59 protein-coding genes and 2 pseudogenes (2 of these 61 running past the window's edge) are annotated in these 55386 nt (G+C 56.2%); 24 read left to right on the top strand and 37 right to left on the bottom strand.

Annotated elements, in window-relative coordinates; genetic code table 11:
• The 3 genes in view from ACVWZ0_RS00555 to fabY are tightly spaced (at most 47 nt apart) and all read left to right on the top strand, a layout consistent with a single transcriptional unit that may run on beyond the window.
• Window positions 1-183 carry the 3' end of a virulence factor BrkB family protein gene (locus tag ACVWZ0_RS00555; RefSeq protein WP_369896567.1) on the top strand. The gene continues 741 nt to the left of window position 1, outside the view, so only the last 183 of its 924 coding nucleotides appear in the window; its start codon lies off the left edge, out of view; it ends in the stop codon at window positions 181-183.
• On the top strand, window positions 119-556 hold the full coding sequence (dtd, locus tag ACVWZ0_RS00550) for a D-aminoacyl-tRNA deacylase (RefSeq protein WP_253456945.1): 438 nt from the start codon (window positions 119-121) through the stop codon (window positions 554-556). Before ACVWZ0_RS00555 ends, dtd begins: the two co-directional genes overlap by 65 nt.
• Before the next feature lie 47 nt (window positions 557-603).
• A complete protein-coding gene (gene fabY, locus ACVWZ0_RS00545; RefSeq protein ID WP_253456948.1) occupies window positions 604-1545 on the top strand; it encodes a fatty acid biosynthesis protein FabY in 942 nt (313 codons plus the stop codon).
• Here the strand turns inward: fabY and rluF are convergent.
• The 3 genes from rluF to ACVWZ0_RS00530 form a co-directional block, all read right to left on the bottom strand.
• Window positions 1542-2441, bottom strand: a complete 900-nt coding sequence (rluF, locus tag ACVWZ0_RS00540; protein ID WP_253456951.1) for a 23S rRNA pseudouridine(2604) synthase RluF — start codon at window positions 2439-2441, stop codon at window positions 1542-1544. The two genes, fabY and rluF, sit on opposite strands and share 4 nt — an antisense overlap.
• Window positions 2442-2529: 88 nt before the next feature.
• Window positions 2530-4209, bottom strand: a complete 1680-nt coding sequence (locus tag ACVWZ0_RS00535; protein ID WP_253456954.1) for an AsmA family protein — start codon at window positions 4207-4209, stop codon at window positions 2530-2532.
• A gap of 104 nt (window positions 4210-4313) precedes the next feature.
• Window positions 4314-5696 (bottom strand): nucleobase:cation symporter-2 family protein, encoded by a 1383-nt coding sequence (locus ACVWZ0_RS00530; RefSeq protein ID WP_253456956.1) that lies wholly within the window; start codon window positions 5694-5696, stop codon window positions 4314-4316.
• A 160-nt stretch (window positions 5697-5856) separates the two neighbouring features.
• Between ACVWZ0_RS00530 and ACVWZ0_RS00525 the strand changes: the two genes are divergently transcribed.
• A complete protein-coding gene (locus ACVWZ0_RS00525; RefSeq protein WP_253456958.1) occupies window positions 5857-6519 on the top strand; it encodes an SDR family oxidoreductase in 663 nt (220 codons plus the stop codon).
• A 37-nt stretch (window positions 6520-6556) separates the two neighbouring features.
• Here ACVWZ0_RS00525 and recG read toward each other — a convergent pair whose 3' ends face one another.
• The 5 genes from recG to gmk are packed head-to-tail and all read right to left on the bottom strand — an operon-like array spanning window position 6557 to window position 12426.
• Window positions 6557-8638 (bottom strand): ATP-dependent DNA helicase RecG, encoded by a 2082-nt coding sequence (gene recG / locus ACVWZ0_RS00520; RefSeq protein ID WP_253456961.1) that lies wholly within the window; start codon window positions 8636-8638, stop codon window positions 6557-6559.
• The gene (gene trmH, locus ACVWZ0_RS00515; RefSeq protein WP_253456964.1) at window positions 8635-9333 is read right to left on the bottom strand and encodes a tRNA (guanosine(18)-2'-O)-methyltransferase TrmH; all 699 of its coding nucleotides are present in this window, start codon (window positions 9331-9333) and stop codon (window positions 8635-8637) included. The genes recG and trmH overlap by 4 nt, the downstream gene beginning before the upstream one ends.
• Before the next feature lie 3 nt (window positions 9334-9336).
• Window positions 9337-11451, bottom strand: a complete 2115-nt coding sequence (spoT, locus tag ACVWZ0_RS00510) for a bifunctional GTP diphosphokinase/guanosine-3',5'-bis pyrophosphate 3'-pyrophosphohydrolase (RefSeq protein ID WP_253456967.1) — start codon at window positions 11449-11451, stop codon at window positions 9337-9339.
• A 22-nt stretch (window positions 11452-11473) separates the two neighbouring features.
• Entirely contained in the window at window positions 11474-11749 is a 276-nt protein-coding gene (gene rpoZ, locus ACVWZ0_RS00505; RefSeq protein ID WP_016191359.1) for a DNA-directed RNA polymerase subunit omega, read from the bottom strand.
• A gap of 53 nt (window positions 11750-11802) precedes the next feature.
• A complete protein-coding gene (gene gmk, locus ACVWZ0_RS00500) occupies window positions 11803-12426 on the bottom strand; it encodes a guanylate kinase (RefSeq protein ID WP_125290631.1) in 624 nt (207 codons plus the stop codon).
• A 251-nt stretch (window positions 12427-12677) separates the two neighbouring features.
• Between gmk and ligB the strand changes: the two genes are divergently transcribed.
• Window positions 12678-14342, top strand: coding sequence for an NAD-dependent DNA ligase LigB (gene ligB / locus ACVWZ0_RS00495; RefSeq protein WP_253456969.1), 1665 nt, complete (start codon window positions 12678-12680; stop codon window positions 14340-14342).
• Window positions 14343-14347: 5 nt separating this feature from the next.
• Here the strand turns inward: ligB and ACVWZ0_RS00490 are convergent, their stop codons facing one another.
• The gene (locus ACVWZ0_RS00490; protein ID WP_253456972.1) at window positions 14348-14965 is read right to left on the bottom strand and encodes a trimeric intracellular cation channel family protein; all 618 of its coding nucleotides are present in this window, start codon (window positions 14963-14965) and stop codon (window positions 14348-14350) included.
• 262 nt (window positions 14966-15227) lie between these two features.
• Here ACVWZ0_RS00490 and ACVWZ0_RS00485 point away from each other — a divergent pair, with 262 nt between their 5' ends.
• A complete protein-coding gene (locus ACVWZ0_RS00485) occupies window positions 15228-15629 on the top strand; it encodes a hypothetical protein (RefSeq protein ID WP_253456975.1) in 402 nt (133 codons plus the stop codon).
• Window positions 15630-15676: 47 nt separating this feature from the next.
• Here the strand turns inward: ACVWZ0_RS00485 and ACVWZ0_RS00480 are convergent, their stop codons facing one another.
• The 6 genes from ACVWZ0_RS00480 to ACVWZ0_RS00455 form a co-directional block, all read right to left on the bottom strand.
• Complete coding sequence (locus ACVWZ0_RS00480; protein WP_253456977.1) at window positions 15677-16009, bottom strand: zinc ribbon domain-containing protein YjdM; 333 nt, start codon at window positions 16007-16009, stop codon at window positions 15677-15679.
• A gap of 304 nt (window positions 16010-16313) precedes the next feature.
• Window positions 16314-16778, bottom strand: a complete 465-nt coding sequence (locus tag ACVWZ0_RS00475; RefSeq protein ID WP_253456980.1) for a DUF943 family protein — start codon at window positions 16776-16778, stop codon at window positions 16314-16316.
• Entirely contained in the window at window positions 16762-17616 is an 855-nt protein-coding gene (locus tag ACVWZ0_RS00470) for a YPO3983 family protein (RefSeq protein WP_253456982.1), read from the bottom strand. Before ACVWZ0_RS00470 ends, ACVWZ0_RS00475 begins: the two co-directional genes overlap by 17 nt.
• Window positions 17617-17863: 247 nt before the next feature.
• Window positions 17864-18130, bottom strand: coding sequence for a DUF943 family protein (locus tag ACVWZ0_RS00465; protein WP_367399468.1), 267 nt, complete (start codon window positions 18128-18130; stop codon window positions 17864-17866).
• A 16-nt stretch (window positions 18131-18146) separates the two neighbouring features.
• The gene (locus ACVWZ0_RS00460) at window positions 18147-18308 is read right to left on the bottom strand and encodes a DUF943 family protein (RefSeq protein ID WP_367399469.1); all 162 of its coding nucleotides are present in this window, start codon (window positions 18306-18308) and stop codon (window positions 18147-18149) included.
• Between the two features lie 165 nt (window positions 18309-18473).
• The gene (locus ACVWZ0_RS00455) at window positions 18474-19337 is read right to left on the bottom strand and encodes a YicC/YloC family endoribonuclease (protein WP_253456985.1); all 864 of its coding nucleotides are present in this window, start codon (window positions 19335-19337) and stop codon (window positions 18474-18476) included.
• A 221-nt stretch (window positions 19338-19558) separates the two neighbouring features.
• Between ACVWZ0_RS00455 and rph the strand changes: the two genes are divergently transcribed.
• A complete protein-coding gene (gene rph, locus ACVWZ0_RS00450; RefSeq protein ID WP_125290623.1) occupies window positions 19559-20275 on the top strand; it encodes a ribonuclease PH in 717 nt (238 codons plus the stop codon).
• 51 nt (window positions 20276-20326) lie between these two features.
• Window positions 20327-20968 (top strand): orotate phosphoribosyltransferase, encoded by a 642-nt coding sequence (pyrE, locus tag ACVWZ0_RS00445; RefSeq protein ID WP_253456988.1) that lies wholly within the window; start codon window positions 20327-20329, stop codon window positions 20966-20968.
• Between the two features lie 144 nt (window positions 20969-21112).
• Here pyrE and slmA read toward each other — a convergent pair whose 3' ends face one another.
• The 3 genes from slmA to coaBC all read right to left on the bottom strand — a co-directional run bounded on the left by slmA (window position 21113) and on the right by coaBC (window position 23464).
• Window positions 21113-21709, bottom strand: coding sequence for a nucleoid occlusion factor SlmA (slmA, locus tag ACVWZ0_RS00440; RefSeq protein ID WP_253456991.1), 597 nt, complete (start codon window positions 21707-21709; stop codon window positions 21113-21115).
• A gap of 107 nt (window positions 21710-21816) precedes the next feature.
• Entirely contained in the window at window positions 21817-22275 is a 459-nt protein-coding gene (dut, locus tag ACVWZ0_RS00435) for a dUTP diphosphatase (protein ID WP_253456994.1), read from the bottom strand.
• Window positions 22253-23464, bottom strand: a complete 1212-nt coding sequence (gene coaBC / locus ACVWZ0_RS00430; protein ID WP_253456997.1) for a bifunctional phosphopantothenoylcysteine decarboxylase/phosphopantothenate--cysteine ligase CoaBC — start codon at window positions 23462-23464, stop codon at window positions 22253-22255. The genes dut and coaBC overlap by 23 nt, the downstream gene beginning before the upstream one ends.
• A 184-nt stretch (window positions 23465-23648) precedes the next feature.
• Here coaBC and radC point away from each other — a divergent pair, with 184 nt between their 5' ends.
• From radC to mutM, 4 genes are all read left to right on the top strand, one after another.
• Window positions 23649-24317 carry a RadC family protein gene (radC, locus tag ACVWZ0_RS00425; RefSeq protein ID WP_253456999.1) on the top strand — a complete coding sequence of 223 codons (669 nt, stop codon included), beginning with the start codon at window positions 23649-23651 and terminating at the stop codon, window positions 24315-24317.
• A gap of 282 nt (window positions 24318-24599) precedes the next feature.
• Entirely contained in the window at window positions 24600-24836 is a 237-nt protein-coding gene (gene rpmB, locus ACVWZ0_RS00420; RefSeq protein ID WP_004154798.1) for a 50S ribosomal protein L28, read from the top strand.
• 16 nt (window positions 24837-24852) lie between these two features.
• Window positions 24853-25020 (top strand): 50S ribosomal protein L33, encoded by a 168-nt coding sequence (gene rpmG / locus ACVWZ0_RS00415; RefSeq protein WP_001051798.1) that lies wholly within the window; start codon window positions 24853-24855, stop codon window positions 25018-25020.
• A gap of 115 nt (window positions 25021-25135) precedes the next feature.
• Entirely contained in the window at window positions 25136-25945 is an 810-nt protein-coding gene (gene mutM / locus ACVWZ0_RS00410) for a bifunctional DNA-formamidopyrimidine glycosylase/DNA-(apurinic or apyrimidinic site) lyase (protein WP_253457002.1), read from the top strand.
• On the opposite strand, the gene coaD is transcribed toward mutM, so the two are convergent.
• The 8 genes from coaD to ACVWZ0_RS00370 all read right to left on the bottom strand — a co-directional run bounded on the left by coaD (window position 25946) and on the right by ACVWZ0_RS00370 (window position 34271).
• The gene (gene coaD / locus ACVWZ0_RS00405) at window positions 25946-26428 is read right to left on the bottom strand and encodes a pantetheine-phosphate adenylyltransferase (protein ID WP_125290616.1); all 483 of its coding nucleotides are present in this window, start codon (window positions 26426-26428) and stop codon (window positions 25946-25948) included.
• Entirely contained in the window at window positions 26425-27213 is a 789-nt protein-coding gene (locus tag ACVWZ0_RS00400; RefSeq protein WP_253457005.1) for a glycosyltransferase family 2 protein, read from the bottom strand. The genes coaD and ACVWZ0_RS00400 overlap by 4 nt, the downstream gene beginning before the upstream one ends.
• Window positions 27214-28488, bottom strand: coding sequence for a lipid IV(A) 3-deoxy-D-manno-octulosonic acid transferase (gene waaA / locus ACVWZ0_RS00395; RefSeq protein WP_253457007.1), 1275 nt, complete (start codon window positions 28486-28488; stop codon window positions 27214-27216).
• A 103-nt stretch (window positions 28489-28591) separates the two neighbouring features.
• Complete coding sequence (locus ACVWZ0_RS00390) at window positions 28592-29725, bottom strand: glycosyltransferase family 4 protein (protein ID WP_253457010.1); 1134 nt, start codon at window positions 29723-29725, stop codon at window positions 28592-28594.
• On the bottom strand, window positions 29718-30797 hold the full coding sequence (gene rfaQ / locus ACVWZ0_RS00385; RefSeq protein ID WP_253461179.1) for a putative lipopolysaccharide heptosyltransferase III: 1080 nt from the start codon (window positions 30795-30797) through the stop codon (window positions 29718-29720). Before rfaQ ends, ACVWZ0_RS00390 begins: the two co-directional genes overlap by 8 nt.
• Before the next feature lie 70 nt (window positions 30798-30867).
• A complete protein-coding gene (locus ACVWZ0_RS00380) occupies window positions 30868-31869 on the bottom strand; it encodes a glycosyltransferase (protein ID WP_301289642.1) in 1002 nt (333 codons plus the stop codon).
• A gap of 2 nt (window positions 31870-31871) precedes the next feature.
• On the bottom strand, window positions 31872-32972 hold the full coding sequence (locus ACVWZ0_RS00375) for a glycosyltransferase family 9 protein (RefSeq protein WP_253457012.1): 1101 nt from the start codon (window positions 32970-32972) through the stop codon (window positions 31872-31874).
• 213 nt (window positions 32973-33185) lie between these two features.
• A complete protein-coding gene (locus ACVWZ0_RS00370; RefSeq protein WP_253461183.1) occupies window positions 33186-34271 on the bottom strand; it encodes a glycosyltransferase in 1086 nt (361 codons plus the stop codon).
• 318 nt (window positions 34272-34589) lie between these two features.
• Between ACVWZ0_RS00370 and ACVWZ0_RS00365 the strand changes: the two genes are divergently transcribed.
• On the top strand, window positions 34590-35552 hold the full coding sequence (locus ACVWZ0_RS00365) for a polysaccharide deacetylase family protein (protein ID WP_125290610.1): 963 nt from the start codon (window positions 34590-34592) through the stop codon (window positions 35550-35552).
• Between the two features lie 15 nt (window positions 35553-35567).
• Here the strand turns inward: ACVWZ0_RS00365 and ACVWZ0_RS00360 are convergent, their stop codons facing one another.
• The 8 genes and pseudogenes from ACVWZ0_RS00360 to envC all read right to left on the bottom strand — a co-directional run bounded on the left by ACVWZ0_RS00360 (window position 35568) and on the right by envC (window position 44027).
• Window positions 35568-36485 carry a glycosyltransferase family 2 protein gene (locus ACVWZ0_RS00360; protein ID WP_253457015.1) on the bottom strand — a complete coding sequence of 306 codons (918 nt, stop codon included), beginning with the start codon at window positions 36483-36485 and terminating at the stop codon, window positions 35568-35570.
• Window positions 36482-37472, bottom strand: a pseudogene (gene rfaC, locus ACVWZ0_RS00355) (lipopolysaccharide heptosyltransferase RfaC). Before rfaC ends, ACVWZ0_RS00360 begins: the two are co-directional and overlap by 4 nt.
• Window positions 37460-38521 carry an ADP-heptose--LPS heptosyltransferase RfaF gene (gene rfaF / locus ACVWZ0_RS00350; RefSeq protein ID WP_253457021.1) on the bottom strand — a complete coding sequence of 354 codons (1062 nt, stop codon included), beginning with the start codon at window positions 38519-38521 and terminating at the stop codon, window positions 37460-37462. Before rfaF ends, rfaC begins: the two are co-directional and overlap by 13 nt.
• A 16-nt stretch (window positions 38522-38537) precedes the next feature.
• Window positions 38538-39470, bottom strand: a complete 933-nt coding sequence (rfaD, locus tag ACVWZ0_RS00345; RefSeq protein ID WP_125290606.1) for an ADP-glyceromanno-heptose 6-epimerase — start codon at window positions 39468-39470, stop codon at window positions 38538-38540.
• A gap of 133 nt (window positions 39471-39603) precedes the next feature.
• On the bottom strand, window positions 39604-40512 hold the full coding sequence (locus ACVWZ0_RS00340; protein ID WP_253457024.1) for a hypothetical protein: 909 nt from the start codon (window positions 40510-40512) through the stop codon (window positions 39604-39606).
• Window positions 40505-41740 carry a glycosyltransferase gene (locus ACVWZ0_RS00335; RefSeq protein WP_253461184.1) on the bottom strand — a complete coding sequence of 412 codons (1236 nt, stop codon included), beginning with the start codon at window positions 41738-41740 and terminating at the stop codon, window positions 40505-40507. The genes ACVWZ0_RS00340 and ACVWZ0_RS00335 overlap by 8 nt, the downstream gene beginning before the upstream one ends.
• A 46-nt stretch (window positions 41741-41786) precedes the next feature.
• Complete coding sequence (locus ACVWZ0_RS00330) at window positions 41787-42674, bottom strand: divergent polysaccharide deacetylase family protein (RefSeq protein WP_253461186.1); 888 nt, start codon at window positions 42672-42674, stop codon at window positions 41787-41789.
• Between the two features lie 48 nt (window positions 42675-42722).
• A complete protein-coding gene (gene envC / locus ACVWZ0_RS00325; RefSeq protein ID WP_253457027.1) occupies window positions 42723-44027 on the bottom strand; it encodes a murein hydrolase activator EnvC in 1305 nt (434 codons plus the stop codon).
• 313 nt (window positions 44028-44340) lie between these two features.
• Here envC and ACVWZ0_RS00320 point away from each other — a divergent pair, with 313 nt between their 5' ends.
• From ACVWZ0_RS00320 to cysE, 5 genes are read left to right on the top strand one after another with little or no spacing between them, the layout of a single operon-like run.
• Window positions 44341-44772: a rhodanese-like domain-containing protein gene (locus tag ACVWZ0_RS00320; protein ID WP_253457030.1), complete on the top strand. Its 432-nt coding sequence runs from the start codon at window positions 44341-44343 to the stop codon at window positions 44770-44772.
• Window positions 44773-44789: 17 nt separating this feature from the next.
• Window positions 44790-45041 (top strand): glutaredoxin 3, encoded by a 252-nt coding sequence (gene grxC / locus ACVWZ0_RS00315; RefSeq protein WP_125290603.1) that lies wholly within the window; start codon window positions 44790-44792, stop codon window positions 45039-45041.
• 48 nt (window positions 45042-45089) lie between these two features.
• Entirely contained in the window at window positions 45090-45557 is a 468-nt protein-coding gene (secB, locus tag ACVWZ0_RS00310) for a protein-export chaperone SecB (RefSeq protein ID WP_125290602.1), read from the top strand.
• A complete protein-coding gene (gpsA, locus tag ACVWZ0_RS00305) occupies window positions 45557-46567 on the top strand; it encodes an NAD(P)H-dependent glycerol-3-phosphate dehydrogenase (RefSeq protein WP_253457033.1) in 1011 nt (336 codons plus the stop codon). The genes secB and gpsA overlap by 1 nt, the downstream gene beginning before the upstream one ends.
• Window positions 46568-46614: 47 nt before the next feature.
• Window positions 46615-47436: a serine O-acetyltransferase gene (cysE, locus tag ACVWZ0_RS00300; RefSeq protein WP_253457035.1), complete on the top strand. Its 822-nt coding sequence runs from the start codon at window positions 46615-46617 to the stop codon at window positions 47434-47436.
• Here the strand turns inward: cysE and trmL are convergent.
• The 3 genes from trmL to cpxR are packed head-to-tail and all read right to left on the bottom strand — an operon-like array spanning window position 47433 to window position 50019.
• Window positions 47433-47906 (bottom strand): tRNA (uridine(34)/cytosine(34)/5-carboxymethylaminomethyluridine(34)-2'-O)-methyltransferase TrmL, encoded by a 474-nt coding sequence (gene trmL / locus ACVWZ0_RS00295; RefSeq protein ID WP_125290599.1) that lies wholly within the window; start codon window positions 47904-47906, stop codon window positions 47433-47435. The two genes, cysE and trmL, sit on opposite strands and share 4 nt — an antisense overlap.
• A 41-nt stretch (window positions 47907-47947) precedes the next feature.
• Complete coding sequence (cpxA, locus tag ACVWZ0_RS00290) at window positions 47948-49324, bottom strand: envelope stress sensor histidine kinase CpxA (protein ID WP_125290598.1); 1377 nt, start codon at window positions 49322-49324, stop codon at window positions 47948-47950.
• Entirely contained in the window at window positions 49321-50019 is a 699-nt protein-coding gene (gene cpxR / locus ACVWZ0_RS00285) for an envelope stress response regulator transcription factor CpxR (RefSeq protein ID WP_125290597.1), read from the bottom strand. Before cpxR ends, cpxA begins: the two co-directional genes overlap by 4 nt.
• A gap of 152 nt (window positions 50020-50171) precedes the next feature.
• On the opposite strand from cpxR, the gene cpxP reads away from it, so the two are divergent.
• The 6 genes and pseudogenes from cpxP to ACVWZ0_RS00255 form a co-directional block, all read left to right on the top strand.
• Window positions 50172-50681: a cell-envelope stress modulator CpxP gene (cpxP, locus tag ACVWZ0_RS00280; protein ID WP_253457037.1), complete on the top strand. Its 510-nt coding sequence runs from the start codon at window positions 50172-50174 to the stop codon at window positions 50679-50681.
• 170 nt (window positions 50682-50851) lie between these two features.
• Window positions 50852-51124, top strand: a pseudogene (locus ACVWZ0_RS00275) (type II toxin-antitoxin system HicB family antitoxin); the annotation flags it as partial.
• A gap of 189 nt (window positions 51125-51313) precedes the next feature.
• Window positions 51314-52210 (top strand): CDF family cation-efflux transporter FieF, encoded by an 897-nt coding sequence (fieF, locus tag ACVWZ0_RS00270; protein WP_253457039.1) that lies wholly within the window; start codon window positions 51314-51316, stop codon window positions 52208-52210.
• Window positions 52211-52414: 204 nt separating this feature from the next.
• Window positions 52415-53377, top strand: coding sequence for a 6-phosphofructokinase (gene pfkA, locus ACVWZ0_RS00265; protein ID WP_125290594.1), 963 nt, complete (start codon window positions 52415-52417; stop codon window positions 53375-53377).
• A 151-nt stretch (window positions 53378-53528) separates the two neighbouring features.
• Complete coding sequence (locus tag ACVWZ0_RS00260) at window positions 53529-54521, top strand: sulfate ABC transporter substrate-binding protein (RefSeq protein WP_253457041.1); 993 nt, start codon at window positions 53529-53531, stop codon at window positions 54519-54521.
• A 197-nt stretch (window positions 54522-54718) separates the two neighbouring features.
• A protein-coding gene (locus ACVWZ0_RS00255) for a CDP-diacylglycerol diphosphatase (protein WP_253457043.1) crosses the window boundary here: on the top strand, window positions 54719-55386 show its 5' portion. 91 nt of this gene lie beyond the right edge of the window; the window shows 668 of its 759 coding nt (coding positions 1-668); its start codon is at window positions 54719-54721; its stop codon lies off the right edge, out of view.

The raw sequence follows: 55386 nt of genomic DNA, 5'->3' as shown, positions 1-55386 counted from the left end.
ATCCCTATTCTGTTCCTTTGGGTTTACTGGACATGGTGTATTGTCCTGCTGGGTGCAGAGATCACCGCCTCTCTCGGCGACTATCGCCAGCTTAAACAGGAAGAAGAAAAGGAAGAGAATGATTGCCTTAATTCAACGAGCGCTGAGCGCCAGCGTGACGGTAGCCGGTCAGACCATCGGTGAAATCGGGCCGGGATTGCTAATCTTACTGGGCGTGGAAAAAGGCGACGACGAGCAAAAAGCGCAGCGGCTGTGCGACCGCGTGTTGGGCTATCGCATTTTCAGCGATGAGAACGGCAAGATGAATCTTAACGTGCAGCAGGCTGGCGGCAGCGTGCTGGTGGTTTCGCAGTTTACGCTGGCGGCCGACACGCAAAAAGGCATGCGCCCAGGCTTTTCGGGCGGCGCGGCGCCAGCAGAGGCCGAGCGGTTATATGAGTACTTTGTCGCCTGCTGTCGCGAAAGAGGCCTTGTCACCGAGACGGGCCGCTTTGCGGCGGATATGCAGGTATCGCTGGTTAATGACGGGCCGGTGACGTTCTGGCTCCAGGTATGAAGCGGTCGGAAAGGCTAACGGGCGCTCCGGAAAAAGAGAATCACTTTATGTATCATCTTCGTGTACCTGAAACCGCAGAAGAGCTGGATATCTACTACCAGTTTCGCTGGGAAATGCTGCGTAAACCGCTTCGCCAGCCCAAGGGATCGGAGCGCGACGCCTGGGATGCCTTTGCGCATCACCAAATGGTGGTGGATGAAAGCGGCGCGCCGGTTGCCGCAGGGCGGCTCTATATCAATGCGGATAACGAGGCGGCCATTCGCTTTCTTGCCGTGCACCCGGCGGTGCAGGGCAAAGGATTGGGCACGCTGGTCGCGATGACGCTGGAGTCGGTGGCGCGTCAGGAAGGGGCCAAGCGCGTGGTGTGCAGCGCCCGTGAAGACGCCGTCGAATTTTTCGCCAAGCTTGGCTACGTCAATCAGGGCGAAATCACCGTGCCACAGACAACGCCGGTTCGTCATTTTTTAATGATTAAGCCGGTGATCACGCTGGACGATATTCTGCATCGTGCCGACTGGTGCGGGCAGCTGCAGCAGGCCTGGTACGAGCACATCCCGCTCAGTGAAAAAATGGGCGTGCGTATTTTGCAGTATACCGGGCAAAAATTTATCACCACGATGCCGGAAACCGGCAACCAGAATCCGCACCATACGCTGTTCGCCGGCAGCCTGTTTTCGCTGGCGACGCTGACCGGCTGGGGGCTGATTTGGCTGCTGCTGCGCGAGCGGCATTTAGGCGGCACCATTATCCTGGCCGATGCGCATATCCGCTACAGTCATCCCATCAGCGGCAGGCCGGGCGCGGTAGCGGACTTAGGCTCGCTGAGCGGCGATCTGGACAGGCTGGCCCGGGGACGCAAGGCGCGCGTTCAGCTGGAAGTCGAGCTGTTTGGCAATGAAGAGTGCGGGGCGGTATTTGAGGGCGTCTATATTGTGCTGCCTGCCGATCCGGATGGCCCGCTGGAGCCAGCCGGATCGAATATGCCTTAACGGCCTTTTTTCTTGCGGCCCGGCTGGGTAAAGCGCTTGCGGGAGGCCAGGTTGCCCGGCGTCTTCGCGCCTTCTTTACCGCCTTTATCGCCGCCTTTCGGCCCGCCGATGGCCGGTTTCTTCGCGGCGGCGGGCTTCGCTTTTGCCTGCGCTTTTTTGGCGGGTTTCGCTTCGGATGAGGAATCCTCAATCAGGCCGAACAGCTCGGTCAGCTCGTCGTCGGTCAGATCGCGCCACTCGCCCAGCGGCAGGCCTTTCAGGCTGACGTTCATAATGCGCGTGCGTTCGAGCTTAGTGACCTCGTAGCCAAAGTGCTTACACATGCGGCGGATCTGGCGGTTAAGCCCCTGCACCAGCGTAATGCGGAAAACAAACGGCGCTTCCTTTTGCACCTTGCACTTCAGCGTCACCGTGCCCAGCATCGGCACGCCAGCGCTCATGCCCTCAATAAACTCATCCGTCACCAGCTTGTTTACCGTGACCACATACTCTTTTTCGTGATTGTTTCCGGCGCGCAGGATTTTATTGACCAGATCGCCGTGATTGGTCAGGAAAATCAGGCCCTGCGAATCTTTATCCAGGCGGCCAATAGGGAAAACCCGCTTGCTGTGGTTAACGAAGTCGCTGATGTTATCCCGCTCGCCTTCTTCCATGGTGGTGATAATGCCGACGGGCTTATTCAGGGCGATAAAGACCAGGTCTTCCTCATCGCGCGGCTCGATAAGCTGACCGTTCACTTTCACCACGTCACCGGCAAAAACCTGCGCGCCAACGGCGGCCCGCTTGCCGTTAATAAAGACATTTCCCTGTTCGATATAGCGATCGGCATCGCGACGAGAACAGATACCGCTCTCGCTAATGTATTTATTGAGACGTATGGATGAGTTGGTCAGCATGGTTCCTCCGTAAAAAAGCGGACTATACATTAACCGCGCTACGTTGCGAATACGGGTTAATCATATAGTCCGCTTACGGACAGCGTTTTTACCTGCTGCCGAGATTACCTGCCTGCACGGTCTGCTGAACTGACTTATCGCCAGCAACAGCGGAAAGCGAGCCGTTAACGGAAGGCTTCAGCGGCGCGTCTTTCGCCAGGCTGCCCTGCATCTTCAGCGTCAGCTCACCGTTTTCGGTCAGGGGCACCGCTGGCCATCCCCAGTCCTGCAACAGATTCAGCGGCGTTTCACGGCCATGCAGCGACAGCGAAAAGGCGCGCTGCGGCTGCTGCGAAACCGTTGCCAGCCCTTCGAGAAGGCCGCTGCGGGGAAACGCGCTCATCTCCGTGACGTTAATGGCATTGCTGTCCGCCGTCAGGGCGAGAGAAGGATGACGCAGATCCACACGGTTAAAGGTCGCTTCCGCTGCGTTAAAACTCAGGTTGCCGCCCCAGATGCCCCATTCCCGATCGCGCGCCAGCAGCAGGTTGCTGCCGTTGCCATCCAGCGAGGTCAGCTGGAAGGGAAAATCCGGATCGATATCAATAATCAGGTTATGGCTGACGTTCAGCTTTGTTACTTCCACAGCGTGCAGCCACGCCGGTAAACGGCTAAGCCAGAACGTCCGCCAGGCTGGCGGCAGCGTGTACTCCAGCCCGGCGATTACCACGTCATCCAGCGTCAGCTTTTTATCGCTGCGCGTCCAGTTACCTGACGCGCGGATCAGCCCGTTAACCCAGCGGGAGCTGAACTGCGTCAGCGCCGCGCCCTGCGGCGAGAAGGTCATATTAACGATAGGATCGTTCAGCAGCAGCGCGCCATTTACAAAGCTGCTGGCGTTCATCGACAGCGAGCCGTCCTCGCTTTCCCAGTCGCCGTCGCGCAGCGTTATATTTTTCAACGCCAGATTAAGATCGGTCACCGCCCAGTTCTGACCTTCCAGTCGGGCATCGGTTACATCCACTCGCTCGAAATGCACGACGGGCAGCGTCAGTAGAGGCTGTAGAAATTCGGCAAGCGTTTTGCTGCTTTGCAGACGCAGATTGTTCAGCCTTAGCGTGCTGACCTGCCAGCTGCCCTGCTCGTCACGCTGTGCGCTGGCCGTCACCGATCCGCGCGCCACGTCGGCGCCCATATTACTAAGCTCCAGCTGTTTGGACCTGATGCGGCCTTCAATCAGCACATTCCTGGCGGGAATGTCTTTAAACGTCAGCGATCCGGCGCTGAACTGGAAGCTGGCATTATTACCGATAAAGCTTGTCGCCTCGGGCTGCCACGGCATCACGCCGCCGTTTACGTGCTGAGCGTCCAGGGGCAGCATGTCGTGATGGCTGCTAACCGCCATTTCGCTCAGCTGCAAACGCGCTGCGGAAAGAGGCAGTTGGCTGGTTTTGCTGGTAATTCTTAGCGTACCCTGGTTAAGCAAAACGCTGGCAAAATGCAGCGGCCGTGAAAACTGCCCGGCGCTTAACCCTAAGTCGACGCTTTTTGCCACCAGGGTGGCTGGTCGGGTTTTATGGCCGAACGAAACGTCATGAAGGATGAGATGCGATGGCGCGGAAAAATTATGCTCCAGCTTGCCGACTGCCAGCTGATAACTACTGTGCTGGCTAACGGTGCGGCTGAGCCAGCTGGCTCCCCAGCGAGTTTGCAGCAGTAGATACAACACAATGACCAATGCCAGCAGGATAACCAGCAGCGAAAGAAGAATTTTTCCAACAAATTTCATGAGCTATCCCTGTGCGCTTGCAATAAGGGGTGTTATGCCTGATTTATGCGCGAAGCTCAACCCTGGGAAGACGGCAGAAGGCGCTTTGCCCTCTGCCGTTTACGCTATTTCTCCTGCGGGAAAAGCAGATTCAGGATGATAGCGGTAATGCCGCCGGCGGCGATGCCGGAAGAGAGCAGCGTTTTCAGCCATTCCGGTGCGAATTGCAGGATCAGCGGCTGTTGTGAAACGCCCAGTCCCACCGCCAGCGACAGCGCAATAATCATAATCGCCCGACGATTCAACGGCTCGCGCGAGACGATGCGCACGCCCGAGGCCGCAATCGTACCAAACATAACGATGGTCGCGCCGCCCAGCACCGGTTCAGGAATATGCTGCACAAAGCCGCTGACCGCCGGGAAAAGCCCCAGCACGATCAGCATCAGCGCCACCACGAAGCCAACGTAGCGGCTGGCGACGCCGGTCAGCTGGATCACGCCGTTGTTCTGTCCAAAACAGGAGTTGGGAAAGGTATTAAACAGCGCCGAGACGCACGAGTTCAGGCCGTTCGCCAGCACGCCGCCTTTCAGCCGCTTCATATAGAGCGGGCCGCTGACCGGCTGTTCGGAAACGTCGGAAGTGGCGGTAATATCGCCGATGGTTTCCAGCGAGGTCACCATAAATACCAGCATCAGCGGGATCAGCAAATTCCAGTCGATGCCCAGCCCGTAATAGAAAGGCTGTGGCACGGCAATCAGCGGCTGGTTCGTTGCGGCGGTTCCGGCGGGGAGCATATCCATCAGCCAGGCCAGCAGATAGCCAACGGCCATGGCTATCACCAGAGAAGCCACGCGCAAATAAGGATTACGCTGGCGGTTCAGCAAAATAATCACCAGCAGCACCGCGCCGGCCAGCAGCAGGTTCTTTGGCGCACCAAAGGTGTGATCGCCCATGGCGGCAAAACCGCCGCCGATAGAGGTCAGGCCGACCTGGATCAGCGACAGACCGATAATCATCACCACAATGCCGGAAACCAGCGGCGTAATTACGCGGCGCGCCAGATGCAGCACGCGGGAAAGCGCCATTTCGGTAACGGAAGCCAGCATCAGCGTGCCGAACAGGGCGGCCATCATGGTCGGCACATCAGCGCCGCCGTTTTTCAGCGCCATGCCGCCCATGATCAGCGGCGTCACAAAGTTAAAGCTGGTGCCCTGAATCGACAGCAGTCCCGATCCTATCGGCCCCCAGGTTTTTATTTGCAGCACCGAGGCGACCCCGGAGGCGAACAGTGACATGCTGATAATATGCTGCGTGTCCTGAGCGGGCAGGCCCAAAGCCTGGCAGATCAATAGTGCGGGCGTGATAACCGCCACAAACATCGCCAGCAAATGCTGGCAGGCAGCAAACAGCGTTTGCGGCAGCGGGGGACGATCTTCAAGGCGGTAAATTAATTCACTTTTTGCAGCGGGCGCTGCGCTGCGGCTGGCTTCAGAAAAATTAGCGGACATGCTCAGGGGTTCCGTGGCGAACAAAGTGGCGATTTTAAGCTTCTCCACGGCAAAAGCAAACGATTGCCAACAGCATCGGCTAAACGCCGGACGGCAAAGCGAACCACAATTCACTAAGCTTAATCATCGCGCCTGCGGGCCAGAAAAAAGGAAGCACACAATGAACGTATTTATTATTGGCGCAACGGGCGGCGTGGGGCGACGTCTCAGAAAACGGCTGGTCAATGCGGGCCATCAGGTAACGGGGCTGCATCGTCGGGACAGTCAAAAAGAGGCGCTGGAAGCCGATGGTGTAAAACCGGTCAATATCGACCTGATGAACACCAGTAGCGAAAGGCTGGCGGCGGCGATGCAGGGCTGCGATGCCGTGGTGTTCTCCGCAGGCGCAGCAGGCGCTGGCGTAGATCTCACCGACGGCATTGACGGCCGTGGCGCGCGCTTCGCTGCCGAGGCCGCCAGGCTGGCCGGTATTCAGCGTTTTCTGCTGGTTTCCGCTTTTCCGGATGCCGGAAGGGGCAAGGCGCCTTCGCCGGGCTTTGAGCACTATATGCAGGTAAAAAAGCAGGCCGACGTGATGCTTTCCGCCACCTCACTGGACTGGGTGATCCTGCGGCCCGGCACGCTGGTTAACGAAGCGGGCACGGGAAAAGTCAACGCCGGGTTGGCCATCCCTTACGGCACCATCCCGCGCGATGATGTGGCCGCTGTGCTGCATTCGCTGATTGAGCAGCCAGAGGTGAAAAGGGTGATTATTGAGTTAACCGGCGGCGAGCAGCCCGTTAACGAGGCGGTCGCCGCGATGGCTGCCTTTAGCGGCCGGTAGCCGCAGAGCAGGAGAAAAGACAGCAGGCTGCCGGGGGTCAGGCGTTGGTATAGCGCTCGGTTTCCGGCATCCAGCGTTCAATCAGCGCCTGCGCCTGTTCAGGATAGTGCTGATGAATATGGCGGGCGACGCGCTGCACTTCCGGGATCATCGCGCCATCGCGTACCAGATCGGCTACCTTAAATTCGGCGTTGCCCGTCTGGCGCGTGCCCAGCAGTTCGCCAGGACCGCGGATTTCCAGATCGCATTGCGCAATCACAAAGCCGTCGTTGCTGTCGCGCAGAACCTGCAAGCGTTTCTGCGCGGTTTTGCTCAGCGGCGCTTTATAAAGCAGCACGCAGTGGGAGGCAACCGAGCCGCGACCGACGCGGCCCCGCAGCTGATGCAGCTGCGCCAGGCCCAGCCTTTCCGGGTTTTCAATGATCATCAGGCTGGCATTAGGCACATCCACGCCAACTTCGATGACCGTAGTAGCGACCAGCAGGTCAATCTCGCCCTGTTTAAACGCCTGCATCACCGCCTGCTTCTCGGTGGGTTTCATCCTGCCATGCACCAGCCCGACGTGCAGCTCTGGCAGCGCCAGCTTCAGCTCTTCCCAGGTGGCTTCGGCGGCCTGGGCTTCCAGCTGTTCCGACTCTTCAATCAGCGTACAGACCCAGTAGGCCTGGCGACCTTCGCCGCTACAGGCGTTCTGCACGCGGGTAATAATATCGGCGCGCCGCGTATCGGGAATGGCGACGGTAGTGACCGGCGTACGGCCCGGCGGCAGCTCGTCAATGGTGGAGGTTTCCAGATCCGCATAGGCGGTCATCGCCAGCGTACGCGGGATCGGCGTCGCGGTCATAATCAGCTGATGAGGATGAAAACCCTGCTCCTGACCTTTCTCCCACAGCGCCAGCCGCTGGTGGACGCCAAAGCGGTGCTGCTCGTCAATAATCACCAGCGCCAGGCCGTTAAACTGCACCTGTTCCTGGAAAATGGCGTGGGTGCCGACAATCATCGATACCTGGCCGCTGGCGATGGCATCCTGCTGCGCCAGGCGCGCCTTGCCTTTCTGCTTGCCAGCCAGCCAGCCAACTTCAATCCCCAACGGTGCAAACCACTGGCGGAAGTTATTGGCGTGCTGTTCGGCCAGCAGCTCGGTTGGCGCCATCAGCGCCACCTGTTTGCCCCAGGCGATAACGTTCAGGGCAGTCAGCGCGGCCACCAGCGTTTTGCCCGATCCTACGTCACCCTGCACCAGGCGCATCATGGGATAGCTTTGTGCCAGATCCTGCTCTATTTCCTGCACGACGCGCGCCTGGGCGTTAGTCGGCTTAAACGGCAAGGCAGCCAGCAGCCTGTCGCTCAGCGCATGGCGAGCCGGCATAGCTAAAGCACGATAGCGCTGCGCGCCGGCGCGCACGGCCAGCATACTGAGATTGTGCGCCAGCAGCTCTTCCATAATCAGGCGTCGCTGGGCAGGATGCCTGCCGTTTTCCAGATCCACCAGCGCCATGTCGGGCGGCGGCCTGTGCAGCATCCGCAGCGCATCCGGCAGGCTGATCATGCCCTGGCTCAGCTCCTGCGGCAGAAGTTCGGCGACAGGACAGGTATCCAGCAACTTCAGCGCCTGATCGGTCAAGTTGCGCAGCGTCGCCTGGCGGATCCCTTCGGTCGTGGAGTAGACCGGCGTCAGCGTTTCCTGTAGCTCCACCACGCTGTTATCGCCCTGAACGCGATACTCAGGATGGATGATTTCGGCCCCGCGCTGGCCGCGCTTTATTTCGCCATAGGCGGTTACGCGCCGGCCGGGCGCCAGGCTGTTTTTCATGCCGGCGTTAAAGTTGAAAAAGCGCAGCGTCAGGATGCCGGTGCCGTCGCTGATTTGACAGGTCAGCATGCGGCGGCGGCCAAAGGAGATATCGCTTTGCAGCACTTCGCCCTCTACCGTGGCGTAGATGTTAGGCAGGAGGTCGTTAATAGCGTAAAGCTGGGTGCGGTCTTCGTAACGAAGCGGCAGATGCAGCAGCAGATCCTGCACGGTGGTCAGCCCGAGCTTCGCCAGTTTGCCAGCCTGGCTGGCACCAACGCCGGCAAGCGTGCTGAGCGGGATGGCGTCCATCAGGCGGCCCGTCATTTTTTACGTACCGATGCCTGCATGGTGGCCCACCAGCCGGGATCGGCAATCACCTCGCCCGTCTCGCTAATTTGCGGATAAGGTAAGCCTTTATGTTTGGCGACCCTGGCCAGAACGGGATAGCCGCCTTCAAACAGCAGGCGCTGCTGTTCGCTGTGGGAAAGCAGGCTCTCCTGACGCTGATACATGCCTGCGTTCTGGCGCTGGCGCTGCGCTTCATAGAGGATCAGTGCCGAAGCCACGGAAACGTTCAGCGACTGCACCATGCCGACCATCGGAATAACGATCTCCTGGTCAGCCAGTTCAAGCGCCTGTTGGGTGATACCGGTTTTTTCCTGACCCATCAACACGCAGGTCGGGCGGGTGTAATCGATTTCGCGGAAATCTACTGCTTTATCAGAAAGATGCGTAGCCAGGATCTGCATTCCCTGGCCTTTAAGATGCGTGACCGCATCGGCAATAGTGGGATGCGTTTTTACCTGCACCCAGCTGTTGCTTCCGGCGGCGGCAGAGGCCATGGTACGCATCCGGCTGCCCGGCCAGACCGCATGGACTTCATGCACGCCAACCGCATCCGCCGTGCGGATCACCGCAGAGACGTTATGCGGTTTGTGCACCAGCTCCATGCAGACGGTTAAATCGTGCTGGCGGGCAGCCAGCATTTCACGGATACGGGCAAAACGTTGAGCATTCATGCGCTAGTTTCGGTTGCGGTGAACTTTGATCACGTCAGGCATTACGCGGATTTTGCGCATAATATTCGCCAGATGAACGCGATCGCGTGCCGTCAGACGGATAAAGGCGCTGTAAACCCGGCCATCTTTCTCTTCCGTGTTCAGGCTCTGGATATTCGATCCGGCGGTGTTTATGGCCGCCGTCAGGTTTGCCAGCGCGCCCTGGTGGTTAAACATATCCACCTTGATCTCCGCCACGAACTCCTGCTCGGTAACCTTATCCCACTCTACCGCCATAAACTTCTCTGGCTCTTTCTGGTAGCCGCGAATATTACGGCAGGATTCGTGGTGCACTACCAGGCCTTTGCCGGGGCTGACATGCGCCACGATAGGATCGCCGGGAATAGGGCGGCAGCACTTGGCAAAGGTGATCAGCACGCCGTCGGCGCCTTTGATTGGCAGCTTGCCGCGCGATGGCGTACTGGAAACCACCGGTGCAGGCTGGTCGCTCTGCTGCAGGTTTTTCGCCACGACCACGCTCATGGCGTTGCCCAGGCCAATCTCTGCCAGCAGATCGTCCAGCGTCGCCAGCTTCATGCGTTCCAGCTCGTGCTGAATGCTCTCCGGCGAAATCTCGGCCAGCTTGCGGCTGCCGCCCAGCGCATGATTCAGCAGACGACGGCCAAGGCTGACCGAGTCGTCGCGCTTGAGGTTTTTCAACAGCTGACGGATTTTGGCGCGCGCTTTGGAGCTGACCACGAAGTTCAGCCAGGCGGCGTTAGGCCGTGCGCCCGGTGCCGTAATGATTTCAACGGTCTGACCGCTGGTCAGCTGCTGGGAAAGCGGGTAGGGCTGGCGATCGACACGCGCGCCCACGCAGGCATGACCGATATCGGTGTGCACCGCATAGGCGAAGTCAACCGGCGTCGCGCCCGCAGGCAGTTCGACGATGCGGCCTTCCGGCGTGAAAACGTAAATCTCGTCCGGGAAAAGATCCGATTTTACGCTTTCGATAAATTCAAAGGAGCTGCCCGCGCTCTGCTGCAGCTCCAGCAGGCTTTGCAACCAACGCTGGGCGCGGATTTGCGCGGTGGTACTGCTTTCGCCCTGCTCTTTATAGGCCCAGTGCGCCGCGACGCCCATCTCTGCCATCTGATCCATATCTTCCGTACGGATCTGCACTTCAACCGGTACGCCATGCGGGCCGATCATCGAAGTGTGCAGCGACTGATAGCCGTTGGCCTTGGGGATAGCGATGTAGTCTTTCACCCGGCCCGGACGAGGCTTATAGAGGCTGTGCATCTGGCCCAGCACCCGGTAACAGGTGTCCACGTCGTGAACGATGACCCTGAAGGCATAGATATCCATAATGGAATGGAAGCGCTGCTCTTTCAGGTGCATTTTGCAGTAGATGGAATAGAGGTGTTTTTCCCTGCCGCTGACGCGACACGGAATGCCGGCTTCCTGCAGACGACCGTCAATTTCCGCAAGGATTTTCTGGATCATCTCTTTGCGGTTGCCGCGCGCCGCTTTCACTACCTCTTTGATAACGCGGTAGCGGTTGGGATAGAGCGCCTCGAAACCCAGCTCTTCCAGCTCGGTTTTCAGGTGATGAATACCCAGGCGATGCGCCAGCGGACTGTAGATCTCCAGTGTTTCCAGCGCGATACGTCGACGCTTATCCGGACGCAGCGATCCCAGCGTGCGCATGTTGTGCGTGCGGTCAGCCAGCTTGATCAGAATGACGCGGATATCCTGCACCATCGCCATGATCATTTTGCGAAAGTTTTCGGCCTGCGCCTCTTTCTTATCGCGAAATTTCAGCTTGTCTAGCTTGGAAACCCCTTCCACCAGTTCAGCCACGTTTTTACCGAACAGCTGTTCCATATCCTGATAGGTGGCGGGAGTATCCTCGATGACATCATGCAGAAGCGCGGCCATGAGCGTTTCATGGTCGAGCTTCATCTCCGCCAGAATACAGGCGACAGCAACCGGATGGGTAATATAAGGCTCACCGCTGGAGCGAGTCTGTCCCTCGTGAGCATCACGTGCGACAAGGTAAGCTTGCTTGAGGCGCTTTATCTGGTCCTCAGGCAAGTATTTTTCAATCAGTTGATTGAGACTTTCAAACAGATACAAGGGCGAGCCTTCCGGCTGATGATTAACGACGACCTTCAGCGATAGCGGTAACAGCCTGCAGTTCTGCGGCTTCCTGCTCCTGCTGTTCCTGACGATCACGGACATCCAGAATCTGGTTGGTGATCAGACCTTCTTCGATCTCGCGCAGCGCGATAACGGTAGACTTGTCGTTTTCTTCCGGAACCAGCGGATCTTTACCGCCAACCTGCATCTGGCGAGCGCGACGAGCGGCGACCAGAACCAGGTCAAAACGGTTACCAATTTTTTCTACTGCGTCCTGTACGGTTACGCGTGCCATAAGTGTGATACTCCACGGTTGACGAAATGACTGGGCATCATACTGAGTTGTCCTCAGTCTGCCAACAGTTTGCTGATTAAAGCATCATGACGGGATTTTTGACGGCCCATTCGCAGACGCTCGGCGCGAATAATGGTTTTCAGATCGGACAGCGCCAGATCGAAATCATCATTCACAATAAGGTAGTCGTACTCCGCATAGTGGCTCATTTCCGCGACGGCCTGCGCCATACGCCGGGCAATGACCTCTTCGCTGTCCTGACCGCGACCGCGCAGGCGGCGATCCAGCTCGTCTTTTGACGGCGGTAAAACAAAAATGCTGCGTGCCTGCGGCATTTTCTGACGGATTTGCTGCGCGCCCTGCCAGTCAATATCTAAAAAGACATCCACGCCGGTTGAGAGCACCTGCTCAATCGCCCTACGTGACGTGCCGTAATAGTTGCCGAAGACTTCGGCGTGCTCCAGAAAGGCATCTTCTTCGATCATACGACGAAATTCGTCATGGTTTACAAAATAATAGTGTTCGCCGTGATTTTCACCCGGACGCACGCCCCTGGTGGTATGGGAGATGGACACCTGAGTGTCATACAGCGGTTGCGTCTTTAGCAGCGCGTTAATCAGGCTGGATTTACCCGCGCCGCTTGGTGCTGAAACAATAAAAAGTGTGCCTTGAGCCATGATGATTTCTTGCTATGCCAGTCGGAGTTTACTTCCTGCACAGTATACACGGGTGAAGGCCAGGATGCAGCGTTTCGGCTGTTCTGCCGCGTTTTTTCTCTAAAACTGGAAGATGGCTCGCGGTACTGATGACAGGTTTCATGCTAGGGAAAAAACTTTTCGATACGTTTTCCATAAGCGAACTTACGCTATCGCCGTGTTCTGATTTTGCCGATTTAATAAGCGAAGCAGAGCAACAAGGGAGTGTGGAGATGCGAAGCATAGTAATAATGTTCGGGCTGGGAGGGTGCGCCATTGCACAGGCTTTTTGCCCCGTCTGGTCGCCCGCCCGGGCAGAACTGGAGATGGCGGCGCTGGAAAAACAGCTGAGCGACTGGGATCGGGCCTACTATGAGCAGGGCATCAGCCTGGTAGAGGATGAACGCTATGATGCCTTAGAGAAAACGTATCACGACTGGCAGCGCTGCTTCCGGCCCGAAAGCGAGTCTCGTTCGCCGGCGCTGGCGAAAAGCGGCAAGGTACGGCATCCGGTAGCGCATGTTGGCGTCAAAAAGCTGCCGGACAGGCGGGCGGTGGTGCGCTGGATGGTGGGAAAGCAACCGCTGTGGGTGCAGCCAAAACTGGACGGCATTGCCGTGACGCTCTGGTACCGGCATGGAAAACTTGTGCGGGTAATCAGTCGCGGCGACGGGCTGCGAGGAGAAGACTGGACGGAAAAAGCACGCCATATACCCGCTATTCCGCAGCAGATAACGCTGGATGACGATCCCCTGGTTTTGCAGGGCGAACTTTATCTGAAGATGACCGATCACCAGCAGGCCAGCCAGGGCGGCGTTAATGCCCGCGCCGTCGTGGCTGGCGCAATGCGGCGTAATGAGAGCTCGCCGCTATTGGCACAGCTGGGCATGTTTATCTGGGCGTGGCCGGACGGCCCGGAAAAAATGCCGCAACGCTTACAGCAGTTAAGCAAGGCGGGCTTCAGCATTATGGAAGCCTGGAGCAAGCCTGTTGCCAACGCTGATGAAGTCGCCGACTGGCGCGAACGTTGGTTTCATCAGCCTCTGCCCTTTGTTACGGATGGCGTGGTGATCCACGGTACGCCAGTAAAGGGCGCTTACTGGCTACCCGGCGATAATACCTGGTCAGCAGCCTGGAAATATACGCCGCTGAAAGTGAGCGCAGAGGTTCGCTCAGTCGATTTCCCCATTGGGCGGACGGGAAAAACAGGCGCGGTACTAAATCTGTTACCCGTACAGCTGGATGATAAAAAAGTCAGCCGGGTCAATATTGGCTCGCTTAAACGCTGGCAGGCGCTGGATATCGTGCCGGGCGACAGGGTCGCCATTAGCCTGGCGGGTCAGGGCATCCCCAGGCTTGACGAGGTCATCTGGCGGGTACAAAAACGGGGCAGGCCGCCCGTACCGGATGCTGATGCTTTTCATGCTCTGAGCTGTTTTGACTATACGCCTGCCTGTCGCGAGCAGTTTCTGGCCCGCCTTGTCTGGGCAAGCGGCAGACAGGCGCTGGCGATGACCGGCGTCAGCCGCAGCAGCTGGCAGCGCCTGATGCAGGCCGGGCAGCTGACCCATCTCTTTTCCTGGCTTGCGCTGACTCAGGAAGATCTGCGGAAAATTGCTGACCTCACGCCCGCCCGCGCAGACTGGCTTTACCACCAATTCTCGCTAAGCCGACGGCAGCCCTTCAGGCGCTGGGTAAAAGCCCTGGGCGTTCCTGTACCGGAAGGTGCTCTGAACGCTATTGAAGATAACGACTGGTCAACGCTACTGGCCCGACGGGAAGAGGCATGGCAGCAGCTACCAGGCATAGGTAAAACGCTGGCCGGGCAAATCGTGCGTTTTCTGCATCACCCTCAGGTGCAGCAGCTGATTGCTTATGCAGACGAGGCAAGGCGATGAACCTTTTAGTGATCGGCATGAGGATAGTTAAATACCGGCAGCCCCAGCCGGAAGCGCAACGCCAGCAGGCGCGCCAGAAAGCCAAACAGCAGCGTAATGATGATGGCCAATTCTTCGGATACCGGCGTTTTCAACAGCAGGATATAGAGCCAGCCGGAAGCAAAAGCGATACCGGCATAAAGCTCCTTCTGGAAAACCAGCGGGATACGGTTGCAGAACATATCGCGCAGCACGCCGCCGAAGACGCCGGTAATCACCGCACTAATAGCCGCAATAATCGAGGCATGGCCCATATCCAGCGCCACTTTAGTGCCGATGATAGAGAAAACGGCCAGGCCCAGCGCGTCCAGCACCAGGAAGACCTTGCGCAAATGCGGCATCAGCGGCGCCAGCTGGGTGGTAATAACGGCAGCCATCGCCACAATGATGATGTATTCGGGGTGTTTTACCCAGCCAAGCGGGTAGTGCCCAAGCAGCATATCGCGCACGGATCCGCCGCCAATGGCGGTAACGGAAGCGATAATAATTACGCCAAACATATCCATTTTACGGCGGCCAGCCGCCAGCGCGCCGGTCATGGCCTCTGCGGTGATCCCAATCAGATAAAAAACAGTAAGTAGCATAACCCGCTCCTGAGCAATCGGCGGCAAGCCTGCAGGATCCCAGACAGGTTGACGAGTGAATTTTTCTAAAAGCCGTTAAGTAAATGAGTTTACCTAATCTGAAAATAAAGTAACCGTGCGCGTCTCCAGGACAACGTTTTATTTTGTTTAAGTTTTTTTGAATCCGCTATTCAGCAATAGGCTTAGCTACCTGACATAGCATGATTAAAAAACTGCACGGCTGGATCCTGAAGTCGGGCAGGCTACCACAAGGACGAGAAAAATGATGGCAGGTGAAATTTTCCGACTGTTGGCAAAAGGGATCCATCCGGAAACAGGCGAGCTGTTGCCGCCAGCTTCTGTTGTGCATACACCCGATGCTATAAGGCTGTTGTTTGCTCTGGCTGAAGAGTTCAGCGGTGTGAATTTCAGTGCTGTAAAACGGCAAGAAAAAGTGAAGCTGACGCCAGAAGAGCGTCGGGAAAAGAATCGAGCGGAAGGGCGGCCTGGCAATGCTTATCTTCCCTGGTCTGAAGAGCAAAAACAGGAATTGATAGCGCTTTTCCGGCAGGGCCATTCCGTCAGCGAGCTGGCTGGCCTGTGTGAGCGTTCGCCGCGTTCAATCGCCATGCAGTTAGAAAAGCAGGCGCTTATCACGGCAGAACAAGCTGCGGCCTTTAGCTGAAGACTGGGCAGCCTGTACGCCGATCGTTGCCGCAGGTTAAAACCGGATCAGTTTTTCTTTACGAATTCTGATTTCAGCTTCATCGGGCCAAAGCCGTCAATTTTACAGTCGATATTATGATCGCCTTCCACCAGGCGAATGCTTTTTACCCTGGTGCCGATCTTAAGAGGCGTTGAGCTGCCTTTGACCTTGAGGTCTTTGATAACCGTCACGCTGTCGCCGTCAGCCAGCAGATTGCCGTTGGCATCTTTAACTACCAGCGCCTCTGTGGCTTCTGTGTTGCCAGACCAGACGTGGCCGCATTCGGGACAGTTAAACAGGTCGCCATCCTGCCAGCTGTATTCGGAGTGGCATTCAGGGCAGGGAGGAAGAGTTTGCATAAAAACCTTAAAATTATCCGCAGGAAAAGAAGGGGGATTTTAGCCTGGTGCCGCCTGTAAAACTATTCATCTTTGGTGATATGCGTCAGGCACAGGGTTCATGCACTCACCAGTGATAAAAGTGTACGGCAGACAATAACTGTTTATGCATTGGGTCAATCATCTTACCAACCAGTTGGCTGTACGGCTCATAAAGAGCAAATTTGCGGGATAGCGATCGGGCTCACTCATGTTTTCTTCGCATGGTTGGGGACAATACGGGGGGAGCGGAAGATTTTATTGTTATCTCTACGCGAGGGGGGGTTTATTCATTTTTGATTTTTACTATCTCCCCACTTTCCTTCATACGATATATTTCATCATTAGTAGTAAAAGAAATTCCCATATTCTTACTGTCGCTAACAGAGAAGACTCTATTTTTTTCTATACAATTTTCAGGCGGTTTCATGTCGTCAAAGCAACGTCTGTCGTACTTCGCCTCTTCTTTGTATCCATCACCAAAATCCCAAAATACTATGGAAAAGAAGCCATCCTTTGCAGGCTTTGGGATGTTATATTTTGCTTTTAATACCTCCTTGTTTTTTAGCCACCAACTTATTTTCCCCCGATCGGTGAAAGGGAAATTTCTTACCAGAACAGAGCTAAACTCTTCGTCTTCATGAACCGCCACAATCTCTACCGAACGTAACGACAACCACAGGAAGAAGCCCAGCAGGGTGCAGCCAATCGTTAATAGCACATAAAGCGTTTTTTTATTTTTTGTTTTCATCGCGCCCTCCGAGGATCTCTACAGTGGCTTCCATGTTGGTGATAAATGGCCTGAAGCCAAAATGATTGTATCGCTGAAGTACGAACCAGATACGGAAGAACTGGAGCTGGTTAAATTTTGTTTTCAGTATATCGTCAGTGTCGAGACCAAAATGATCCTGTACTTTGTAGCGCACCACTGCCCGGAAACGACCATTATCAATATACAGTGATTTTATGGTGATATGCGTAGCCCAGGTATCATGAACGGTAATGCCCATACCATTGTAATTATCCTGGAATCTGTCAAATTTAGGTAGTTTACCATCTAAAATAACCTTCCTCAGCCTGTCTTTTTCCCCTGCGGGATAACATTTTTTTTCCCAATTGATATAAGTATTAAAAGCTTCTTTCAATAACAGACGTGTACTGTTTTCCTGCGAGTTATCCCTGATAATATGCTCCTTTAAAGCCCTGTCCAGCACTACATTCCGGAAAGGAGTACCCTTTTCGTTCTGCATATGGTCGATCATCTTTTCAATCAGATGGCTGTATGGGCCATAAAGGGAAAATGTGCGTGATAGCGATCGGAGCTCATCAAACAGGATAATGGCGCACTGCTGGCGAGTGATTTTCTCACCGGCTCCGCGCAGATTGCAGCAGAACATGGACTGAGGGCGATCCAGTGAGGAACGTCGGGTTAACGTATAAGGATCAACCCGATCGGAAATATAATTCAGCTGGTATTGGGATTTCAGCTCTGCTTCGGAAAGGTCACCACAGCGCATATCGTCGGCGTTGTAGTCGTCCATGCGTTTCCGAGACTTGAAAAAGGTACAGGGGAACTCCAGGGCTGGCATAACTTCGCCTCCTTGCGTGCAATAATCCATAAGTGCGTTCAGATAAAGCCAAATTATACGCCGCTGACGCGGGCTGTATAATATTAGATGCTCGGCAGACAAAAATTAGGAATATGGCCCGATTTTAGCGTCTTTTTCTGCATTGGGTGGCACCAGATGAGGACATCCTAAGGTACGTTCCGTATAGCTGGTGTAAGCCCTGGAGAAAAGGATGATTTTAGTACTGTCTCAACCTGCGAGGACGGACTTATTCTTTTTTAAGTTTGATTATTTTACCCTCTTTTTTCATCCGATATTCGCCATCATTTAATATAAATATAGTGCCTCTGTTTCTGCTGGAACTGATTGAAAATACCCTGTCCTTTTCAATACAATTTACAGGCGGGTTCATATCATTAAAGCAAAGCCTGTCATTTTTACCTTCTTCTTTATAACCCTCACCAAATAACCAGAATGTCACATAAAAATGACCATCACTGTCAGGTTCAGGAATGCCATGTTTATCTTTTAACATACCTTTTTTTTAACCATCAGTTAATCTTTCCTTTATCCGTTGGCGGAAAAATGGTGACCAGAACATCACTGAAACCACTACTTCTGTGGTGAACGGCTATGATCTCCATGGGGCGCCCCTCAAGCCGTTCTCCTGCCTTAATCCATGCCTGCATCTGAATATCTTTCAGCTTTGCCATAGTGTTGCATTAACATTGAATAGTGCTTTGTACCCAAGCTGGAGCGAGGAAAGTACTTTGGGTACAAAGAAAATGCGCGATGTTATGCAACAGCATGAAAATAATAAAGCCCGCAATTAGCGGGCTTTATTGGTTTTCTGCTACTGAGTGCGACTGTATGCAACTTTACTCAATATTCTGAATCTGTTCACGCATCTGCTCAATCAGCACCTTCAGCTCAATAGCCGAAGTGGTAACCTCTGCATTGATTGATTTAGACGCCAGCGTATTCGATTCGCGGTTAAATTCCTGCATCATAAAGTCGAGGCGGCGGCCCACCGCTTCTTTCTTTTTCAGGATGTTATAGGTTTCTTTAACATGCGCTTCCAGACGATCCAACTCTTCCGCCACGTCCACGCGCTGCGCCAGCATAATCAGTTCCTGCTCAACCCGATTACTGTCCAGCTGAACCTGAGCCTCTTCCAGTTTGGTAACCAGACGTTCGCGCTGCCATTTCAACACGTCCGGCATCTGCGCACGTACTTTAGTCACTTCAGTACTGACGCCTTCCAGCCGTTGTTCAATCAATGATTTTAACGCGGCGCCTTCCGTTTCACGGGCGGCGATAAAGTCGTCCAGAGCGCTGTCCAGCGCGCTTAACAACTCTGCGGAAATGGCATCCAAATCCTGCTCTTCTGCTGACATGACGCCAGGCCAGCGCAAAATATCGACCGGATTGATTTCGCCCTCGTCGCTCTGCATTTTGACCCAGTTGGCGGCTTTAACCAGCTGGATAGCCAGTTTTTCATTCAGCACCAGAGAGCTCTGCGCGCGCGCGTCTGCGTCAAAACGCAGATTACACTCGATTTTACCGCGGGTCAGTCGGTTGCGAATACGTTCGCGGATCACCGGCTCCAGGCCGCGAAACTGCTCAGGCAGACGAATATAGGTTTCTAAATAGCGCTGGTTTACGGAACGAAGCTCCCAAACTGCGCTGCCCCATTCGCCTTTGGTTTCACGCCGGGCGTAGGCGGTCATACTGCGGATCATTATGCGTACCCGTTTTCAGAATAAGTTCAGGTGATTATAGCGGTGCCGGCCTTGCCTTAACAGGCATCTGGTCAAACTCTGACAAATCAATGGGATTGAGGCGGCGCTTACTATCGCGCCAGCTGCACAGAAACCGCGTTACCAGCAGGCTGTCATAGGCATTCGGCTGTGAAATCCGTATAATGCGCAGCCAATCACGATTTTCAAGCCGGAGAAAAACCATGCGTCCAGCAGGCCGTAATGCCCATCAGGTGCGTCCCGTCACCCTGACTCGCCACTACACCAAACATGCGGAAGGCTCCGTTCTGGTTGAATTCGGTGAAACCAAAGTCCTTTGCACCGCCACCATTGAGGAAGGCGTGCCGCGCTTTCTGAAAGGACAGGGCCAGGGCTGGGTAACCGCAGAATATGGCATGCTGCCACGCGCTACCCATAGCCGTAACGCTCGCGAAGCGGCCAAAGGCAAGCAGGGCGGCCGCACGCTGGAAATTCAGCGTCTGATTGCCCGTTCCCTGCGAGCAGCGCTGGATCTGAAAGCGCTGGGCGAATTCACCATCACGCTGGACTGCGACGTCCTGCAGGCGGATGGCGGCACGCGTACCGCTTCTATTACCGGCGCCTGCGTAGCGCTGGCAGATGCGCTTAATCATCTGGTCGCTATCGGCAAGCTGAAAGCCAACCCAATGAAGGGGATGGTCGCCGCCGTGTCTGTCGGCATCGTCAACGGCGAAGCGTTATGCGATCTGGAATATGTCGAAGATTCCGCTGCGGAAACCGACATGAACGTAGTCATGACCGAAGATGGTCGCATGATTGAAGTGCAGGGCACGGCAGAAGGCGAGCCGTTCAGCCATGACGAGCTGTTGACGCTGCTGTCGCTGGCTCGCGGCGGTATTGATACGCTGATTCAGGCGCAGAAAGCGGCGCTACAAGACTGATTTCCCCAGGCGACCAGAGAGTCGCCTTTTTTAATGATTGAGGAGCGAGACATGAAAGCCTGGCAGCGCCAATTTATCGAATTTGCTATTAATAAGCAGGTCCTGAAATTTGGAGAGTTCACGCTGAAATCCGGACGTAAAAGCCCCTATTTCTTTAACGCGGGCTTGTTTAACACGGGCCGTGACCTGGCGCTGTTAGGCCGTTTCTATGCGCAGGCGCTGGTGGATTCCGCTATCGATTTCGATCTGGTGTTCGGCCCGGCCTATAAAGGCATTCCTATCGCTACTACCACCGCCGTTGCGCTGGCCGATCACCACGACCGCGATGTGCCTTACTGCTTCAACCGTAAGGAAGCGAAGGACCACGGCGAAGGCGGAACGCTGGTCGGCAGCCCGTTACAGGGCCGTATTATGCTGGTAGATGACGTTATTACCGCCGGTACCGCTATTCGCGAATCGATGGAGATCATTTCGGCGAATAAGGCGACCCTGGCCGGCGTGCTGATTTCGCTGGATCGGCAGGAGCGAGGCCGCGGACAGGCGTCGGCTATTCAGGAAGTGGAGCGCGATTACGGCTGCAAGGTTATCGCCATCATCACGCTGAACGATCTGATTAGCTACCTGGAAGAGAAACCGGAGCTGGCCGATCATCTGGCCGCCGTCCGGGCCTACCGCAAAGAGTACGGTATCTGACGAATGCGGGCCGCGAGTTGCGGCCCTTTCATTTCACACCGGCTGGAAGGCCAACTGCGGCCTTCCCGATTCAGATCAGCTGGCAGGCCAACTGTGGCCTTCCCGATTCAGACCGGCTGACAGGCCAACTGCGGCCTTCCCGATTCAGACCAGCTGACAGGCCAGCAGCGGCCAGCGCGTTTCAAATTCCACCGTCGGGCGATAGCGGAAGTCGGAACGCACAAAGCGCGACAGCAAACCCTCACAGAAAGCCAGCAGCTGCGAGGCCAGCAGCGCCTCCTCCGTCTGGAATCCTTCGCCGGTACGCATTTTCTGCTCGCGCAGCACCTGCTTCAGCTGCACCTCAATCCGTTCGAACAGCTGGTTAATTCTGCTTTGCAGGCGGTCCTGCTCGAACATCAACGCATGGCCGGTCAGAATACGTGATAAGCCCGGATTACGCTCACCAAAGCCCAGGATCAGCTGGATAATCAGCCGTAAACGCGGCAGCGTCTCTTTTTCATCCTGCAAGATTAGATTGATGCGCGTAATCAGGCTGTCTTCAATAAACTCAATCAGGCTGTCAAACATGCGGGTTTTGCTGGGAAAGTGCCGGTAAAGCGCAGCTTCAGAAACCCCCACGCTTGCCGCCAGTTTGGCGGTAGTGATCCGCTGGCTACCATCGCTGGATTCCAGCATTTGCGCCAGCGCCTGCAGTATTTCTTCGCGACGATTCCTTTTCGCACTTTTTTTCTCTGCCATGTCCTGAAAGACCCCTGAAATATCACCATGTACGGGCAAGCGCCCACGCAACATCCGTGAGCCATCACGCTCACGGTGGAAATAAGGACGGGTACTCTGGTCGGTCGTTACTGACGACCCGAGTGGCCGAAGCCGCCTTCGCCGCGCACGCTGGCGTCGAAGTCATTAACCAGATTGAATTCAGCCTGAACGACCGGTACAAACACCATTTGCGCGATACGCTCGCCTGGCTCAATGCTGAACGTCTCCTGGCTGCGGTTCCAGACGGAAACCATCAGCTGTCCCTGATAATCGGAGTCGATTAGCCCGACCAGGTTGCCCAGCACCACGCCATGCTTATGGCCGAGGCCGGAGCGCGGCAGGATAACGGCCGCCAGCTGCGGGTCGCCAATATGGATAGCCAGGCCGGTCGGTACCAGCGTGGTCGCGCCCGGCGCCAGCTGTACCGCCTCGTCCAGGCAGGCGCGCAGATCGAGACCAGCGGAGCCGGAAGTGGCATAGGCGGGCAGAGGGAAAGTGGTGCCCACGCGCGGGTCTAAAATCTTAACGTCGATTTTTTTCTTCATAACGGCTGACTATCTCGTCCAGTAATTGTTGGCCCAGGAGCTGCTTATCGCCGAGCGGTAAGGCTTTATTCCCTTCCTGCCAGAAAAGATGCAGGGCATTGGTATCGCTGTTGAAACCGTGCCCGGATTTTGAAACATCGTTGGCGCAAATCAGATCCAGATTCTTCCGAATCCTTTTTTGCCGGGCGTATTCTTCCACATTCCGGGTTTCCGCTGCAAACCCCACCACGTACGGGCGATTTTGCTGCATGGCCGCGACGCCCGCGACGATATCCGGATTTTTAATCATCTTCAGCAGGATTTCGTCGCCCTGCTTTTTGATTTTCTCGCTGGAGACTTCCGCAGCGCGGTAGTCGCCGACGGCAGCGGCCGCGATAAAAATCTGCTGTTCGGCGGCGCTGGCCATCACCGCCTGCTGCATTTCCAGCGCGCTTATCACGTCGATACGTTTGACGCCCGGCGGCGTGGCTAAGGCGACCGGCCCGGCGACCAGCGTCACGTTAGCGCCCCGCTTTGCGGCGGCGGCAGCCACGGCGAAGCCCATTTTACCCGAGCTGTGGTTGCTAATGAACCGGACTGGATCAAGCGATTCGCGGGTTGGGCCAGCGGTTACCATCACATTAAGGTGCGCTAAATCGTGCTGCGGCGTCGCCCAGCGGACGGCTTCGTCCACGATAGTCAGCGGATCTAACATACGGCCCGGCCCGACGTCGCCGCAGGCCTGGCTGCCGCTGTCCGGCCCCCAAATCATCAGGCCGCGCGCCTGCAAAACCTGAAGATTATGCTGCGTGGCGGCGGCACGATACATCTGCTGGTTCATGGCGGGAACGACGGCAACAGGCGCCGCCGTCGCCAGGCAAATCGTGGTAACCAAATCGTTAGCCATGCCTGCGGCGACGCGAGCGATAAGATCGGCCGTGGCGGGTGCCAGGATCACCAGGTCAGCCCATTTTCCCAGTTCGATATGCCCCATCGCCGCTTCCGCCGCCGGATCGAGCAGGTCGTCGCTGACCGGATGACCCGATACGGCCTGTAGACTCAGCGGCGTGATAAATGCTTTGGCTGCGGCAGTCAGCACGACGCGCACTTCCGCCCCGCGATCGCGCAGGCGTCTTACCAGCTCAGGCGCCTTGTAGGCAGCGATACCGCCGCTTACGCCCAGCACAATACGTTTACCGGTTAATGTCATAGTTTCTGCTCCATTGAGCCAGCAGGGCGCCCGCGCGCCGGAATTCCGCCATTTTATCATAATCCCTGCCTGCTGAGTTTTAGCACAACGACCGTACTGTAAAGCAGCCCGGCAGACGGAAAAATGCATGGAAAACTACTGTATATAATGCCATGATTTAGCCAGCTACGGAAGGAGAAAGCGGATGAAGAAGCCATGGAAAAAAATGCCGCCGCGCGAAAAGCTGGTGGCAGGCGGGGCCGGCACGTTGACGGATACGGAACTGCTGGCGATTTTTTTACGTACCGGCGCGCGCGGTGTCCACGTAATGACGCTGGCGCAACAGCTGCTGGAGGAGTTCGGTTCGCTGCACCGGCTGATGACGGCGGACAAAGACGCGTTTTTACGGGTGAAAGGCGTAGGCGTGGCGAAGTATGCCCAGCTGAATGCCATTGCCGAACTGGGCAGGCGTTTTTTCACCTGTGCGGATTCGGTAAAACAGGCCATGCAAAGCCCGGGCGATATGGTGAATTTCCTGCACAGCAAGCTGGCGCATCGTGAACGGGAAATATTTATGGTGGTTTTTTTTGATAATCAGCATCGGGTCATTCACACCAGTGAAATGTTTGCGGGCACGATAGCCAGCGTAGAGGTGCATCCGCGTGAAATCGTGCGTGAAGCGCTGAAGCAAAACGCGGCGGCGATTATCCTGGCGCATAACCATCCCTCGGGCATTTCGGCGCCCAGCATGGCAGATCGCGATGTGACTCAACAGGTTAACGACTGCTGCAAGCTGTTTAACATCCGCGTGCTTGACCATATTGTTATCGGTCAGGGCGAATATGTTTCCTTTGCGGAAAAAGGCTGGCTGTAATGCGGAAAAAAGCGGCAAACCGTGTTTTTTCCCACGTAGCGGCGGTGCTTTTTCCGTTCAAATGCGGCAATTTTGCGCGATCCAAAGGGATCTTTATCTGTTCGGGACTTGAGCACCAGCGTTGCAGGGCGTATACTACGCCACCTTTGAGAATCTCGGGTTTGGCATTTGGGCCTGCTCAGCGGGTTCACATAGAACTCGCCTGGATGGGCTAAGAGCCTGACGAGGCGGCCAAGACCTTATTTTTAAAGCTCGAGCTTATTTGATTTTTGGAGAATTGACATGTCACGAGTCTGCCAGGTAACTGGAAAGCGTCCGGTGACGGGTAACAACCGTTCCCACGCAATGAACGCGACGAAACGCCGTTTCCTGCCGAACCTGCACTCTCACCGTTTCTGGGTTGAGAGCGAAAAGCGCTTCGTTACACTGCGCGTATCTGCCAAAGGCATGCGCGTAATTGATAAAAAGGGTATTGAGACGGTTCTGGCCGATCTGCGTACCCGCGGTGAGAAGTACTAAGGTAAGGAACTGAAACATGGCTAAAGGTATTCGTGAGAAGATCAAGCTGGTTTCTTCTGCTGGTACAGGTCACTTCTATACCACCACGAAGAACAAGCGTACTAAGCCGGAAAAACTGGAACTGAAGAAATTCGATCCTGTTGTCCGCCAGCACGTGATCTACAAAGAAGCTAAAATCAAGTAATTGACTTTAGCGACTGAAAAACCCTGCCTCGGCGGGGTTTTTTCTTTTGTGCGCCTGAAAACATTTGCACGTCTGAAAACATCTGTACGCCTGAAAACATCTGCGGGAGGTTTGTATGCCGGAATTACCAGAGGTTGAAACCAGCCGACGCGGTATCGAACCGCACCTTGTCGGCGCCACCATTCTGCACGCCGTGGTGCGCAACGGCCGGTTGCGCTGGCCGGTCTCGCATGAAATCCACAGCCTCAGCGACCAGCCGGTACTCAGCGTACAGCGCCGCGCCAAATATCTGCTGTTGGAGCTGCCTGAAGGCTGGATCATCATCCATCTTGGCATGTCCGGCAGTCTACGCGTGTTGTCAGAAGAGGCACCGCCAGCGAAGCATGACCATGTGGATTTGGTGATGAGCAACGGCAAAGTGCTGCGCTATACCGATCCTCGCCGCTTTGGCGCCTGGCTGTGGAGCAGCGATCTGGCCGCCAGTAACGTACTGGCCCATCTTGGCCCGGAGCCGCTGAGTGAAGCTTTTAACGCGGATTACCTGTTTGAGAAGTCGCGCAGCAGGCGTACGCCGGTCAAGCCCTGGCTGATGGACAACAAGCTGGTGGTGGGCGTTGGCAACATTTACGCCAGCGAATCGCTGTTTGCCGCCGGGATCCATCCCGATCGACCGGCAATGGCGTTGACCAGAGAAGAAGTGGTTCTGCTGACGGAAACGATCAAGGCCGTGCTGCTGCGATCGATTGAGCAGGGCGGCACCACGCTGCGTGATTTCCTGCAGTCGGACGGCAAACCGGGCTATTTCGCGCAGCAGCTACAGGTCTATGGCCGTGCTGGCGAACCCTGCCGCGTTTGCGCTACGCCGATTGTAGGCGCCAAACACGCGCAGCGCAGCACCTTCTATTGCCCGACCTGTCAGAAATAATCAGGCGGAGAGCTTTGCCAGCAGCGCGCTGTGCACCGACGGCGGCAGGAAAGCGCTGACGTCGCCGTGATGGCGCGCCACCTCTTTGACCAGCGTGGAAGAGATAAACGAATATTTTTCTGAAGGCATCAGAAACACGCTTTCCAGCTCCGCCAGCAGGTGCCGATTCATATGCGCCAGCTGCATTTCGTATTCAAAATCGGACACCGCCCGCAGGCCGCGTACCAGGACGTTGGCCTGCTGATCCCGCGCGAAGTTCGCCATCAGATCGCTGAATCCTACCACTTCCACATTCGGCAAGTGTGCGACCACCTGTTGCGCCAGCGCCACACGTTCATCCAGCGAGAACATCGGCTTTTTACTGGGGCTGGCGGCAATAGCCAGGACGATATGGTCAAACATCAACGCGGCGCGCGTGACGATATCCAGATGACCGTTGGTCATGGGATCGAAAGTGCCGGGATAGATCGCTTTTGTGCTCATAGGCCGCCTTTGCCGGAAGCGTGGGAAGAGTGGTTCAGCGCCCAGAGCGCCGTGTATTTATTGAAGGTGTACTGCGCGTTAACCACGGCAAGCAGCCAGCCCTGTTTGCCATCCAGAAAACCGGCGCGCAGCACCAGCGTTTTCAGGAAGGCGCCCAGCGTATGGGCAAAAATTGAAAACAGGCCGCACTTTTTCCCCTGGTGGTGACGCTGCTTCGCCCAGGCTTCGGCATAGGCGAACTGCTTCCACTGAAACGCAGAGAAATCGCGGCAGGTCAGATGCAGCAGATCGCCCTTCAGCGCCACCACCTGCGCTCCTCTGGCTTCCAGCGATTCATGCACCTGATGATCGTTATAGCCGTATTCACGTGGATAGAGACGAGTCACGCGGTCAGGATACCAGCCGCTGTGGCGCATAAAACGCCCCAGAAACAGATTACGGCGGCCCAGGCTATAAACCGTGGCGGGCGCGGCAGGCTGTTGCAGCACGGATTCGATAGCGGCGCGCAGCTGCGGCGTCACGCGCTCGTCGCTGTCAATCATCAAAATCATCGGATGCGTGGCATAGCTTTGCGCCAGCTGGCGCTGTTTGCCGTAGCCGTGCCATTCGCGGGAGTGAAACACTTTGGCGCCGTGGCGGGCGGCGATTTGCGGCGTGCCGTCGCTGCTGCCGGAGTCCAGCAGCACAATCTCGTCGGCCCAGTTCACGGACTCCAGACATTCCGGCAGCAGCTCGGCTGCGTCTTTAGCGATCAGCACGACCGACAGAAGCTGACGTGAAGGCATTTAGTGATTCCGCTGTGGCAGATAGGGTTCAAGTAACTGTAGCAGACGCTGTAGCGCGCCCTGATTCTGGTGCAGTACCTCTACCGCATGGCGGCCGTAGTAAAGACGATAGTCTTCGTCGGTCAACAGCGTGCCGATCTCTTTATCCAGCGAGTCGGCATCGGTTACGGCGATCAGGCCGTCCGCCTGCTGAAGTTTTGCACAGATATCTTTGAAGTTAAACGTATGCGGCCCCATCAGCACGGGGATAGCATGCGCGGCGGCCTCGAGCGGATTATGTCCGCCGCGCTCCACCAGGCTGCCGCCGACGAAAGCCAGATCGGCGATGCCGTAGAGCAGCATTAGTTCGCCCATCGTATCGCCAATCACCACCTGGGTGCCGCTGGAAGGGATCTCGCCGCTGCTGCGTAGCGTGTAGCTGAAGCCGGCCTTTTGCGTCATGTCGCGAGCCGTGTCGAAACGTTCCGGATGGCGCGGTACCAGGATGAGCAGCAAAGAAGGAAAACGCGCCAGGAGCTTGCGGTGCGCTTCCAGAATAATGCTTTCCTCGCCTTCGTGCGTGCTGGTGGCTATCCATACCGGACGACGTGGCGCCCACTGCCGACGCAGCGTGACCGCGCGGGCGGCCAGCTCGGGCGTTACGGAAATATCGAACTTCAGGCTGCCGGTCACCGCCAGCTGGGAACGCTTCAGGCCAAGCGCCACAAAGCGTTCGCCGTCTTCCTCGTTCTGCGCCGCGATCAGCGTGATCTTTTGCAGCAGACGCTGCATAAATTTACCGAGCTTGCCGTACCCTTTCGCCGAACGCTCCGACAGACGGGCGTTCGCGATGACCAGCGGGATTTTCCGGGCGTGAAGCTGCGCGATCATATTCGGCCACAGCTCGGTTTCCATAATGATCACCAGCCGCGGGCTGACATTATCCAGAAAACGGTTCATCGAGCCGGGCAGATCGTAAGGCAGATAGACGTGATGAACATCTTTACCGAAGGCGGAAGCCGCCCGTTCCGAACCGGTCGGCGTCATGGTCGTTACGGTAATCGGCATCGTGGGATAACGGTGGCGCAGCGCCCTGACCAGCGGCACGGCGGCCAGCGTCTCGCCGACAGAAACGGAGTGCAGCAGTATACCGTCCGGCTTGACCTTGCCTTTACAGTAGCCGTAGCGTTCGGCCCAGCGCTTCCGGTAGGCGGGCGCTTTTCTGCCGCGTAACCAGAGCCGGAGCCAAATCAGCGGCTGAATAAGATAGAGCAGGACGGAATAAATTGTTGTCATCACAGTGTTTACGAATTACGGAGTGACTCGCGTCAGAAAGTGCCGGAAAAGAGAAACATTACCGCATGTTAGCAGATAAGTCGCGCATGCTCACACCTTCTTCTCAGGCCTGTCGCAACACTTGTTGATATAGCGCATGAAGCTGCCCTGCCAGGCGCTGCGGCGAGCAGGGGAGAACGCGCTCCCGGGCCGCATCGCCCATGCGCGCATCAACGCTTCTGAGCGGGATGGCCTGCGCGGCGGCGCTCAGTGCCACAATATCCAGCGCGTCGCAAACGTAGCCCTGCTCGCCGTTAACGATAAACTCTGCGCCGCCGCAGGTGTCGCTGGTGATGACCGGCAGACCGCAGGCCATCGCTTCCAGGATCACGTTAGGGAAAGGATCGTAAAGCGTGGGCAGGATCAGCGCGTCGGCCGCATGGTAATAAGGGATCACGTTGTGCTGCACGCCGACAAAGTGGACGCGTTTTTCGCAGCCCAGCGCGCGAGCATGGCTAAGATAGCGGGCCTGCTGTTTATCCTGACCCACCACCAGCAGGTGCGCTTCGGTAGCGGCCAGGGCGCTGATGGAGGCCCTTAATCCTTTGCGCTCGAAACCGGAACCGACGTAAATAAACACTTTGGCTTCGGCAGGCAGACGCAACGACGCGCGCGACTGCTGGCGCTCGGCCGGCGTGGCAGGCTGAAAGCGCTGCGCGTCAATCGCGTTGTAGATCACCGCGAACTTCTCTTCCGGCACCTGAAAGCAGCGCATGATGTCGTTTTTTACCATCAGCGAATTACAGATGATTTTTTTCAGCGCAGGTGAGCGGAACATCTCTTCTTCCGCCGCCATCACATAGCGATGATAAGGGCTTAAATCGGCCAGCAGCTTTTGCACGGGCGAAACGATGCGCGCTCTTTGTGCCAGCCAGACGCGATGCACGCCGTCGCCGGCGCGAAAAATATCGCAGCCCGCAATGCGCTCGTGGCTTTGTACGATATCAAACTTCTCTCGCTGCCAGCATTCACGCGCCGCCAGCGCAAAGCCGCGCTCGCGCGAGATGCGTCCCCATTTTTTCGGGTTACAGATATGCAGGTGCCATTCCGGTTTCGGCTCGCCCTGCCAGCTGCGGGTGATGATGTTCAGATCCAGACTGTCATCGTCCAGCGCCTCCAGCGCCCGCGAAATAAACCGCTCCGCGCCGCCGTCCGGGCGATATTTTTGCCGCACTATAGCCAGTCGTACTTTACTCATCCAGATAGTTCCTTGCGGCTTTGACCACGTCATCAAGTGGGATGGCAGAAAGATAACGGGTCTCGGTCCTGGTATTAATGCTGTCCGGCGAAGGGAGAGGCGCATAGTCGCCGGCCCAGATCACCTGATTATTGTCGCCCCAGGGACGCCACTGCTTAAGCTTGGTCGGGCCAAACAGCGCGATGCACGGCGTATCCAGCGCGGCGGCCATATGCATCGGCGCGGAATCGACGCCGATAAACAGGCGGGCATGATCGATCAGCGAAGCCAGCTGCGGCAGCGACAGCTTTCCGGCCAGCGAAATCGCTTTGCCGGGACACAGCGAGAGAATATGGTCGATCATCGCCAGCTCTTTTTTGTCCGGCGCGGCGGTCAGCACGATATCGATCTGCTCAGAGGCCAGCGCGGCTATCAGCCCGGCCACTTTGTCATCTTCCCAGCATTTAAAAATCCAGCGCGAGGTAGGCTGGATAACGATATAGGGACGCGTAACCTTGCTTTGCGCCAGCACGGTTTGCGTATGTGACCAGTCGCTTTCGCTGTAGTGCATCGCTGCCGGGAAACCGGAAAAGGGAATATTCAGCGGCTGTAGCGCGGCCAGGTTTTGCTCAACGGTATGCAGCTGGCTGTGGTTGCTGGTGGATACGAGGTGCGTATGCGCCCGTTGCCAGAAGGCGTTGCGACGCTTGTTGTAAGCGAACCCAATCCGAACCGGCGCGCCGGAAAGGGCGGTGATAATCGCGCTGCGCCACTGATCGGCCAGGTTGATGACCAGATCGTAGCCTTCCTGGCGGATCGCCTTAAGCAGCGCGGCTTCATGGCGCAAATGCGCCAGCGTTCCCTCGTTTTTCCATTTGCGATCGATAAAGCGCAGCTGACGAATATGCGGATGCGCCTGCAGCATCGGCAGCGTCTCTTTATAGAGCAGCACGTCGACGGCGGCCTGCGGATAGCGCTGGCGCAGCGCCTCAATAACCGGCGTGGTAAGCAGCATATCGCCATGGTGACGCAGCTTGATCAGCAAAATCTTTCGCGGCGCAAAGGAGGCGGGAATCGACGAAGAAGTGGCCATACTCATGGGATCTCAAAATAAAGTGGACCGATTGTAAGGGAAAGCTCGTGCAGGAAAAAGGCGCCGCGCATTACGAACGACGCCAGCGGTAAATCCGGCTCAGCCAGAGCAACAGCTGATACCACTGTTTAACGCCGCGCGCGTTGCGCAGCATCCGTCCCGGCGTTTTGCTGGCGAGCAGATCCGCTATCATCGCCTGCCGTGCTTCAGCATCAGGTTCACGCCGTAAAGCGTGGCAAACGGTCAGCGCCTCTTTGGTTACCTGACGATAAATTGCCGGACCAATTTTAACTTTATCGCGATAGCGCAGGTTGATCTCATCCAGCATCCGGGCGATTTTCAGATAATGACGCTGATACTCGACGTTAGCCATACCGCTGCGCTTGCGGTTGCTGATTGACTGGTCGTGCACGTAGTACCGATAAAAAACCTTATCGGTGTAGCGTACGCGACGGGCGTTCAGCATGAGTTCGGTCGTCCACGGGATATCCTGATGGTGCAGGCCGGGTTCAAACTGTAGGTGCAGCTGGTCGATTAGCGAACGGCGATAGATACCCAGCCACACGACGTGCAGATAGCGGTTGGACGCCAGCGCCTTGTTCAGCCATTCTGCGCCGCTCAGCACCGGCGTAGCCTGTAGACGGTCGGCAGGAATAAGCGTTTTTGCCCGGCCCGATCCCCAAAAAACGCGCTCGGCGTTACACTGCGCCACGTCCAGATCGTCCTGTTCCGCCATGGCGATCAGCGTGCTGTACATCTCTGGCGAAAGCGTATCGTCGGCGTCGGGGAAAGTGACATATTTGCCGCGCGCTATCGCCAGCCCGGCGTTGCGGGCGCGGGAAACGCCGCCGTTAGCCTGGTCGATCACGGTGATATGGTCATATTCGCTGGCGTAGCGGTGCGCCAGCTGCGCCGAAGCATCCGTCGAGCCGTCATTGACGATGATGATTTCCAGCGAGGCCAGCGTTTGCGCCAGCATAGAGTCGATAAAAGCCTGAAAGCTGGTTCCGGCGTTATACATCGGGACGATCGCGCTCAGCAAAGGCGCTGAGGAGGTATCTTGCGGTTTCATGCTCAGGATGACGTCTTCTTTTCTTGTAATGGCCGCTTGCGCGCGCAGATAAAATCATAAATATCGTCGAGCTTGCGATTATCCAGCTCGTAAAGCTGCTCGACGGGATGATTAAACTTATACAGGGCGTGAAAAACAAACGACGACGGCGCGATATGATTCGGCCCGATTAACAGCACGTCGCCCAGCGGACGCTGCTCTTCAACGCAGCAAGGCCCGTAGATCAGGATCACTGGCACATTTTGCGAGTCAGCGATGTAGATGTTGCCCGAGTCGGAGGCGATGTAAAAATCCATCTGGCTGATGGCGTAGGGCAGGCCTTCCAGCGAAACCTTACCGATCATGTTAACGATGTTATCGCTTTCAACCACCACTTTATTGAGCTCGTGCAGGCGAGTAAGTTCATTTGGCGCGCCAAAAACATAAAACAGGCAGGGCAGCCCGCTCAGCCTGTCGAACAGGGCTTTCCAGATCGTCGGCGGAATGGTTTTCGCCTGGTTGCCGGCCGAAATACTGATGCCGATTTTGATCTTGTCCGTTCTGAACACTTCTTCCGGCGTAGTGTCCGGCTTCAGCAGCGGCAGCGTGGCGTGCTTGGGATAGCTTTCTTTGGTCAGCGAACGATCGGCCAGCCTGAGGTAGTTTTCCAGGGTTAGCGAATACTTATCATGTTCCACGGTGCCGGTCGCGGTCAGATAAAAGATCCCCTGATACCATTTGCGGCGGTACATCGACAGAAACTGCTTGTTGCTCGCGTTACAGCAGGCGGCATAAAACAGATTGGTATTATTGGGATGCAGCAGATAGACGTTTTCATAGCGATTCATCAGCTTCAGGGCCAGCTTCAGCTTGCTGTACGTGCTGCTTTTATGCTCTTCAATATAAAAAATGTCCGCCAGCGTGCTGTCGTGCTCCGCCAGCGGTGCAACGGTACGGCTCAGCAGCGCGTCGCTCTTTTCAAGATGCGCCAGCAGGGGGGTGATATTGACAAAATCGCCGATTTTCGCCGTCTGGATCACCAGATTACGGGCCTCTTTTTTATGGCTGAGTTTCATCAACAGCTTAAAAGGCAGTAAAAGTAAAAACAGCAACACATAATTCACGCTCTGTTCTCCCTGAGCGAAAAGTGCCGGTATTCAGCTGCCACAGATGACGTTTGTAACGTTTTCACCGTGCTCTGATAGCCGTTTTCGGTTATGAGCGTATTCATACTGAAACCTTAAAAGATAAAAATGCGCGTCCGGCCAGGCCAGGGAGCGCGCCAGAATAATGTCTGACCCTCTCAGACATCTCCGATCCGCAAACGTTGCGTGGGCCTAAGAAGCGATTAGCGCAAGATACTGTTTGCAGATTGCTTCGATGCTGTAAGCCTCCAAATCAAGCTGTGAAACATCAGGCGGGTTTGACCAGACGTCCGCGATAGTGTCCGCCAGCGAATCCACATCCAGGTTCGCCAGGCCGCGAGCCAGTTCGCCGGTCATGATCGACACGGGGCCGCCGGGACAGCGCGTACTGACTACGGGCACCTGGCAAATCAGCGCTTCTACCAGCACGTTGCCGAAGCCTTCGCTGTCCGAGCTGACCACCAGCAGCTTCGCGTTGCGGATCCAGGGATAGGGGTTGCTGGTAAAACCTTTAAAAATTACCCGATCCTGAATGCCCAGCGTTAGCGCCAGTTTCTTAATTTTTCCTACTGCTTCATCCGTGCCCTGGCCGATTAAAACCAGCGGCGCGCTTATCCCCGTTTTGGCATAGGCGCGCAGCAGCCTGTCGTGGCGCTTGGTCTGGTGAAAGCGGCCGACGTGGATCAGATAGGGTTCGCCCGCCATCTCGCAGGGCTGCATAGCCGCGGTACGAACGGTATCAAAATCGAAAGGGTTGAAAATGATCCGCTCGTGCTTTGGCTGTATCGCAAAGGAGCGTTTCAAATCGCTGACCACGTACTGAGAGACGCCGATGATATTCCGGTTTTGATATACGCGGCGCGTTTTCAGTTTCTTCTGCCACAGGGAAAAGCCCTGCCGGTGGGCCAGATAAGAGGCGGAAAAGACGCCGTGCAGGCAAAACCATGTCTTGTCCTTGTCGAGATGGCGACAGCGGCTGACGATACGGTCGGTTTTGTGCAGGTGCGATACCACCAGGTCGAAACGGCCCTGCTCTTTTTCGGCCTGCATTATCGCCCGATCCAGGCAGGCTGCGCGCCGGCTCAGCTCCGTAAGTTTCCGCCAGGGCATATGGCAGGTATCCTGAATGACCTGATAATCCAGCCCGGCAGGAATGGCGTAATCGCAGACGGCACGCAGCGAAAACAGCGAAACCCGATGACCGCGCTCTATCAGCCCTTTGGAAAGCGTCAGCACAACTTTCTCCGCGCCCCCGCCGGGCAGACCATCAATGATCATTAATACGCGCTTGGACAATTTTGTACCCTTAGCAGAGAAAATCATGCGGTGCCGACCGATTCCAGGCCACTAACCGCACGAAAAAAAAGCATTTTTTTATCTAGTCGGACAAGTCCCTTGCCGTAGCCCGGTAAAGCTGTCCTGCCGATCCTGTCAGGCTGAGCCAGTTTTATCTGTTTATCTTAGAAAAATAAAAAAGATAGCGCCATAGCCAATCGCTTTCGCGCCGTTGCGCTGCAATTACTGTTGCGTCCCGTCATGCCGCTGTTACCATACCGGCAGAGTTAACACGAGGTTAACGCGGAGCGCCGCATCGACATGAAAAAACCTGCTTTCTTAATCACCATCGATACGGAAGGTGATAATCTCTGGCGTAATCGCTCTGGTCAGGTGACCACCGAAAATGCCGCCTGGCTTGCCCGCTTTCAGCAGCTTTGCGAGAAATATACCTTTAAACCGACCTGGTTGACGAACTATGAAATGGCCGTCGATCCGGTTTATATCGATTTTGCCCGCGATGTTATCGCTCGTGGCCAGGGCGAAGTAGGCATGCATCTGCACGCCTGGAACAGCCCGCCAGCCTATGAATTAACCGACAACGACTGGCAGCATCAGCCCTATCTGATTGAATACCCTCGTGAAGAGATACGCAAAAAAGTCGCTTTTATGACTGAGCTGCTGGAAGAGACGTTTAACGTCAAAATGCTCAGCCACCGTGCGGGACGCTGGGCGTTCAACGAGTATTACGCTCAGCTGCTGGTCGAACACGGCTACCGGGTTGACTGCTCGGTGACGCCGGGCGTTAACTGGCGGTTTTCCCCGGGCGCGCCGCAGGGCAACGGCGGCACGGACTATACGCACTTTCCCCGCTCGGCTTACCATCCCGATAGCGCAGATATTTCTCGTCCCGGCAATTCACCGCTGCTGGAAGTGCCGATGACCATCCGTTATAAGCACTCCGGGCTGATGAATGCGGTTAAACAGGGCTACGATCGCCTGCGCGGCAAGCGCCGCAGCCCTTCCGTTTACTGGCTGCGCCCGACTGGCGGCAACGCGCAGCAGATGATCGACCTGGCGGAAAAAACGCTGGCGGAAGGCGCTGACTACGTAGAGTTTATGCTGCACTCCAGCGAGTTTATGCCCGATGGCAGCCCGACCTTTAAAACGGCGGCCGATATTGACCGGCTCTATGACGATCTGGCGCAGCTGTTCAGCTGGCTGCAAAGCCGCACTCATGGCATGACGCTGGCGGAGTATGCTGCCGCGAAAGCCGGCACCTGAACAGAAACGGGGCCGTTAAAGGCCCCGTTTTCTCACCGTCAGCATTTTCCTTTTATAACTTGTCCTGATTTTGCCGTTCAGCAAAAAACGCCCCAGGCCGACCTGCGCGATCCGCGCTCTCACTTTGTCGCCCTGCGAGGTTCCTCGCAGATCGGCATGGTAGCGATTGGCGATATCCAGCCAGTGGCAGGTGATCAAATGCTCATAGCGCGGCGGTAAAACCTCGTCCATATGCGCCGTTGCGGCGATCAGGCAGGCAATTTTGTCGGCATCAATAGCGGACGACAGGCTCTGCTCATGCTTACGGTAGAGATAAAAACCGGCGGAGGTAAACAGCGTTTTTTTGCTCTGCATCAGCAGCTGCGGAAACAGCCAGCTATCTTCGTAGCAGATAAAGTCCGGAAAAGCGTGCTGCTGAATAAGCGCGCGGGAGAAAAACTGGCCGATAAAATGCGCCTGATAATCACGATGGATCAGGAAGCGCTCTACGGCATCATGCGTGGTCAGCTCCTCAGGCTCGGCAGGCTGCCACTGCACCGTGGGCGAGGCGTGCCGCACTTCGATAATTTTACTGAGCAGAATATCCGGCGAGGTCTGGCGCAGCGTCGTCAGCCGGTGCGCCAGCGCGTCGGGCAGCAGCATATCGTCGCCGTCCACCATTAAGACATAATCGCCGCGCGCCAGGCCTACCGCGTGGTTACGCACTTTGCCAACGTTGCGATAGTCGGTATGGCTGCTGCGAAGCTGCGGCAGCCGCGCCGCGTAGCGCTCAATAATGCTCTGCGTCGCATCCGTGGAAGCGTCGTTAACCACGACTATCTCTGCGCGATCGATTGCCGCGCCCAGCGAAGCGACGACGCTTTCCAGCGTATCGGCCAGCGTCTCGCCGCAGTTATGGGCGGCAATCAGTACGCTCAGCGCAGGGCTGTTCATGACTTTTCTTCCGGCGAGGAACCCAGCAGCGGCATCAGCTGCGCCATCACGTTTTCGGCAGAAATATCCGCCCATGCGATTGCCCTGTGCGGGTTTCAGTACAAACTGGTTTTTGCCATAGCCGCCGATCAGGCCGGGATCGGTGGGGCCGTACAGCGTGATATTAGGGCGATCCAGCGCCGCCGTTAAATGGCTAAGCCCCGTATCTACCGACACTACCGCGGCGGCGCCCGCTAACGTGCGCGCCACCTGCTCCAGCGTAAGTTTGGGCAGCACTTCCACATAGTCGAAGCCAGCCGCCAGCCGCTGCGCGCGCTGGTGCTCATGTTCCGCGCCCCACGGCAATTTGATCCGCAGGCCGCTGCCGTTCAGCAGCGTAATCAGCTCACGCCACTGCGCTTCCGGCCAGTGCTTTTCATCGCGCGTGGTGGCGTGCAGGAAGACCAGATAGCGGCCGTCATCCGGCGAAGGCTCACGCATAAAATGTTGCGCGATAGCGTAATCGCCAGGCGTCTCCGGCAGCGGATAATTCAGGCTTTTGGCAAACAGCTCGCGCGTGCGCTGCACGGCATGCTGCTGCTTATTGATTTCATGGCGTTGGTCATACCACCAGCTGGCGAAAGGTTCGCGCGCGCTGCGGCTGTCCTGACCATGCTTGACGCCTTTAGCGATGCGCGTCACCAGCGCGGCGCTTTTGATCAGGCCCTGCGCGTCAATCACCATGTCATACTGGCGCGACTGTACTTCGCGCTTGAACAGAAAGCGTTCTTCGCGCACTTCGCTGCCGAACCAGTGCTTGCGCCAGCGGCGGATTGCCACGGGGATAACCCGATCAACCGCCGGATGCCAGGAGGGGATTTGTGCGAAACCTTCTTCTACAACCCAGTCGAAACGGATGCCGGGGATAGCCCGCATGGCGTCGGTGAGGGCGGGCAGCGTGTGCAGGACATCGCCCATTGAGGAGGTTTTTACAATCAGGACGTGCATACAGCCTCCAGAGGCTGACCCAGCAGCGCCGACAGCTCTTCCGCCACGCGCTGCGGCTTAATATCTATCAGGCTCTGGTGATAGCCTTCTTCCGCATCGCCTTTACGGACCTTGTGATAGCCGGTGATCAGCCGGATAACGCGCGCTTTATGCGACAGCGGCGGCGTAAAGTCCGGGCTGCTTGGGCCGTAAAGCGCAACGAGCGGGCGGTCCAGCGCGGCGGCGATATGCATCAGGCCGGAGTCGTTGCTGACCACGGCCTGGCAGTGCGCCAGCAGAATGACCGCCTGCTCCAGTTTGGTTTCGCCAGCCAGATTATGGCAGTGCTGGCGCGAGCTTTCTTCCAGGCTTTGCAGGATTTGCTCGCCGGTCTCTTTATCTTTAGCCGAGCCAAACAGCGCGATCTGATAGCCGCTGTCGATCAGCTGCTGCGCCAGCGCGGCATAGTGATAGTGCGGCCAGCGCTTGGCCGGCCCGAATTCCGCGCCGGGACAGAAGCCGATAAGCGGCCGTTCCGCGCTCAGCCTGAAGGCGGCGGCGGTTTCCTGCTTTTCCTGCTCGTTGACGAGCAGCTTCGGCCAGAGCAGCGGCTGCGGCAGATCGCTGGCGCTCGCGATCTGCGCTTTGTCGTAAGCCAGCGCGACGTAGCGCTCAACCATCAACGGAAACGCGGCTTTATCCAGCACGCGGATATCGTTCAGCAGGCCGTAGCGCATCTCGCCGCGCCAGCCTGTACGGGTCTGGATATCGGCAAAGAAAGGCACCAGCGCGGATTTAAAGGAGTTGGGCAGGACGTAAGCGCGATCGTAACCCTTATCGCGCAGCGAGCGGCCCAGACGGCGGCGCTCGCCCAGCGCCAACGCGCCGTGGCCCAGCGGCATCGCCAGCGCCTCGTTGACTTCCGGCATCCGCGACAGCAGCGGACGGCACCACGCGGGGGCCATCACGTCAATTGTGGCTTCAGGCCAGCGCTGTTTCAGCGTGCGATAAAGGCTTTGCGACATCATCATATCGCCGACCCAGGACGGCCCGATCACCAAAATTTTCATTGCCGGATCCGTCCCGTTACGCGTTGCGATTCAGCCAGGCCATATACTCGGCCACGCCTTCTGCCACGGTTTTAAACGGCTTATCGTAGCCCGCCGCGCGCAGTTTGGTCAGGTCCGCCAGCGTATAGGCCTGGTAACGTCCTTTCAGTTTTTCCGGGAAAGGAATGTATTCGATCTGGCCTTTCTGATGGAAATTCAGCGCGGCGTCGGCCACTTCCTGGAAAGATTCGGCACGGCCGGTTCCGCAGTTAAAAATGCCGGAAACGCCGTTTTCCCAGAACCACAGATTGACGGCGGCGACGTCTTCCACATAGATAAAGTCGCGCTTAAAGTTATCGCTGCCTTCAAACAGTTTTGGATTTTCGCCGTTGTTCAGCTGGGTGTTCAGATGGAAAGCCACGCTCGCCATGCTGCCTTTATGCCCTTCGCGCGGGCCATACACGTTGAAGTAGCGGAAGCCGCAAATCTGCGACTGCGCTTCCGGCAGGATCTCACGTACATAGTGGTCAAACAGCATTTTGGAATAGCCGTAGACGTTCAGCGGCTGCTCATACTGACGCTCTTCGATAAAGTTATCGTTGCGGCCGCCGTAAGTCGCGGCGGAAGAGGCGTACAGGAAAGGGATCTGACGCTCAAGACAGTAGTGCAGCAGCTCTTTGGAGTACTGATAGTTGTTATCCATCATGTATTTGCCGTCCCACTCGGTGGTGGAAGAGCAGGCGCCTTCGTGGAAAACCGCCTCGACGTCGCCAAAGTCTTCATCGGCCAGAATGGCGATCAGGAAATCTTCTTTATCCATATAATCGGCAATATTCAGATCCGCCAGGTTGGCGAATTTGGTGCCGTCTTTCAGGTTGTCGACCACCAGAATATCGGTGTGGCCTTTGTCATTCAGCGCTTTGATGATGTTACTACCGATAAATCCCGCGCCGCCAGTGACGATAATCATGAGTTTTAACCTTTAAGAATGTGGGTGAAACACAAAGTTCACGCGCTAATGCCTGATATCATAACATCTCAGCCCGCCTCAAACAGCCGGATGACTCCGTAAGAGAAGGTAAATTCCGGCCGGAGGCGGCAAACTACTTCAGCTTTTCCGCGTCGGTCAGATAGCGTACTTTGCGGGTATAATCCTGGCCCTTGAACGTCAGCGGCGTATCAGGGGATTGCAAATATTTTTGCCATTCGTCCAGCGGGAACCCGCCGTGCGCGCCCACTACTTCTTTAGGAATGGCTGCTGTAGTGCCACCGATTTTTTTAGAAACCGGCCAGTTTACCCAGTCACCTAAATTAACCGTTTTGAAATCCAGCAGATCCAGAAGCGCGGCCAGCGGCAGCTGATCGGTCGGCGGCTGCGAATCATCCAGAATTTCCCAGGTATCTTTAAACATCGCCAGCCACAACGGACAGAGGCGTTTCCAGGTCGACCGGGTAGCAACGAGAAAGGCGCTGTTGGCATGATCCTGCAAAAAAGGTCGGATGGTGTGCCGATAGTACGCCGGGCGTTTTTCTTCCGGCGCGCTCATCAGCTTGGCGGCCATTTTCCCCTGACGGAAGCTGGAATAGAGATGGTTGTCCCGCACGTTGATTTCCGGCATTTTCAGTAAATTGAGATCGGAATCGATCATCAAAATGCCGTCCGTCTCGGCATACAAAGGCGCTTGTATTTTGATCAGGCGACTGCGGTAAATTTGCTTATAACGATAGCTCTCTTCCCGCACGGGCACATCCAGCGTCACCACGCGCGTTTTCTCCGGCAGCTGGCCGAAAGCTTCGACAGGCTGGTCGCTGACGATGACGATTTCCTGTGCCGCAGGCGCGAAGCGCGAGGCGAACAGCGCGCTCAGCCTGGCCTCTTCAACAAAATCCGCGCCCGTACAAGGAATAACAACAGAGGTCACCGGAACAGCGCCCTGAACTTCTGGCTGTTGATACGAAATATTATGCCGTGCGCGAATATGCCGAAATCGGGGGTTCAAAAATTCAAACATGCGATGAGTTTCCATAAGCCGCAGTTTTCAAAATGGTTTCCACGCCAGAGACGTAGTGCTCAATGGCATAGTGTTCTTTGACGTGCTGGTTTGCCTGGCGCAGAAGCTGCTGGCGCTTTTCAGCATCAAGCCACAGCGTTTCCATCTGTTTGAACAGGCCCTGTGTATCGCCATAATCAAACAGCAGGCCGGTTTTGTTATGCTCAATAAGCTCCGCCGTGCCGGTGACTTTTGAACCGATTACAGCGGTGTTGAGCAGCATCGCTTCCAACACCACGCGCGGCAGGCCTTCGCTTTTCGACGCCAGAATAAAAACGTCGAAAGCAGCCAGATAATCCAGCGGGTTGCTGCGAAAACCGGTAAAAATCACGCGATCCTGAATCCCGGCCTGCGCCGCCTGCTGCTGCAGTGCCGCCAGCTCCGGCCCTTCGCCCAATATCACCATACGCCAGTCGGCTTTGGGAAAAGCAGCGGCAAACTTCGCCAACGCCTGCAAGGTATGGTGATTGGATTTTCTGGCAATCAGCGAGCCGATACTGCCGAAAACAAAGGTATCGTCGGTTACGTCCGGCAGCTGCCGGCGCATGGCGGCCCGTTCCGGTAACGGTTGATAAATATCGATGGCGTTAAAAACGGTAAGGCATTTTTCCGCCGCTACGCCGTTGGCCAGCAACACTTCGCGTACGCCGTTGGAGACGGCGATAACCGCATCGGCGCGCCGGTTGACCATCGCAACCAGCTCGCGATCCAGCACCGGCTCAATACGGCAGTGCTGCACCACGCTGACGGGCAGATCGCGGGCAGCCAGATAGCCTTCAGCGTTGGAGCCGGGCTGATTATTCATATACAACATATCGCTCTGTTGCTGAATAAGCAGCTGGCGAATAGCGAGGGCGTTGGGCCGGATGCGCCATAGCTTATCGACAAAACGTGTGGCTTTCAGCCGCAGGCCGCGATGGAAAAACACCAGCGAACGCAGCAGCTCTTTAAGCAGCTTCGCCCAGCGCGGCTGTTTGCGCTGGGCAATAAAGGTAACGGGGATAGCCAGCGAAGCCAGCACCTGCTCAATGGAATCCCCGCTGCCGCGCCGGTAGTTATGGTAAAAGCAGCAGCGGATATCGAACTGGCTGCGATCGATACGCTTCAGCAGCTCCAGCATACTGTTGGTGCCGCCGCCCCATTCATTGCCGGTATCCAGTAACAGAATTTTTTTACGCTGTGGCGCCATCATGCCGCTTCCAGACTCGTTTAGCCGACGTGATGCGGCATGAAGATTAATCGTTGCCCAGTTCCAGCTTCAGGCCGGAAAAGTAAGTATTGATATAGCGGACGCCCGCGCTGTCGGCGAGGCTTTCCGTTATGGCGTTCAGCGCGCGGCTGGCCGGCACAAATTCAGGCTTGCCCGGGCAGGCTTTCACGCCCTTGAACGGATTACGCGGCGGCGTCGGTTTCGCGACGGTCGGCGGCGCCTGACGGCCTGCGTTTTGTGGCTCGTTCAGCAGCTGACCCGGACTGACCAGCGTGATATCGGCTGGCAGCGTCGGCAGCATCTGTTGCAGTACTTTCACCGTAGTCGGGTGTGGGTGTCCAATAGCAATCGCGGAGCCGTCGCGCTGGGCCAGATGCACCGCGCGCAAAAACTGTGTGCGAATATCGGTTTCGTTTTGCGTATCGTCCAGAAAGACGCGGCGCTTAATCACTTTAACGCTGGTGCCCGCTGCGGCACGGGTCGACTGACTGTTGCCGATGGTCATGCTGTCGAGAAAATAAAAGTTGTAGTGGTTCAGCACCTGCATCACTTTCTGCATGCCCGGCAGGCTGGAAGTCATCGCGCTGCCCATATGGTTGTTCAGCCCCACGGCGTAGGGAACTTTAGCCACGGCTTCCCGGATAATCCGCTCTACCTCTTCGCTGGACATGTCCGGGCGCAGCGTGTTTTTTTCCAGCGGCTGTTTGCTGAGCGGCGCCATCGGCAGATGGATCAGCACCTCATGTCCCCGCTGGTGGGCTTTCGTTGCCATTTCATGAGCATGGGTAGCGTCCGGCAATACCGCCACGGAAATGGCTGCCGGCATTTGTAATACCTGGTTTTCCTGCGCCGGACGATAGCCAAAATCGTCAATGACGATAGCGAGTTTACCCGCGTGCGCCGAACAGGCCATCAGCAGACCCGTCAGCGCGCCGCTGAATTTATAAAGATAAGACAAAAGTTATTTTCCCAACCACGGAAGTGGATTAACGGCCTGTCCCTGGCGGCGGATTTCAAAATAGAGCGAAGGCGTGCCGCGCCCGCCGCTGGTGCCGACCAGCGCAATCGGCTGGCCTGCCCTGACCTGAGCGCCCACGCTGACCAGCGCGCTCTGATTGTAGCCGTACAGGCTCATATCGCCTTTGCCATGTTCCACCACCACCACCAGACCATAGCCCTGTAGCCAGTCCGCCATCAGCACGCGACCGTCGGCAACGGCTTTGACTTCCCGGCCTTCCGGCGCGTCGATCACCAGTCCTTTCCAGCGCAGTTCACCCTGCAGCTGCTCGCCGAAACGGTGCTCAAGGGTGCCGCGCACTGGCCACAGCAGCTGGCCGCCGGGCCTGCCCAGACCGCCGGTTCTCGCCATCAGCGAGCGCTCGCCCTCGGTGGGTTTATAGGTGGTGCCTTTGCTTTTAGCCTGCGCCTCGCGTTCGCGCACGCGCTGCGCTTCTTTGGCCTCTTTTTCGGCTCTGGCGCGGGCTTCCCGCTCCGCTTTGGCGATCTTATCGCGCAGGCGGCTCTCGTTCGCCCGCATCTCTTCCAGCTGCGCCTGGTCTTTCTCCAGCGAGGATTCCAGCGTGGTCAGCGTTTTCTGGCGCGCCGCACGAGCGCTTTCCAGCTTCTGCTGCTGGACTTCCTGCTGCGAAAGCATCGCTTTCTGCTTCGCCTGCTTGTCGACCAGCGAGGTTTTCTGGGAAGAGAGATCGCTGCGCGTTTTTTTCAGATCGTCGATCGATTTCTGGCGCGCATCGTTCAGGTAGCCGAAGTAGGCCAGGATACGTTCGCTACGCTGGCTCTCTTCGCTGCTCAGCAGCAGCTGTAAACCGTTGTGCTGGCCCTGGCGAAAGGCGGCGTCCAGCTGCTCGGCCAGCATTTTTTCCTGCTTCGCCTGCTGGGTTTGCAGTTTGCCGATCGAGGCGGTAAGCGCCGCGATCTCGCCATTGAGCGCGCCAAGCGTACGCTGGGTTTCACGCAGCTGTCGGCTGGCCTGGGCAATGATTTTTTCCTGGCTTTGCAGCTGGTCGAGCAGCTTGCTGCGCTGCTGTTTTTGCTGCTGAACGCTTTTTTCTTTGGCGGCGATATCGGCACGCAGGCTGGAGAGCGCGGATTTCGTGTCGTCTGCGTGGCCGATAGCGGGCAGCAGAAGCAGGCCAGCGCAAAACAGGCTGGCTGACAGCGTGAACATGCCCGATCGTAACGGGGGTGCAGAGGCCAATCCGTTAGCTGGGGTTCGTTGATATGAAACTGTCGCTTTTTCCCTCATAGGAGGAGGATTATTCCACGATGAACAGCGCCTTACCAGCCTCGCCGGCGGGTTTTGCGTTTCCATCGGTGACAAAGCGAGGCGGCTGACCGGAAAGCGCAGACGCAAAGAGGGTCGCTGCGCAATTAATCGCCAGTCAGGATTGCTGCGTTAACCTTCGGATCGAACGTTTATGACATAAGCCAATTTTTTTGGGAAATTTGCCGCAGAAAAAGCAACTCTGACGGCATCGCGTCTGTACATGAAACGCCTGGCAGGTATACTCAGAAGCCTTGTTTTCGCTTATTAACCCTTTCGGGAGTTGTTACCCCTCATGCAAGATATTATGCAGTTCGCAGGCAATCATACCCTTCTTAGTCTGGCATGGGTCGTCCTGCTGGTTTTGGTGATCGTGACCACTGTTAAGGGCATGTTCTCCAAGGTAAAAACCATCAGTCGCGGCGAAGCAACGCGTCTGATTAATAAAGAAGAAGCCGTGGTAGTGGATGTGCGCGGGCGCGATGACTTCCGTAAAGGCCATATTTCTAACGCGATCAACGTGCTGGCTGCCGATATCAAAAAGGGCAGCTTTGGCGAACTGGAAAAACACAAAACGAAGCCGGTTATCGTGGTGTGCGCTAACGGCGTTTCTGCAGCCGATCCTGCTGCGCAGCTGAACGCCGCCGGTTTTGAACAGGTTTTCATTCTGAAAGACGGCGTGGCTGGCTGGAGCGGTGAAAACCTTCCGCTGGTGCGTGGCAAATAATTTCTGGAGACGAAGGTATGGCAAACGTTGAGATCTACACCAAAGCAACCTGTCCTTTCTGTCATCGCGCCAAAGCGCTGCTGGCTCAGAAAGGCGTAGCGTTCCAGGAAATCGCTATCGACGGCGACGCTGAGAAGCGCGAAGAGATGATCAAACGCAGCGGCCGTACCACCGTTCCGCAGATTTTCATCGATGCACAGCATATTGGCGGCTGTGACGACCTCTATGCCCTCGAGGGCCGCCAGGGCCTCGACCCGCTGCTGCAGTAACGCGGGCAAGTGGCGCAATAACGGATTATTAACCCATAGGATTTTAAAATGTCAGAACAAAATAACACCGAGATGTCTTTCCAGATCCAGCGTATCTATACTAAAGACGTCTCTTTTGAAGCACCAAATGCGCCGCAGGTTTTCCAGAAAGAGTGGGAACCAGAAGTGAAACTGGATCTGGATACGGCATCCACTCTGCTGGCTGATGACGTATACGAAGTGGTTCTGCGCGTAACCGTGACCGCCACCGTGGGCGAAGATACGGCTTTCCTGTGCGAAGTGCAGCAGGCGGGCATCTTCTCCGTGGCCGGCATTGACGGCAACCAGATGGCGCATTGCCTGGGCGCATACTGCCCGAACATCCTGTTCCCTTATGCGCGCGAATGCATTACCAGCCTGGTTTCCCGTGGGACCTTCCCGCAGCTTAACCTGGCGCCGGTTAACTTTGACGCGCTGTTTATGAACTATCTGCAGCAGCAGTCAGGTGAAGGCGCCGCTCCGCAACAGGATGCATAATGCCTGCCTCAATGAGTGTACTCGGTGCCGGCTCGTACGGCACCGCCCTGGCTATCACGCTGGCCCGTAACGGACACGACGTGGTGATGTGGGGCCATAACCCACAGCATCTGGCGCAGCTCCAGGCTGACCGCTGCAATGCGGCTTTTCTGCCCGATGTTCCTTTTCCCGATTCGCTGAGCCTTGAGAGCGACCTGGCGACGGCTATTGCCGCCAGCCGCGATCTGCTGGTGGTTGTGCCCAGCCATGTGTTCGGCGATCTGTTACAACAAATTAAACCGCACCTGCGCAGCGACTCCCGCATTGTCTGGGCCACCAAAGGGCTTGAAAAAGAGACTGGGCGGCTGCTGCAGGACGTGGCGCGCGAAATCCTGGGTGACGATCTGCCGCTGGCGATTGTGTCCGGCCCGACCTTTGCCAAAGAGCTGGCGGCGGGCATGCCGACGGCGATCGCGCTGGCCGCGACGGATGCCGAATTTGCCGACGATTTACAGCAGCTGCTCCACTGCGGCAAAAGCTTTCGCGTTTATAACAACCCAGATTTCACCGGCGTGCAGCTTGGTGGCGCGGTAAAAAACGTTATCGCCATCGGCGCGGGTATTTCTGACGGTATCGGCTTTGGCGCCAACGCCAGAACGGCGCTGATTACCCGGGGCCTGGCGGAGATGACCCGGCTGGGCGTAGCGCTGGGGGCCGATCCCGCCACCTTTATGGGCATGGCGGGACTGGGCGATCTGGTGCTGACCTGTACCGATAATCAGTCGCGCAACCGCCGCTTCGGCATGATGCTGGGGCAGGGAATGGACGTGACGGCGGCGCAAAATACTATCGGGCAGGTAGTGGAAGGATTCCGAAATACCAAAGAGGTGAGGGCGCTGGCCGCACGCTGCGGCGTGGAGATGCCGATAACCGAGCAAATTTATCAGGTATTGTATTGCGAAAAGAACGCGCGGGAGGCAGCATTAAGCCTGCTTGGGCGTACACGGAAAGACGAAAACAGCATCAGCTGAGACAGGGAAGCGCCGCAGTATTCTGTTATTTGATGGGGAGTAGAGTAATGCCGTGTGTAGAGCCCGGGGTGGTCTGGGATTATATCAAAGAGGAAGCGCGGGCGCTGGCGGAAGGCGAGCCGATGCTGGCCAGTTTTTACCACGCTACCTTGTTAAAGCACGATGATCTGGGGAGCGCGCTGAGCTATATGCTGGCTAACAAGCTGGCTAACCCAATCATGCCCGCTATCGCCATCCGCGAGATTGTCCAGGAGGCCTATAAGCAGGACGCCTCTATGATCCAGTCAGCCGCCTGCGACATTCAGGCCGTACGCCAGCGCGATCCCGCCATTGATAAATACTCTACGCCCCTGCTCTATCTGAAAGGGTTTCATGCTCTACAGGCTTACCGTATCGGCCACTGGCTGTGGAATGAAGGCCGCCGTGCGCTGGCCATCTATCTGCAAAACGAAATCTCTGTCTCTTTTGCCGTGGATATTCATCCGGCCGCGAAGATCGGGCGCGGCATCATGCTCGACCACGCCACAGGCATTGTCGTGGGCGAAACCGCCGTGATTGAAGATGATGTTTCTATCCTGCAATCAGTGACGCTGGGCGGTACAGGCAAGACCAGCGGCGACCGTCATCCTAAAATCCGCGAAGGCGTGATGATTGGCGCAGGCGCGAAAGTGCTGGGCAATATTGAAGTGGGACGCGGTGCCAAAATCGGCGCCGGTTCCGTGGTGCTACAGCCCGTGCCGCCGCATACCACGGCGGCCGGCGTACCGGCGCGCATCGTCGGCAAACCCAGTAGCGACAAACCGTCAATGGAGATGGATCAGCACTTCAACGGTATGGTGCCGGGCTTTGAGTTCGGCGACGGTATTTAGCTTTTAATCAGCGCGCCCGCATAGTCCAGCTGGCGCCACGCTTCATAAACCACCACGGAAACCGCATTCGACAGGTTCATGCTGCGGCTGTCCGGCTGCATTGGAATACGAATTTTCTGCGCCGCAGGCAGCGCGTCCAGGATCTCTTTGGGCAGGCCGCGCGTTTCCGGGCCGAATAGCAAATAATCCCCTTTCTGATAGCTTACGGCGCTGTGCGCGGGCGTGCCCTTGGTGGTCAACGCAAACAGGCGCTGCGGCTGTTCGGCTGCCAGAAAAGCCGCATAGTCGGCGTGACGCTGGATGGCGGTGAATTCATGGTAATCCAGACCAGCCCGGCGCAGACGCTTATCATCCCAGGTAAAACCCAGCGGCTCAATCAGATGCAGGCGAAAGCCTGTATTGGCACACAGACGAATAATATTGCCCGTGTTTGGGGGGATTTCAGGTTCAAAAAGTACGATATTCAGCATCAGCAGCGGCCCTCGTTCACAAGGGCCGCAGCATAGCAAATTCAGCTGTTGCTGGTATAGAGCGGCAGCCAGAGCGTCAGCCGCAGTCCGCCAAGCGGGCTGTCATCTGCTTTCACCCAGCCGCGATGTTGCTGAATGGCGGTTTCCACAATCGCCAGCCCCAGGCCGGTGCCGCCAGATTCACGGTCGCGCGCCTCGTCGGTACGGTAAAACGGCCGGAAAATCTGCTCGCGATCTTCCGCGCTGACGCCCGGGCCATCATCATCCACATGGATGGTAATACCCTGTTTATCCACGGAAAAGCTGACTACGATACGGCTATGAGAATAGCGCAGCGCGTTACGAACGATATTTTCCAGCGCACTATCCAGCGCGCTCGGGTTGCCGTAAAGCGGCCACGGCCCTGGCGGATAGGGGACTTCCAGCGTTTTGCCCATCTGCTCCGCTTCAAACCGGGCGTCGTCCAGCACGCCTGACCAGAGATGATTGGCCTTCATGGCTTCGCTGACCAGCGCGTTCTTGTGCTGGGTGCGTGACAGCACCAGCAGATCGTTGATCATGCCGTCCAGCCTTTGCGCCTCCATCTCAATGCGCTGTAGCTCTTTACCTTCGCCCTGGCGACGACGCATCAGCGCGGTAGCCAGCTGTAATCGCGTCAGCGGCGTGCGCAGCTCGTGCGAGATATCGGACAACAGGCGCTGCTGCGCGGTCATCATTCGCTCCAGCGCGCTCACCATCTGGTTGAAGCTGGAACCGGCGGCGAGAAACTCCTGCGGGCCAGATTCGAGCTCAGGGCGTTGCCGCAGATTGCCGGCGGCCACGTCATCGGCCGCGTGTTTCAGTTTGCGCGCCGGTTTCGCCAGGCTCCACGCCAGCCAGAGCAGCAGCGGCGAGCTGATCAGCATGGTGACTATCAGCAGCAGCAGCGGGCGGTCAAACAGCAGGTTGATAAAATCCAGCTGCGAACTGCCGGCAGGCCTGATCAGATAGAGCTGATAGCTGTCTTCGCCATCGCGCACGGAAAACGGCCCGAGCATCTCTGTGCGGCCATATTTCTTTTTCTGCGGATGATCGGCGTTATCGGACTGGCCGATAAAGTTACGGATAACCTGCATTTCGTTATGCTGTGCGCCGATGACGCGGCCTTCGCTCGTCACCAGCAGCAGGCGCTGACCCGGCGGTGCCCACTTGTCGATGGCGCGAAACAGCCTGCGCCACCACATTAAATCGTTGGGCGGATCCTGCATCAGCTCCGCCTCGACGTGTTGTTCTATCATGGTGCCCTGCCGCTGCTCATTATCAAGCAGCGGCGTCATCTGACGGGTATCCAGTTTGGGCACCATCAGCACCAGCATCAGCACCAGCGCCAGGGTCAGCCAAAAAATGGCAAAGATGCGGGTAGTCAGGCTCGATATCATGTAGCGGAGACCATCAGATAGCCCCGACCGCGCAGCGTTTTAAACCAGGGATGTCCATCCTTGCGGTCCGGCAGCTTGCGGCGCAGATTGGAAATATGCATATCGATGGCGCGGTCAAACGGCGTTAAGCGTTTGCCTAACACTTCCTGGCTCAGGTGTTCGCGAGAGACGACCTGGCCCAGATGCTGCGCGAGCAGATAGAGCAGCGTAAACTCGGTACCGGTTAAATCCAGCGTGACGTCGTCAAAGCTGGCCTCCTGACGCCCCGGATTCAGGCGCAGATGGTCAACCTCCAGCGTTGGGGAACCGCTGTCGTGCTGTTGCTGCTGTTCACTCCAGTTGGAGCGGCGTAAAATTGCGCGTATGCGGGCCACCAGTTCGCGATCGTTGAAGGGCTTAGGCAGATAGTCATCCGCGCCCAGTTCCAGCCCCAGAACGCGATCCAGCTCGCTACCGCGCGCGGTCAGCATGATAACCGGCGTTTGATGCTGCTGACGCAGCTCTTTCAGGGTATCAATACCGTTCTTTTTGGGCATCATAACGTCGAGAAGTAACAGATCGACAGAACTATCCAACAGGGCCAGTGCCTGTTCGCCGTCGCCAGCTACCAGTACGTCGAACCCTTCCATTTCAAGCAATTCTTTCAATAGCGAAGTCAATTCGCGATCGTCGTCAACCAACAGGATTTTATTCATTTTTTATCGCCCTCCACAGGCAAAATACCGTGAACGAATGCCCGCAATCCATGACTTTACGTAGTTTTACACCCCCTGACGCATGTTTGCAGCTGCCCCCGTAGACTGATTTTCGTTGAATCGAAATATGGAAACCAACCTGGGAGTTAACGATGCGCAAAGTTACCGCCGTCGTTGTGGTTCCGGCGCTGATACTCAGCTTCTCCGCCGCATGGGCTACAGATGTGACGACGTTTGACGAGATGCATCGGGGTAGCGCAGTGCCAGGCAGTATGGCGCAAGTTCCGCAAAACCACATGTTTGATGGCATCGATCTTACCGAACAGCAGCGCCAGCAGTTACGGGATCTGATGCAGCAGGCTCGTCATGAGCGTTCTCCCATAAGTATTAACGATTTAGAACAGCTGCACGCAATGATTATTGCAGATAAATTTGATGAGGCGGCCTATAAAGCCCGCGTCGACAAAATTGCTCAGGCTGAAGTAGCACGGCAGGTAGAGATGGCGCGAGTGCGCTACCAGATGTATCACCTGCTGACGCCGACGCAGCAAGCCGTTCTGAATCAGAAGCATCAGCAGCGCATAAACGAAATGCGCCGCCTGACGGAAGCGCAGCACGTTACACCGCTGCAGGCTGTAAGTAGCACAGGCAGTAACCAGTAGCAGAATATCCCTTTTTTCCTTGCCATAGACACCATCCCTGTCTTCCCCCACATGATGTGGGGGTTTTTTTTATCGGGCTTTTCACACTTCCCGCCTCTGATGATTTCTCAAAAAACCTTCATTACAGCCGCTTGTCTTCCGATCACGTGAAAGGATAACCCCAATAACTCCATATAGAGTTACTGGTCGAGCTGGGGCAGGACATTCCTGCCGTGGCCACTGTAGGCACGCTGGCTAAAAACCCTGACTTCGCGGGCTATACGTGGGCGCTGGTGGAGGTGGATATACTTCGTTTGCTGGGCGGCGCTGAAAAAATTAACGTTACCTTGCCTAAGTCTCTTATTGACCGGATCGATCGTTTCGTTGCCAGGCACCCGGCGTTTAAAAGCCGCTCGGGCTTTCTGACTCAGGCAGCGTTAGAGCGTATTAGCGCATCACAATAGACGCTGTTAAACAGCATCCGGAAAAGGTTTTTTAATGAGACCAGGATGCGTTTTTTTTAATATAAATATCTTTATCAATGAGTTAATTTTGACTGGTTAATGCCACCCCTGTCTTTCCCCTCATGATAACGGGGCTTTTTTTGCCCGAAATCCGGTATACTTAAGCCACTGTCCTGAACGGAGTGCGATATGGCACAGCATTATGCGCGCCTGGTTAACTCTGCCGCTCTGGCGGCTACGGCTCTGGCTTCTCTGTTACTTCTGGTGAAGATTTTCGCCTGGTGGTATACCGGCTCGGTCAGCCTGCTGGCGGCGCTGGTGGATTCTCTGGTGGATATTGCTGCCTCGCTGACTAACCTCTTTGTGGTGCGCTACTCTCTGCAACCTGCCGATGAGGAACATACCTTCGGACACGGCAAGGCCGAATCGCTGGCCGCGCTCGCGCAAAGCATGTTTATCTCCGGCTCCGCGCTTTTCCTCTTCCTGACGGGATTACAACATCTGTCGACGCCTGCCGGGATGCGTGCGCCGTTGGTTGGGGTTATCGTCACGCTTATTGCGCTCTTTTCTACGCTACTTCTGGTCGCTTTTCAGCGCTGGGTGGTGCGCAAAACCCACAGTCTCGCCATTCGCGCCGATATGCTTCACTATCAATCTGACGTTATTATGAACGGCGCCATCCTGATAGCGCTGGGATTGAGCTGGTATGGCTTTAAACGCGCCGATGCGCTGTTTGCGTTGGGTATCGGCGTCTGGATCCTCTATAACGCGCTGCGGATGGGGTACGAAGCAGTACAGCTGCTGTTGGACAGGGCGCTGCCGGAGTCAGAGAAGGCAGAAATTGCGACCATTGCCGGCCAGTGGCCCGGTGTGGAAGGCGTACACGATATCCGCACGCGTCTTTCCGGCCCGACGCGTTTTATTCAGCTGCATCTGGAACTAAAAGACCATCTGACGCTGTTTCAGGCGCACCTGATTGCGGAAGAAGTTGAACGAGCGTTGCTGAAAGCTTTTCCCGGTTCTGATATTACTATTCACCAGGATCCCTGCTCGGTAGTACCTGAAAAGGAGCTGAATGGGCTATGATTTTCAGAGAGTTAAAAGAGTTACCCGAAAATTGCCTGAAAGAGTTATTTTGCGATGGAAAAATAGCAGAATGATCTCTGACCTGAATCAATTCAGCTAAAAGGCTTTGATATACTATTGCCAACATTAGTCGATCGCTCGCGTACGCCGATCCCCCAAGGCGTTCAGAATTTAAAATTTGCATTAACAAGTTCAGAGGTTGTCATGATCAAAAAAATCGGTGTACTGACAAGCGGCGGTGACGCGCCTGGCATGAATGCAGCTATTCGGGGTGTCGTTCGTGCGGCGCTGAGTGAAAATCTTGAAGTTTTTGGTATTTATGACGGCTACCTGGGATTATATGAAGACCGCATGGTAAATCTGGATCGCTACAGCGTTTCCGATATGATCAACCGCGGCGGTACTTTCCTGGGGTCAGCGCGTTTCCCGGAGTTCCGCGAAGAGTCCGTTCGTGCCGTGGCCATTGAGAATATGAAAAAGCGCGGGATTGATGCGCTGGTGGTCATTGGCGGCGACGGCTCCTATATGGGCGCCAAAAGGCTGACGGAGATGGGCTTTCCCTGCATCGGCCTGCCGGGCACCATCGATAACGACGTGGCCGGTACGGATTACACTATCGGCTACTTTACCGCGCTGGAAACGGTGGTAGAGGCCATTGACCGCCTGCGTGATACCTCTTCTTCCCATCAGCGTATCTCTATTGTCGAAGTGATGGGCCGCTACTGCGGCGATCTGACGCTGGCGGCAGCGATCGCGGGCGGCTGCGAATTTATCGTCCTGCCGGAAATTCCGTTTACCCGCGAAGAGCTGGTGCAGGAGATTAAAGCGGGCATCGCTAAAGGTAAAAAGCACGCGATTGTGGCGATTACCGAGCACATCTGCGATATCGACGAGCTGGCGAAATATATCGAATCCGAAACCAAACGCGAAACCCGCTCGACGGTGCTGGGCCACATTCAGCGCGGCGGCGCGCCGGTAGCCTATGACCGCATTCTGGCTTCACGGATGGGCGCCTACTCTATCGAGCTGCTGCTTCAGGGCTACGGCGGCCGCTGCGTCGGTATTCAGAATGAGAAGATGGTGCATCACGATATTATTGACGCCATTGAGAATATGAAGCGTCCATTTAAAGGCGACTGGCTGGATACGGCTAAACGTCTTTATTAAATCGTAATGACTTTTCAGGCGCTGCCTGTCAGCGCCTTTATTATGCAAAGTGATATTCCATTCAGTTATTACAGCTATCTTTTAATTCTTTAAGTCAGCAGTCACTTTGTGTCACGCTCTCTGCCAGAAAAAACCTTTGGGAGCGCGCATAATGAAAAAGTGGAGCATCGGATTAACCCTGCTGCTGGCTTCAACCAGTGTTCTGGCAAAAGATATCCAGCTGTTAAACGTCTCTTACGATCCTACCCGTGAGCTTTACGAGCAGTACAACAAAGCTTTCAGCGCGCACTATAAGCAGGAAACAGGCGATAACGTGGTGATCCGTCAGTCGCATGGCGGCTCCGGCAAGCAGGCGACCTCCGTGATTAACGGCATTCGCGCCGATGTGGTGACGCTGGCGCTGGCTTCCGACGTGGACGCTATTGCCGAGCGCGGACGCATCGACAAAAACTGGATCAAGCGTTTGCCGGAAAACTCCGCCCCTTATACTTCCACCATTGTGTTCCTGGTCCGCAAGGGCAACCCAAAACAGATCCACGACTGGCAGGATTTGACGAAGCCTGGCGTTTCCGTGATCACGCCAAACCCAAAAACCTCTGGCGGCGCGCGCTGGAACTATCTGGCTGCCTGGGGCTGGGCGCTGGACAAAAACAACGGCGACAACGACAAGGCGCTGGCCTATATCAAGGCGCTGTTTAAGAATGTTGAAGTACAGGATTCCGGCGCACGCGGCGCAACCAATACTTTTGTTGAACGCGGCATCGGCGACGTGCTGATCGCGTGGGAAAACGAAGCTTACCTGGCCGTCAACAAGCTTGGCAAAGACCAGTTTGAGATTGTGACGCCGGGTGAGTCGATTCTGGCCGAGCCGACGGTATCCGTTGTGGATAAAGTGGTCGACGAGCGCGATACCCGTAAAGTGGCCGATGCCTACCTGAAATACCTTTATTCGCCGGAAGGTCAGGATATCGCGGCGCAAAACTATTATCGTCCGCGCGATCCGGCAGTGGCGAAAAAATATGCCGACAAATTCGCGCCGGTGAAGCTGTTTACCATCGACGATCCTAAGTTCGGCGGCTGGGCCAAAGCGCAGAAAACGCATTTTGCGGATGGCGGCACCTACGACAAAGCCATGCAGCGTTAATATCTTCAGAATGCTGACAGAGGGTGAGTTTGTCATCAGTCAGAAGCCAGTCATCCGACTGGCTTTTGTTTTCTTCGTTATATCCTGCTGATTCCAAAAAGCTTCCGCCAAATAGTCACGCGTGTTGATTATTTAGCATGACCTTTAGCAACGATTCGTTTACATTATGCGCAATTTAACGCGCAGAGGTTGTTGTCATGCAGGGAGGAACGCGTGTCCTGATTATGGGCATCGTGGCGTCCGTGGCTGTTATTGCAGGCTGCAAGGCGCTCAGTTTTAAACACAATGCCAATGCATTATGGAATATCGTCAGCCAGCAGTGCGTACCCAATCAGCAACAAAACAACGATCCGGCGCCCTGCCGCATTGTAGATTTGCGCAACGGCTACGTGGTGATGAAAGATCGGGAAGGGCCGCTACAGTTCCTGTTAATGCCCGTGAAAAAGCTTGCCGGTATCGAAAGTCCGGAGCTGCTTAATCCTTTTGCTCCTAACTATTTTGCCGAGGCCTGGCACGCGCGTCACTATATGGAAGAGCGTCGCGGCTCGCCGGTAGACGACAGCGCGGTAGCGTTAAGCATTAACTCGCAGCGCGGCAGAACGCAAAATCAGCTGCATATTCATATCTCCTGCCTGCGTCCGGATATCCGGCGGCGGCTGGACAGCCTGAACAGCTCGCTAAGCGAGAAATGGCAGTCGGCGCAGTTGGGTAAGCATGAGTATCAGATCAGGATAGTGAGCCGTGACGAACTGAAAAAAACCAGTCCGTTTGTCCGCATTGCAAACGAGCTGCCGGGCGCGCGTGAGGAGATGGGGAAATACGGTATCGCGGTGGCGGCAATGCCGGGCGGGCGGCGGGTGCTGAT

This window comes from Erwinia sp. TECH1 (assembly GCF_054057575.1).
The sequence above is the reverse complement of the archived record's forward strand: the minus strand, read 5'-3'. Positions and strand labels throughout refer to the sequence as shown.

Coding starts and splice junctions, on each gene's coding strand:
- cpxA (WP_125290598.1), bottom strand. CDS start 49,324: ATGATATCGAGCCTGACTACCCGCATCTTTGCCATTTTTTGGCTGACC.
- gpsA (WP_253457033.1), top strand. CDS start 45,557: ATGCCTGCCTCAATGAGTGTACTCGGTGCCGGCTCGTACGGCACCGCC.
- ACVWZ0_RS00535 (WP_253456954.1), bottom strand. CDS start 4,209: ATGAAATTTGTTGGAAAAATTCTTCTTTCGCTGCTGGTTATCCTGCTG.
- envC (WP_253457027.1), bottom strand. CDS start 44,027: ATGAGGGAAAAAGCGACAGTTTCATATCAACGAACCCCAGCTAACGGA.
- ACVWZ0_RS00260 (WP_253457041.1), top strand. CDS start 53,529: ATGAAAAAGTGGAGCATCGGATTAACCCTGCTGCTGGCTTCAACCAGT.
- ACVWZ0_RS00490 (WP_253456972.1), bottom strand. CDS start 14,965: ATGCTACTTACTGTTTTTTATCTGATTGGGATCACCGCAGAGGCCATG.
- cpxR (WP_125290597.1), bottom strand. CDS start 50,019: ATGAATAAAATCCTGTTGGTTGACGACGATCGCGAATTGACTTCGCTA.
- gmk (WP_125290631.1), bottom strand. CDS start 12,426: ATGGCTCAAGGCACACTTTTTATTGTTTCAGCACCAAGCGGCGCGGGT.
- ACVWZ0_RS00390 (WP_253457010.1), bottom strand. CDS start 29,725: ATGAGTAAAGTACGACTGGCTATAGTGCGGCAAAAATATCGCCCGGAC.
- secB (WP_125290602.1), top strand. CDS start 45,090: ATGTCAGAACAAAATAACACCGAGATGTCTTTCCAGATCCAGCGTATC.
- cysE (WP_253457035.1), top strand. CDS start 46,615: ATGCCGTGTGTAGAGCCCGGGGTGGTCTGGGATTATATCAAAGAGGAA.
- coaBC (WP_253456997.1), bottom strand. CDS start 23,464: ATGACATTAACCGGTAAACGTATTGTGCTGGGCGTAAGCGGCGGTATC.
- dtd (WP_253456945.1), top strand. CDS start 119: ATGATTGCCTTAATTCAACGAGCGCTGAGCGCCAGCGTGACGGTAGCC.
- fabY (WP_253456948.1), top strand. CDS start 604: ATGTATCATCTTCGTGTACCTGAAACCGCAGAAGAGCTGGATATCTAC.
- rluF (WP_253456951.1), bottom strand. CDS start 2,441: ATGCTGACCAACTCATCCATACGTCTCAATAAATACATTAGCGAGAGC.
- ACVWZ0_RS00475 (WP_253456980.1), bottom strand. CDS start 16,778: ATGAAAACAAAAAATAAAAAAACGCTTTATGTGCTATTAACGATTGGC.
- ACVWZ0_RS00360 (WP_253457015.1), bottom strand. CDS start 36,485: ATGAACAGCCCTGCGCTGAGCGTACTGATTGCCGCCCATAACTGCGGC.
- trmH (WP_253456964.1), bottom strand. CDS start 9,333: ATGAATGCTCAACGTTTTGCCCGTATCCGTGAAATGCTGGCTGCCCGC.
- rfaF (WP_253457021.1), bottom strand. CDS start 38,521: ATGAAAATTTTGGTGATCGGGCCGTCCTGGGTCGGCGATATGATGATG.
- rpoZ (WP_016191359.1), bottom strand. CDS start 11,749: ATGGCACGCGTAACCGTACAGGACGCAGTAGAAAAAATTGGTAACCGT.
- pfkA (WP_125290594.1), top strand. CDS start 52,415: ATGATCAAAAAAATCGGTGTACTGACAAGCGGCGGTGACGCGCCTGGC.
- ACVWZ0_RS00365 (WP_125290610.1), top strand. CDS start 34,590: ATGAAAAAACCTGCTTTCTTAATCACCATCGATACGGAAGGTGATAAT.
- ACVWZ0_RS00480 (WP_253456977.1), bottom strand. CDS start 16,009: ATGCAAACTCTTCCTCCCTGCCCTGAATGCCACTCCGAATACAGCTGG.
- ACVWZ0_RS00465 (WP_367399468.1), bottom strand. CDS start 18,130: ATGTTAAAAGATAAACATGGCATTCCTGAACCTGACAGTGATGGTCAT.
- ACVWZ0_RS00525 (WP_253456958.1), top strand. CDS start 5,857: ATGAACGTATTTATTATTGGCGCAACGGGCGGCGTGGGGCGACGTCTC.
- slmA (WP_253456991.1), bottom strand. CDS start 21,709: ATGGCAGAGAAAAAAAGTGCGAAAAGGAATCGTCGCGAAGAAATACTG.
- ACVWZ0_RS00470 (WP_253456982.1), bottom strand. CDS start 17,616: ATGCCAGCCCTGGAGTTCCCCTGTACCTTTTTCAAGTCTCGGAAACGC.
- mutM (WP_253457002.1), top strand. CDS start 25,136: ATGCCGGAATTACCAGAGGTTGAAACCAGCCGACGCGGTATCGAACCG.
- ACVWZ0_RS00455 (WP_253456985.1), bottom strand. CDS start 19,337: ATGATCCGCAGTATGACCGCCTACGCCCGGCGTGAAACCAAAGGCGAA.
- ACVWZ0_RS00530 (WP_253456956.1), bottom strand. CDS start 5,696: ATGTCCGCTAATTTTTCTGAAGCCAGCCGCAGCGCAGCGCCCGCTGCA.
- ACVWZ0_RS00400 (WP_253457005.1), bottom strand. CDS start 27,213: ATGCCTTCACGTCAGCTTCTGTCGGTCGTGCTGATCGCTAAAGACGCA.
- ACVWZ0_RS00335 (WP_253461184.1), bottom strand. CDS start 41,740: ATGGCGCCACAGCGTAAAAAAATTCTGTTACTGGATACCGGCAATGAA.
- recG (WP_253456961.1), bottom strand. CDS start 8,638: ATGACGGGCCGCCTGATGGACGCCATCCCGCTCAGCACGCTTGCCGGC.
- rfaD (WP_125290606.1), bottom strand. CDS start 39,470: ATGATTATCGTCACTGGCGGCGCGGGATTTATCGGTAGTAACATCATC.
- rph (WP_125290623.1), top strand. CDS start 19,559: ATGCGTCCAGCAGGCCGTAATGCCCATCAGGTGCGTCCCGTCACCCTG.
- rpmG (WP_001051798.1), top strand. CDS start 24,853: ATGGCTAAAGGTATTCGTGAGAAGATCAAGCTGGTTTCTTCTGCTGGT.
- coaD (WP_125290616.1), bottom strand. CDS start 26,428: ATGAGCACAAAAGCGATCTATCCCGGCACTTTCGATCCCATGACCAAC.
- waaA (WP_253457007.1), bottom strand. CDS start 28,488: ATGACAACAATTTATTCCGTCCTGCTCTATCTTATTCAGCCGCTGATT.
- rfaQ (WP_253461179.1), bottom strand. CDS start 30,797: ATGGCCACTTCTTCGTCGATTCCCGCCTCCTTTGCGCCGCGAAAGATT.
- ACVWZ0_RS00340 (WP_253457024.1), bottom strand. CDS start 40,512: ATGTTTGAATTTTTGAACCCCCGATTTCGGCATATTCGCGCACGGCAT.
- rpmB (WP_004154798.1), top strand. CDS start 24,600: ATGTCACGAGTCTGCCAGGTAACTGGAAAGCGTCCGGTGACGGGTAAC.
- cpxP (WP_253457037.1), top strand. CDS start 50,172: ATGCGCAAAGTTACCGCCGTCGTTGTGGTTCCGGCGCTGATACTCAGC.
- ACVWZ0_RS00370 (WP_253461183.1), bottom strand. CDS start 34,271: ATGATCATTGATGGTCTGCCCGGCGGGGGCGCGGAGAAAGTTGTGCTG.
- grxC (WP_125290603.1), top strand. CDS start 44,790: ATGGCAAACGTTGAGATCTACACCAAAGCAACCTGTCCTTTCTGTCAT.
- ACVWZ0_RS00485 (WP_253456975.1), top strand. CDS start 15,228: ATGATGGCAGGTGAAATTTTCCGACTGTTGGCAAAAGGGATCCATCCG.
- trmL (WP_125290599.1), bottom strand. CDS start 47,906: ATGCTGAATATCGTACTTTTTGAACCTGAAATCCCCCCAAACACGGGC.
- dut (WP_253456994.1), bottom strand. CDS start 22,275: ATGAAGAAAAAAATCGACGTTAAGATTTTAGACCCGCGCGTGGGCACC.
- fieF (WP_253457039.1), top strand. CDS start 51,314: ATGGCACAGCATTATGCGCGCCTGGTTAACTCTGCCGCTCTGGCGGCT.
- ACVWZ0_RS00320 (WP_253457030.1), top strand. CDS start 44,341: ATGCAAGATATTATGCAGTTCGCAGGCAATCATACCCTTCTTAGTCTG.
- ACVWZ0_RS00330 (WP_253461186.1), bottom strand. CDS start 42,674: ATGGCCTGTTCGGCGCACGCGGGTAAACTCGCTATCGTCATTGACGAT.
- pyrE (WP_253456988.1), top strand. CDS start 20,327: ATGAAAGCCTGGCAGCGCCAATTTATCGAATTTGCTATTAATAAGCAG.
- ACVWZ0_RS00460 (WP_367399469.1), bottom strand. CDS start 18,308: ATGGCAAAGCTGAAAGATATTCAGATGCAGGCATGGATTAAGGCAGGA.
- radC (WP_253456999.1), top strand. CDS start 23,649: ATGAAGAAGCCATGGAAAAAAATGCCGCCGCGCGAAAAGCTGGTGGCA.
- ACVWZ0_RS00380 (WP_301289642.1), bottom strand. CDS start 31,869: ATGAAACCGCAAGATACCTCCTCAGCGCCTTTGCTGAGCGCGATCGTC.
- ligB (WP_253456969.1), top strand. CDS start 12,678: ATGCGAAGCATAGTAATAATGTTCGGGCTGGGAGGGTGCGCCATTGCA.